The organism is Zoogloea sp. (genome assembly GCF_041914405.1).
In the GTDB taxonomy this organism is placed as follows: Bacteria; Pseudomonadota; Gammaproteobacteria; order Burkholderiales; family Rhodocyclaceae; genus Zoogloea.
This window is the reverse complement of the sequence record NZ_JAYSDK010000040.1, coordinates 1-42,793: the sequence shown is the minus strand read 5'-3', so window position 1 is coordinate 42,793 and position 42,793 is coordinate 1. Positions and strand designations below refer to the sequence as shown.

Annotated in this window: 35 protein-coding genes; 18 read left to right on the top strand and 17 right to left on the bottom strand. The window is 66.6% G+C overall.

Annotated features, from left to right (window positions below; translation table 11 throughout):
* The first annotated feature begins 82 nt into the window (after positions 1–82).
* From ACE3RX_RS19965 to tal, 8 genes are all read left to right on the top strand, one after another.
* Positions 83–616, top strand: coding sequence for a prepilin-type N-terminal cleavage/methylation domain-containing protein (locus tag ACE3RX_RS19965; RefSeq protein WP_374486720.1), 534 nt, complete (start codon positions 83–85; stop codon positions 614–616).
* A complete protein-coding gene (gene gspI / locus ACE3RX_RS19960; RefSeq protein ID WP_374486719.1) occupies positions 613–999 on the top strand; it encodes a type II secretion system minor pseudopilin GspI in 387 nt (128 codons plus the stop codon). The genes ACE3RX_RS19965 and gspI overlap by 4 nt, the downstream gene beginning before the upstream one ends.
* Positions 996–1,601 carry a type II secretion system protein GspJ gene (locus ACE3RX_RS19955; protein WP_374486718.1) on the top strand — a complete coding sequence of 202 codons (606 nt, stop codon included), beginning with the start codon at positions 996–998 and terminating at the stop codon, positions 1,599–1,601. Before gspI ends, ACE3RX_RS19955 begins: the two co-directional genes overlap by 4 nt.
* Positions 1,601–2,569: a type II secretion system minor pseudopilin GspK gene (gene gspK, locus ACE3RX_RS19950; RefSeq protein WP_374486717.1), complete on the top strand. Its 969-nt coding sequence runs from the start codon at positions 1,601–1,603 to the stop codon at positions 2,567–2,569. The genes ACE3RX_RS19955 and gspK overlap by 1 nt, the downstream gene beginning before the upstream one ends.
* Positions 2,566–3,780 carry a type II secretion system protein GspL gene (gene gspL, locus ACE3RX_RS19945; protein ID WP_374486716.1) on the top strand — a complete coding sequence of 405 codons (1,215 nt, stop codon included), beginning with the start codon at positions 2,566–2,568 and terminating at the stop codon, positions 3,778–3,780. Before gspK ends, gspL begins: the two co-directional genes overlap by 4 nt.
* Positions 3,777–4,286, top strand: coding sequence for a type II secretion system protein GspM (gene gspM / locus ACE3RX_RS19940; protein ID WP_374486715.1), 510 nt, complete (start codon positions 3,777–3,779; stop codon positions 4,284–4,286). Before gspL ends, gspM begins: the two co-directional genes overlap by 4 nt.
* Before the next feature lie 3 nt (positions 4,287–4,289).
* Positions 4,290–5,042, top strand: a complete 753-nt coding sequence (gene gspN / locus ACE3RX_RS19935; protein WP_374486714.1) for a type II secretion system protein N — start codon at positions 4,290–4,292, stop codon at positions 5,040–5,042.
* Between the two features lie 73 nt (positions 5,043–5,115).
* Positions 5,116–6,195 (top strand): transaldolase, encoded by a 1,080-nt coding sequence (tal, locus tag ACE3RX_RS19930; protein WP_374486713.1) that lies wholly within the window; start codon positions 5,116–5,118, stop codon positions 6,193–6,195.
* 234 nt (positions 6,196–6,429) lie between these two features.
* Here the strand turns inward: tal and ACE3RX_RS19925 are convergent, their stop codons facing one another.
* From ACE3RX_RS19925 to ACE3RX_RS19885, 9 genes are all read right to left on the bottom strand, one after another.
* Complete coding sequence (locus ACE3RX_RS19925; protein WP_374486712.1) at positions 6,430–6,894, bottom strand: DUF192 domain-containing protein; 465 nt, start codon at positions 6,892–6,894, stop codon at positions 6,430–6,432.
* Positions 6,895–6,996: 102 nt separating this feature from the next.
* On the bottom strand, positions 6,997–7,632 hold the full coding sequence (locus ACE3RX_RS19920) for an rRNA large subunit pseudouridine synthase E (protein WP_374486711.1): 636 nt from the start codon (positions 7,630–7,632) through the stop codon (positions 6,997–6,999).
* Between the two features lie 61 nt (positions 7,633–7,693).
* The gene (locus ACE3RX_RS19915; RefSeq protein WP_374486710.1) at positions 7,694–8,866 is read right to left on the bottom strand and encodes a fatty acid desaturase; all 1,173 of its coding nucleotides are present in this window, start codon (positions 8,864–8,866) and stop codon (positions 7,694–7,696) included.
* A gap of 146 nt (positions 8,867–9,012) precedes the next feature.
* Positions 9,013–10,311 carry a mechanosensitive ion channel family protein gene (locus tag ACE3RX_RS19910; protein ID WP_374486709.1) on the bottom strand — a complete coding sequence of 433 codons (1,299 nt, stop codon included), beginning with the start codon at positions 10,309–10,311 and terminating at the stop codon, positions 9,013–9,015.
* The gene (locus ACE3RX_RS19905; RefSeq protein WP_374486708.1) at positions 10,277–10,903 is read right to left on the bottom strand and encodes a phospholipase D family protein; all 627 of its coding nucleotides are present in this window, start codon (positions 10,901–10,903) and stop codon (positions 10,277–10,279) included. Before ACE3RX_RS19905 ends, ACE3RX_RS19910 begins: the two co-directional genes overlap by 35 nt.
* Positions 10,903–12,162 (bottom strand): RsmB/NOP family class I SAM-dependent RNA methyltransferase, encoded by a 1,260-nt coding sequence (locus ACE3RX_RS19900; RefSeq protein WP_374486707.1) that lies wholly within the window; start codon positions 12,160–12,162, stop codon positions 10,903–10,905. The genes ACE3RX_RS19905 and ACE3RX_RS19900 overlap by 1 nt, the downstream gene beginning before the upstream one ends.
* A 104-nt stretch (positions 12,163–12,266) precedes the next feature.
* A complete protein-coding gene (locus ACE3RX_RS19895) occupies positions 12,267–13,340 on the bottom strand; it encodes a DUF3108 domain-containing protein (RefSeq protein WP_374486706.1) in 1,074 nt (357 codons plus the stop codon).
* Positions 13,341–13,347: 7 nt separating this feature from the next.
* Complete coding sequence (gene purN, locus ACE3RX_RS19890; protein WP_374486705.1) at positions 13,348–13,995, bottom strand: phosphoribosylglycinamide formyltransferase; 648 nt, start codon at positions 13,993–13,995, stop codon at positions 13,348–13,350.
* A gap of 9 nt (positions 13,996–14,004) precedes the next feature.
* Complete coding sequence (locus tag ACE3RX_RS19885) at positions 14,005–14,655, bottom strand: DedA family protein (RefSeq protein WP_374486704.1); 651 nt, start codon at positions 14,653–14,655, stop codon at positions 14,005–14,007.
* 129 nt (positions 14,656–14,784) lie between these two features.
* Here ACE3RX_RS19885 and ACE3RX_RS19880 point away from each other — a divergent pair, with 129 nt between their 5' ends.
* The 5 genes from ACE3RX_RS19880 (at position 14,785) to rffA (ending at position 19,196) form a co-directional block, all read left to right on the top strand.
* Positions 14,785–15,588 (top strand): hypothetical protein, encoded by an 804-nt coding sequence (locus ACE3RX_RS19880; RefSeq protein WP_374486703.1) that lies wholly within the window; start codon positions 14,785–14,787, stop codon positions 15,586–15,588.
* A 317-nt stretch (positions 15,589–15,905) separates the two neighbouring features.
* Positions 15,906–16,874, top strand: coding sequence for a glycosyltransferase family 2 protein (locus ACE3RX_RS19875; RefSeq protein ID WP_374486702.1), 969 nt, complete (start codon positions 15,906–15,908; stop codon positions 16,872–16,874).
* Positions 16,864–17,658, top strand: coding sequence for an N-acetyltransferase family protein (locus ACE3RX_RS19870; RefSeq protein ID WP_374486701.1), 795 nt, complete (start codon positions 16,864–16,866; stop codon positions 17,656–17,658). Before ACE3RX_RS19875 ends, ACE3RX_RS19870 begins: the two co-directional genes overlap by 11 nt.
* Complete coding sequence (locus tag ACE3RX_RS19865; protein ID WP_374486700.1) at positions 17,655–18,065, top strand: GtrA family protein; 411 nt, start codon at positions 17,655–17,657, stop codon at positions 18,063–18,065. The genes ACE3RX_RS19870 and ACE3RX_RS19865 overlap by 4 nt, the downstream gene beginning before the upstream one ends.
* 3 nt (positions 18,066–18,068) lie before the next feature.
* Positions 18,069–19,196 (top strand): dTDP-4-amino-4,6-dideoxygalactose transaminase, encoded by a 1,128-nt coding sequence (rffA, locus tag ACE3RX_RS19860; protein WP_374486699.1) that lies wholly within the window; start codon positions 18,069–18,071, stop codon positions 19,194–19,196.
* A gap of 186 nt (positions 19,197–19,382) precedes the next feature.
* On the opposite strand, the gene pepN is transcribed toward rffA, so the two are convergent.
* Positions 19,383–22,073, bottom strand: coding sequence for an aminopeptidase N (gene pepN / locus ACE3RX_RS19855; RefSeq protein ID WP_374486698.1), 2,691 nt, complete (start codon positions 22,071–22,073; stop codon positions 19,383–19,385).
* Between the two features lie 278 nt (positions 22,074–22,351).
* Here pepN and mnmC point away from each other — a divergent pair, with 278 nt between their 5' ends.
* Together mnmC and ACE3RX_RS19845 are read left to right on the top strand one after the other, a co-directional pair.
* Positions 22,352–24,268, top strand: coding sequence for a bifunctional tRNA (5-methylaminomethyl-2-thiouridine)(34)-methyltransferase MnmD/FAD-dependent 5-carboxymethylaminomethyl-2-thiouridine(34) oxidoreductase MnmC (gene mnmC, locus ACE3RX_RS19850; RefSeq protein ID WP_374486697.1), 1,917 nt, complete (start codon positions 22,352–22,354; stop codon positions 24,266–24,268).
* A gap of 90 nt (positions 24,269–24,358) precedes the next feature.
* Positions 24,359–25,192 carry a glycine zipper 2TM domain-containing protein gene (locus tag ACE3RX_RS19845; RefSeq protein WP_374486696.1) on the top strand — a complete coding sequence of 278 codons (834 nt, stop codon included), beginning with the start codon at positions 24,359–24,361 and terminating at the stop codon, positions 25,190–25,192.
* A gap of 124 nt (positions 25,193–25,316) precedes the next feature.
* On the opposite strand, the gene gltX is transcribed toward ACE3RX_RS19845, so the two are convergent.
* The 3 genes from gltX to ACE3RX_RS19830 all read right to left on the bottom strand — a co-directional run bounded on the left by gltX (position 25,317) and on the right by ACE3RX_RS19830 (position 28,824).
* Positions 25,317–26,714, bottom strand: coding sequence for a glutamate--tRNA ligase (gltX, locus tag ACE3RX_RS19840; protein ID WP_374486695.1), 1,398 nt, complete (start codon positions 26,712–26,714; stop codon positions 25,317–25,319).
* An 84-nt stretch (positions 26,715–26,798) separates the two neighbouring features.
* Entirely contained in the window at positions 26,799–27,137 is a 339-nt protein-coding gene (locus ACE3RX_RS19835; RefSeq protein WP_079432897.1) for a P-II family nitrogen regulator, read from the bottom strand.
* A gap of 67 nt (positions 27,138–27,204) precedes the next feature.
* Positions 27,205–28,824, bottom strand: coding sequence for an NAD+ synthase (locus ACE3RX_RS19830; RefSeq protein WP_374486694.1), 1,620 nt, complete (start codon positions 28,822–28,824; stop codon positions 27,205–27,207).
* A gap of 111 nt (positions 28,825–28,935) precedes the next feature.
* Between ACE3RX_RS19830 and ACE3RX_RS19825 the strand changes: the two genes are divergently transcribed.
* A complete protein-coding gene (locus ACE3RX_RS19825) occupies positions 28,936–30,060 on the top strand; it encodes a GNAT family N-acetyltransferase (RefSeq protein WP_374486693.1) in 1,125 nt (374 codons plus the stop codon).
* Positions 30,061–30,087: 27 nt separating this feature from the next.
* On the opposite strand, the gene ACE3RX_RS19820 is transcribed toward ACE3RX_RS19825, so the two are convergent.
* From ACE3RX_RS19820 to ACE3RX_RS19805, 4 genes are all read right to left on the bottom strand, one after another.
* The gene (locus ACE3RX_RS19820) at positions 30,088–31,572 is read right to left on the bottom strand and encodes a malonyl-CoA decarboxylase (protein WP_374486692.1); all 1,485 of its coding nucleotides are present in this window, start codon (positions 31,570–31,572) and stop codon (positions 30,088–30,090) included.
* A 128-nt stretch (positions 31,573–31,700) separates the two neighbouring features.
* Positions 31,701–32,915 carry an MFS transporter gene (locus ACE3RX_RS19815; RefSeq protein ID WP_374486691.1) on the bottom strand — a complete coding sequence of 405 codons (1,215 nt, stop codon included), beginning with the start codon at positions 32,913–32,915 and terminating at the stop codon, positions 31,701–31,703.
* Between the two features lie 70 nt (positions 32,916–32,985).
* A complete protein-coding gene (locus tag ACE3RX_RS19810) occupies positions 32,986–37,278 on the bottom strand; it encodes a response regulator (protein ID WP_374486690.1) in 4,293 nt (1,430 codons plus the stop codon).
* A complete protein-coding gene (locus tag ACE3RX_RS19805) occupies positions 37,275–38,414 on the bottom strand; it encodes a two-component system response regulator (RefSeq protein WP_374486689.1) in 1,140 nt (379 codons plus the stop codon). Before ACE3RX_RS19805 ends, ACE3RX_RS19810 begins: the two co-directional genes overlap by 4 nt.
* 230 nt (positions 38,415–38,644) lie before the next feature.
* Between ACE3RX_RS19805 and ACE3RX_RS19800 the strand changes: the two genes are divergently transcribed.
* Together ACE3RX_RS19800 and fusA are read left to right on the top strand one after the other, a co-directional pair.
* The gene (locus ACE3RX_RS19800; RefSeq protein WP_374486688.1) at positions 38,645–40,363 is read left to right on the top strand and encodes a SulP family inorganic anion transporter; all 1,719 of its coding nucleotides are present in this window, start codon (positions 38,645–38,647) and stop codon (positions 40,361–40,363) included.
* 104 nt (positions 40,364–40,467) lie between these two features.
* Positions 40,468–42,519 carry an elongation factor G gene (fusA, locus tag ACE3RX_RS19795; protein WP_374486687.1) on the top strand — a complete coding sequence of 684 codons (2,052 nt, stop codon included), beginning with the start codon at positions 40,468–40,470 and terminating at the stop codon, positions 42,517–42,519.
* The last annotated feature ends 274 nt before the right edge of the window (positions 42,520–42,793 follow it).

Genomic DNA, 42,793 nt, shown 5'->3' with positions numbered 1-42,793 from the left:
GACGACAGCTTCCGCCCCCCTGGCCCCCCCCCGTGGGGGCGAATTCATTCGCCCGCAGTCGCTGAACGATGCGACCGGGCGAATGAATTCGCCCCCACTGGCGCATCCCGAACACGCATTCGTTCCCCCTTCCCGCCGCGCCGGACGCCACACCGGCTTCACCCTCATCGAAGTGATGGTGGTGCTGGTCATCATGGGCGTGATGGCCACCGGCATCAGCCTCGGCCTCGACAGTCTGCGCGGCCGGGATGCCGACCAGGCCCTGCGACGCCTGCGCCTGGTGCTGGAAGCCACCGCCGATCGGGCGGCAATCCGCGGCCGCCCGATCGTCATCGAATTCCTGCCCGACGGCTACCGCTTCTCGGCCCTCGACCCGGACGACAACTGGCGCCCCCTCAACGATCCGCCGGTATTCACCGAAAAGACCCTGCCCGGCGGCCTGTACTGGTCCGGACTGCGCATCGACGGCCAGCCGGAAGCCGCCGCGCCGCGCCTGCAGTTCGGCACCCAGGCACCCGAATACGAGCTGCGCGTCGCCACGCCCGGCGGCGAAGCACGCCTGATTGGCAAGGCCAACGGGGACGTGAGCCTGGCCCTGCCGGGCCGCAGCTCATGAGCGGTAACAGCCCTCGCAAAACGGGCGGCTTCACGCTGCTCGAAACCCTCGTCGCGCTGGCCATTCTGGCCATTGCGCTGACCGCCGCCTTCCGCGCGATGGGCGTCACCGCCCAGTCCTCCGCCGAACTGCGCGAACGCCTCATTGGCGACTGGATCGCCGAGAACCGCCTGGCCGAACTGCGCGCCACCCAGGCCTGGCCCAACGCCGGCAGCAATGAAGGCAGCGCCGAGCAGGCTGGCCGCAGCTACCGCTGGCGTGAAGAGGTGAAGAACACCGCCAATCCCCTGTTCCGCCGGGTGGACGTCAGCGTCTTCTCGGAAGAGTCAGACCAGCACGCCATCGCCCGCCTGAGCGGCTACCTGGCGAGGCCGCTGCGATGAGCACCTTCTTGCGCAGCCAGCGCGGCCTGACCCTTATCGAGCTGATGGTGGCGCTGGCGATCTTCGCGATCCTCGGCGTACTGTCCTACCGCGCGCTGGCTGAAGTCGCCACCAGCCACGACCGGCTGGAAAGCAGCTTTGAACGCTGGCGCGCCATCGGCCGCAGCATGCAGCGCATTGACACCGATCTGCTGCAGGCCGTCGCCCCCGGCGAACAACCTGGTACTCCTGGTGCGCCACCGAGCGCGCCGCTCAGCACCAGCACACCGGCCATGCTCCTCGGCCGCGCCGCCAACGGCGGCGGCCCGGAATTCCAGTTCCTGCGCCTCGACGACAGCCGCGGCGTTCGCCGGGTCGGCTTCCGCTTGGTGGACGGGCGCCTCGAGTGGCTGCGTTGGAGCGGTCGGGAGCCCCTTGGCGAGCCGGTGACCGTGCCCCTGCTCGACAACATCCGCGACCTGCGCTGGCGCTTTCTGTACAACAACAACCGCCTCGACGCCTGGCCGCCGGGAGATCGCCGCGCCCCGTTGCCGGATGCGGTGATCCTCGAACTCGATCTGCCCGACGTGGGCACCATCACGCGCATGATCGCCCTCCGCTGATGAGCCGCCCCCCCTTTTCCCACGCGTCCGGCTCCCACCACCGGCCCAGTAAGCAGCGCGGCGCGGCGGTGATCCTCGCCCTCCTCACGGTGGCCCTGGTCGCCAGCATCGCCGCCGCCGCAGTCGGCGACCTGGGCGTAGCGATGGACCAGGTGATGGGCCGCCACGACCAGGCCCAGGCCCGCCTGCTGGCCCGCGGCGCCGTTGACTGGGCGCGCAACGTACTGGCCGAGGACGCCCGCACGACCCAGGTGGACCATCTGGGCGAGAGCTGGGCCGTCAAGGTGCCACCAACGCCGGTGGAGGAAGGCGAGGTCAGCGGCGAGCTGCAGGACCTATCCGGACGCATCAACCTCAACAACCTGGTCCAGGCGGATGGCGCCAATCTGTTCGAAGTCGAGCAATTCCGCCGCCTGCTGGCCATCGTCGGCGTCGGCGAAGGTGATGCCCTCAACCTCGCGTCCGCGCTGCTCGACTGGCTCGACGCCGACGACACCCCGCGCCTGCCCGGTGGTGCCGAGTCCTCCTGGTATGAAGCCCAGACACCAGCCCGCCGACCGGCCAATGGCCCGCTGCTGGCAGTCAGTGAACTGGCCCAGGTGCGCGGCTTCACGCCCGATCTGGTGGCGCGCTTGAGCCCCTTCGTTGCGACCCTGCCCGGCGACAGCAAGATCAACGTCAATACCGCGCCAGCCGAAGTGCTTGCCGCAGCTATTCCGGGCCTGAGTCTCGACGCGGCGCGCGTGCTGATCGTCCAGCGCGGCCGCGCCTGGTTCAAGGACCTTCCTGACTTCAAGGCACGCCTGCCGTCCCAGGATCTCAACCCCGACACCGCCCGACTGGCCACCACCAGCCGGCATTTCCTCGCCACTGGCCGCGCCCGCTTCGGCGTCTCCATGGTCCGCATGGAGGTCCTGCTGGACCGCGCCCAGAACTGGCCCACCATCGTTTGGCAGAAACTGCTATGACCCGTCTCATCCTCGCCATCGACGAGCACTGGCCAACCCGGCCGGATTGCCCGTGGGCGCTCCTCGGCCCGGATGGCCAGCCGCTCTCCGAAGGCCGAAGCGAACCGCGCCACTGGCCGGCCGCCGACGAATGCGAAGTCGTGCTCAGCGGCCCCCAGTGTCTGTGGCTCGAAGTACCGCTGCCACGGGCCACCCGCCGCGACCTCCCGCGCCTGCTGGCCTATGCATTGGAAGACCGCCTGCTGAAGGACCCGGACAGCCAGCACCTCACCGTCAGTCACCGCCGCCCCGCCGACGACGGGGAACGCGACCTGGCCGGCGTGCTGGTGGTCGCCCGCGAACGCTTGCGGCTGGTGGTGGCCCAGCTCGCCGCCATCGGCAGGCAGCCCCAGCGCGTGCTCGCCGAACTGCAAACAGCTCCTGCCGACCAGGAGAGCTGGCAGCTGAGCGTAGCCACCGACGGCGCCATCCTGCGTACCGGCCCCAGCGCCGGCCTGGCCCTCGACGTGGACATCCTGGCCCCGCTGCTGGCCCAACAGGCCGGCAACGCCCGCGCCGCCAACACCGCCCCGGCACATATCGACGTCCACCTGTCCAACGGCGCAGCGGGACCGGAACTAGCCCGGCTCCAGGCCGAGACCGGCATTCCCGTTCAGCCTGCCGCCCCCTATCTGTGGTGGCAGGGGGCCGACCGCAAGGCCACCAACCTGCTGCACGGCGAGTTTGCACCGCGAGCCCGCGGGGGTGCGTGGCTCGGCCTTCGCCCCGCGCTGGCCCTCGCTGGTGGTGCGCTGACCCTGTGGCTGGCCGCCAACTTGGGTGAGGTGCTGTGGATGAAGCACCAACTCAGCGACATCGAAGGACGCATCGAGCGCATCTACCGCACGAGTTTCCCCAACGCCCCGGTGGTCGCACCGGCGGCCCAGATGCGCCAGCAGCTGAACCAGGAACGGGCGCGCCACGGCCTGCTGCGGGACGACGACGCGCTGGCCCTGCTGGCCCAGGCCGCCGAGGCCCTCGGCACCGATGCGGCGGCCGGTATCGTCGCGCTGCGCTACGAGGAAGGCCGCCTCGACCTCACCCTCGGCGGCGCGGCCGCCGCCCGCGCCGAAGCGGTGGTCGGCCTGCTGGCCAGCCGCGGCCTGCTCGCCGACCTGCGCCAGGACGGCAACGCCCCCCATCTGCTGCTGCGCCGGGAGAACCTGCAATGATCGCCACCAAGACCGCCGCGGGCCCCGGCCCCATCACCCGCCTCGCGACCGCCTGGCAGGGCATTAGCCCACGGGAGCGCCGCCTGGTGCTGATCGCTGGCGCGGTCGTCGCCGTCGGCACTACCGTCAGCGTGCTCGACTGGGCCCGCCATGAACGCACCCGCCTCGACCGCAGCCTGCCGCGCGGTGCTGCACAGCTGGAGCAGGTTCAGGAGTCTGCTACCGAAATCACCGGCCTGCGCAGTCAGGCTGCGCTGCAGGCCCCCACCGGCCCAGCCCTGCTCGACGCCGCCCAAGCGGCCGCCAAGAGCCGGGGCCTTGGTCTGACGCTTCAAGCAGGTGGTGAAGGCCTGCACGTGAAAGGCCAGGCCCCCTTCGACGAGCTGGTCGCCTGGCTCGCCGCCGTGCAGCGCGACCAGGGCCTGCGCATCCTGCGCATGGAGATCCAGCAGCAAGGTCCGCAGGCCAGCATCGACGCGGTGCTGGCAGGGCCATCCGCCCCCTGAACCATGCTGCGCAAACTACTCGTCTTCGTGCTGTTAACGCTGACCCTGTTAGTCGCTAAAGCACCCGCCGGCCTCATCGACGTGCTGGTGGCCCACCTGACCCAGGACGGCTTGCGCCTGCAGCAAGCCGAAGGCAGCCTGTGGCGGGGCCACGGCGTGCTAGCCAGCCGGGATCCGAATGGGCGCAGCCTGAAGCCCTGGCTACCCCTGAGCTGGGACTTCGACGCCAGTGCCCTCGGCCGCGGCGCTGCCGCCTGGTCCCTGGCCAGCAGCGGCGTACCCGTCGGCCACGTCGAAGCGGGCCTGCGCGGCCTGGATGTGAGCGGCTTCAGCCTGCACGCCCCCGCCGATGCGGCGCTCGGCCCCATCCCACACCCAGCCGCCCGCGCCGGCTGGCAAGGCGACCTGACCGTCGAGGCCCCAGCCTGGCACTGTCCGCCCGACGGCCGCTGCTCGGGCGAAGCCCGCTTGCTTTGGCGGGGCGCGCGCAGTGCGCTGTTTCCGGGGCGCCAGTTCGGTGACTACGAAATCCGCCTGAATGCCCAGAACGGCCTGGTCCGCTACACCCTGCAGACCCTCGCCGGCGAGGTCGTCGCCAACGGCAACGGAGAAGCGGCACCAGGCCAGATGCCACGCTTCGACGGCACACTGAGTGGCGAACCCGAGTTCCTCAACCGCCTGCCCGCCATTGCCGGCGGCGCAGCCCGGCCCACTTCCCAGCCCGGGCATTTCGAGATCCACTGGCCGCCGCGCTGACTTTCCTCTGCCACGGGATTCCGCCAGAATGGCGGAATCATTCCGAACCACCGCTACGCCGAAGCCCGCATCCATGAATCCGATTCAAGCCGCCCGCGCCGCCGGCCAGCAAGTCTGGCTGGACAACCTGTCCCGCGCCCTGATCAACGAAGGCCTGCTCGCCCGCCACATCGAAAATGGCGTAGCCGGCGTGACCACCAATCCGGCGATCTTCCACAAGGCCATCGCCGACGGCCACGACTACCGCCCCGCGCTGGATGCGCTGAACGGAGAAAACCTGTCGGCCGAGCAGCGCTACGAGCGCCTGGTGATCGAAGACGTACAGCGCGCCTGCGACCTGATCCGCCCGGTCTTCGACGCCAGCCAGGGCGATGCCGGCTACGTGAGCCTGGAAGTCTCCCCGGCGCTGGCCGACGACGAGGCCGGCACCGTCGCCGCGGCCCGCCGCCTGCACGCCGCAGTCGCCCGCGACAACCTGCTGGTCAAGATACCCGCCACCGCTGCCGGTGTGCGCGCCATCGAAACGCTGACCGGTGAAGGCGTCAGCATCAACGTGACGCTGATGTTCTCGCTGGGCCATGTGGATGCGGTGGCCGGCGCCTACCAGCGCGGCCTCGAGAAACTGGCGGCGGCCGGCGGCGACCTGTCCCGCGTCCGCTCGGTGGCCAGCGTTTTCCTGTCCCGCTGGGACAGCCTGATCGACAAGCAACTTGAAGAAATCGGCAGCGACGCGGCCCTCGCGCTGCGCGGCAAGGCCGGCGTGGCGCTGGCCCGCCAGGCTTACCAGCGCTACCTGGCGCGCTTCCACGGTGAGGGCTTCGCCGCCCTCGCTGCCAAGGGCGCCCGCCCGCAAAGCATGCTGTGGGCCAGTACCGGTACCAAGAACGCGGCCTATTCGGACCTGATGTACGTCGAGCCGCTGATCGGCGCCGAAACCGTCAACACCCTGCCCGACGCCACCCTGGCCGCCTTCGTCGACCACGGCCAGGTCCGCGCCGGTACCGTCACCGAAGACGTCGCGGGCACCGCTGCCCACATTGCCGCGCTGGCCGCCCTCGGCCTGGACCTGGAAGTCCTCGGCGAACGCCTGCAGCAGGACGGCCTCGCCCAGTTCGCCACCGCTTTCGGCAAGCTGCTCGAACTGACGGCCTGAGCCTTCACCCGCTCCAATGACAAGGGCGCCGCATGGCGCCCTTGTCGTCTGCCCCTCCGCAGCGGAACCAGCTGCAGGCTGCACAGGGCGAATGAATTCGCCCCTACGGAGTGCACAACGGGTGATAGCGCGCGAACCGCGCTTTTTTATCGCAGCGCTGCAGTTCTCGTGGGGGCGAATTCATTCGCCCATCCCTCACCCACCGCGCCCCACCTGTCCACTGATCTCAGACGCTCAGCGCGCCGCCCCTGCCAGCCTGGCCACACCGTTGATCGTCGCGCCCGGCGCGATCCCCTTCTGCTTGAACCAGCCAAGGTTCATCTCCAGCGCGAAACGCGCCGGCTTGGCCGCACAGTGGTTATTCTCGGTCTGCGGCTGCATGTCCTCGATGTTGAGGATGCGCCCTTGCTCGTCCATGAAGGCCACCGACAGCGGCAGCAACGTGTTCTTCATCCACATGCAGTGGCGCTGGGACTCGGTGAAGGCGAAGAGCATGCCGTGGTTCTGCGGCATGCTCTTGCGCTGCATCAGGCCGCGCATGCGGTCCTCCTGGTTGATGGCCGCCTCGGCCTCAATGCGGTACATACCGACGCTCAGTTCGGTGAGCGGCATTTCACCCTCGGCATGGGCGCCAAGGGCCGACAGCGCGAGGGCCGCAGCGGCGGTGACGGAAGGCAGACAGGAGCGGATCAGGGCCATGGCAACGACAGGAAGAAAGTTACTGTTAGGGCGAACTCATCCGCCCGTGGCGGTCATTCAAACGACTCAAGGGCACAAGAATTCGCCCCGACAAATTTACAGTCAAGCAACGCGGGGCCTACGGCGCGGTTGACCAGGCTTGCCCGGCCGCGTCGCCGCAGCCGCAACAACCGGGAGCCGGCTCCGCAGGCTCACCGGCACTGGCGCCTGCCGCCATTCTCCCGGCACCAGGTCGGCCAGCGCCCAGTCACCAATGCGCTCGCGGATCAGGCGCAGGGTCGGAAAACCGACCTTGGCAGTCATCCGACGCACCTGCCGGTTCTTGCCCTCGCGCAGCACGATCTCGACCCAGCTGGTCGGAATCGATTTTCGCTCACGGATCGGCGGATTGCGTGGCCACAACCAGCCCGGCTCATCCACCAGGCGTGCCTCGCAGGGCTTGGTGACGAAGTCGCCCAGGTCTACGCCGGCACGCAGGCGGGCCAGCGCCGCCTCGTCGGGCACGCCTTCCACCTGCACCAGATAGGTCTTGGGCAGCTTGTGCTGCGGATCGGCGATGCGCTTCTGCAGGCCACCGTCGTCGGTCAGCACGAGCAGGCCTTCACTGTCGGCGTCAAGGCGACCGGCCGCATAGACACCAGGCACCGGAATGAACTCGGCCAGGGTCTGCTTGCCGGCCTCGCCAGTGAACTGGCACAGCACGCCAAAGGGTTTGTTGAAGAGGATCAGCTTGGACACGGCTCGCTCGAAAAACGACAAGCCCGCCTCACGGGCGGGCTTGCAGGGATCGGGACGGGAATCAGACCGCGTAGCGGCGCAGGCGACGGGAGAACTCCTCCAGCTGCTGGATACCACTCTGCTCGGCACGGGCGATCCAGTCCTGAAGCTGCAGCAAAAGCTGCTCGTGACTGGCCGAGGAGCGTGCCCACAGGGCAGTCAGTTCCTCACGCATTGCGACGACGGTCTGCAGGCGGGCATTGCCCTGCAGCAGGGACGCCAGGCGCTTGCGTTCGTCGGCGCACAGCTGGCCATCCTCAGCAGCCAGCCAGCGGCGCAGCTCCTGGAACTTCAGCGTACCGCCGGACTGGGCCTTGAGGGCGGCAAACTCTTCCTGAGCAATGACCTTCAAAGACTTCACGTAGCGGGTCATCACGTCGTAGCGGCAGGTAATGATGGCCTGCAACGTGTCGAAGTCGGCCAGCGCCTTGGCGGCGCCAAAGCGCGGCGTCGGGATGGTCTTCTTGACGCGGGCCAGACCGAGGATCTCGAGCATGCGGATATACATCCAGCCAATGTCGAACTCGTACCAGCGCGCCGACAGCTTGGCCGAGGTGGCAAAGCTGTGGTGGTTGTTGTGCAGTTCCTCCCCACCGATCAGGATGCCCCAGGGCAGCAGATTGGTGGAAGCGTCCGCGCAGCTGTAGTTGCGGTAGCCCCAGAAGTGCCCCAGGCCATTGATGACGCCGGCCGCCCAGAAGGGGATCCAGATCATCTGCACGCCCCACATCAGCACGCCGGGCCACACGCCGAACAGCGCAATGTCGATGCCCAGCATGATGAAGATGCCGGTCTTCGGACAGGCCGAGAACAGTTTGCGCTCGATCCAGTCGTCAGGCGTGCCATGACCGTAGCGGGCGATGGTTTCCGCGTTGCGGGATTCCTTCACGTACAGCAGCACGCCGGTCCACAACACCTTGTTGATGCCGTGGATCTGCGGGCTGTGGGGATCCTCGGCGGTCTCGCACTTGGCGTGGTGCTTGCGGTGGATCGCCGCCCACTCCTTGGTGACCATACCGGTAGTCAGCCACAGCCAGAAGCGGAAGAACAGGGACGGCAGCGCATGCAACTCAAGCGAGCGGTGCGCCTGATGGCGGTGCAGGAAGATCGTCACCGCAGCGATGGTGACATGGGTCAATGCGAGGGTGACGGCTACGTAGCCCCACCAAGGTAAATCGAACAGTCCGGAGAACATCGAGGGCTACGATCCTTCGTTGGGTAGTGCGCCGATTCTAGTCGAGTCCCCCAGGCAAACCAAGGTGAAACCGCGGCAAAAAGTCAAAAAAGCCCCATTAGGGGCTTTTCAGCAACACTGAAATATGCTTGGTCGCCCCAAGGAGCTTATACGCTGCCCTGCGGCGCGACTGGGTTGAGCAGACGGACTTCCCGCTGGGGAAAGGGAATCTCGATGCCCTCCTCGCGGAAACGCCGCCACACCTCAAGGTTGATCGCCGAGCGGATGCCCAGCGTGCCCTCGTGGGGATCCTTGATCCAGAAGCCCAACTGCAGGTTGATGCCGCTGTCGGCAAAAGCCTCCACGAAGGCCCCCGGCGCCGGGTCGTCCATCACCCGCGGCTGGTGCTTGGCGGCCTCGACGAGGATAGCCATCGCCTTTTCCAGATCGGTCGCATAGCCGACCTGAATCGGCAGCGCGATGCGCACTTTCGGGTCGGTAAAGGTCTCGTTCTGCACCACCGAGCCGACCAGGGTCTCGTTAGGTACGATGGACTCGATGCCGGTCATGCCCTTCAGCACCGTATAGCGGGTGGTGATCTGGCTGACCACGCCGCGCTCGTTGCCGACCGAGATCAGGTTGCCGAGGCGGATCGAGCGGTCGAGCAGCAGGATGAAGCCCGACACGTAGTTGGCCGCGATCTTCTGCATGCCGAAGCCGAGGCCGACGCCGAGCGCCCCGCCGAACACCGACAGCGCGGTGAGGTCGATACCCACCAGCGGCAGGCCGATGGCCACCGCCAGCACGATCAGCACCGCCTTCACCAGGCGCGCAAAGACCAGCTTGAGGTTGGAGTCCAGCCCCTCGGTGTTCATCAACCGCGTCTCGATGACGCCGCCCAGCCACAGGGCGGCGAGCACCGTCAGCAGCACCGTGAGGGCCCCCTGCAGCAGCATCCACAGGTTGAGCCTGGCCTTGCCGATCGTGAAGTCGATCTGCTCCAGCCCGTCGATGACGGTCGGCAGCACGCCGCTGATATGCAGCGCAACGATGATCCAGGCGGCGAAGGCGAAGAACTTTTCAAAGGCGGCCAGCCATCCTGCCTGCGGGAAAGCCCGCTTGATCGCATGCACGGTCAGGCGGATCGCCGCCATCGCCAGCAGCAAGGGCACCGCCAGGCGGAAGAGGTTAACGTGTTGCCAGTTGCTGAGGATGATGCGGGCAATCAGCACCAGGCCCAGCGCGGTGACCGGAAAAATCACCCGGCGCAGGCTTTCCTCACCGGCGCCGCGCCGCAGCTGCGGATTGGCCTTGAGGCGGTTGTGCAGGAACACGCGGATCTGCCGGGTGATCAGCCCGGCCAGCGCCAGGCACAGGACCAGCACGCCCACTTGCCAGAACACGGTGGGCTGCTGCAGGTCGTCCCACAGGTCAGTCAGCAGATGCGCGATCTGATTCTCTTCCACTCTCTCTCCTCTTGCGTTCGGGCAGATCGTCCAGGCTATGCACCACCTGAGCCTCGGCACGCTGTCGCTGCCAGTTGTCGGCATATACGCGCACCAGCGCAGGATTGCCGCGCAACACCATCAGGTTCTCGGCATTGGACACCCTGGCCGCCCGGGTAAAGTTGTAGGACCCGGTGGCCAGCGCGGCGCGCGGCGAGTCCGGGTCGAAGATCATCACCTTGTTGTGGGCGATGTTGTAGCGGGTCTCCACCGCCACCGGGATGCCGGCGGCCAGCAGAATGGGCAGCACGCTCGGCGAGGCCGGCCGGTTCATCTCCGCGTCCAGCATCACCTCGACCTTCACGCCACGCCGTTGGGCGTCGATCAGCGCGCGGGCCAGCGGCTTGCTGGTGAATAGATAGGCCTGGACCAGAATGCGTTCCCGGGCTTCGCCAATCGCTTTCAGCAGCACCGCTTCCGGATCGTTCCAGGGGGAGAAGGCGATCTCCACCTTGCCCTTGGCACTCACCGTCGTGGACGGATCCCGCTCGAGGGCGCGGGCCTGCACCGCGCACAGCAGCATCAGGCCCGCCAGCAGCAGGCGGAGTGGCATCAGGCCTTGCGCTCCAGCACCGCGGCGAAGAAGCCGTCGGTATCGTGGGTCTGCGGAGTCAGGTGCAACTGCTCGCCGCACTCGATGGTGACGCCCTGCTTGGCCAGAACCTCCTGCGCGTTCAAGGGCGCGAAGCCTTCGTTGGCGGCCAGGAAGGCAGCAACGATGGCCTCGTTCTCTTCCGGCAGCAGGCTGCAGGTCGCATACACCAGGCGACCGCCCGGCTTCACCAGGCGCGCCGCGCTGGCCAGGATAGCGGCCTGCTTGGTGGTCAGCTCGGCCAACGCCTCGGGGCTCTGGCGCCACTTCAGGTCGGGGTTGCGGCGCAGCGTGCCGAGGCCGCTGCACGGTGCATCCACCAGCACCCGGTCGATCTTGCCGGCCAGGCGCTTGACGCGTGGGTCGTTCTCGCTGGCGATGACCACCGGATGGATGTTGGACAGGCCGGAGCGGGCCATCCGCGGCTTGAGCTTGGACAGGCGCTTGTCGGACACGTCGAAGGCATACAGGCGACCGGTGTTGCGCATCAGCGCGCCGAGCAGCAGGGTCTTGCCGCCGGCGCCAGCACAGAAGTCAACGACCATCTCGCCGCGCTTGGGCTGCAGGAGGAAGCCGAGCAACTGGCTGCCTTCGTCCTGCACCTCGAAGCTGCCGTCGAGGAACAGCGGGTGCTTCTGCAGCGCCGGCTTGCCCTCCAGACGCACCGCGGCGGGGGAGTAGCGTCCCGGCGCGCAGGCGATGCCGTCGGCCTTGAGGCGCTCGACCAGCGCATCGCGCTCGATCTTCAGGGTGTTGGCACGCAGGTCCAGCGGCGCCGGGCGGTTGAGGCTCTGGGCCAGGGCGACGACCTGCTCGGGACTCATGGTGGCAAGCAGGCGCTCGGCCAGCCAGTCGGGCAGATCGGTGGACTCGGCCAGGCTCATCTCGCCGGCGTCACGGCCCTTGATCTCGGTGAAGTAGTCGATGTCGCGGCCATGCAGGCCTTCGCCGAGCTGGCGCAGGGTGGTGCCTTCGACGCGGGCCAGCCAGGCCAGGATCAGCTGGCGGGTGGAGGCCTCCGGGCCACACAGACGTTCGAGGGTGCGCTTGCGACGCAACACACCGTAGACGGCTTCGGCGACGAAGGCCCGGTCCCGCGCGCCCAGTTCGCGCAGGTCCTTGAAATAGCGGGACAGCACCGAATCGGCGGGGTATTCGAAGCGCAGCACGGTGCGCAGGGCCTGGCTGGCGGACTGGATCTGGGCGGGGGTGATGGTCATGGGAATTCGTTACTCTTGCTTGTGGGGGCGAGCATGCTCGCCCAATGGAGCGGACCGGGGCCGGCGAAGCGGCCCCGAATTATTTATTGGATTTGCCCGCGATTTTACTGCGGGGCGTGTGTGCCGAGGTCGACGCCGGTGGCGACCTGGTCGAGTACATCACCGTTCTTGTCGGTGATCTTCAAGCGTACCGGCAGGTTGGCGTAGTCGCGGGCCAGCCAGATGTCGATCTTCAGCTCGCCGCGGTGGCCGGTGCTGCCCAGATGATAGGCGGACACCTTGCCGGCCGGGATGTCGAGCTCCTCAAGGCCGAGATTCTGGATCACCGAGCGCACCGCGCTCTTGCCCGTCACCACCAGCAACTCGGCGCGGGTGAAGCCCTCCGGGCGCAGGGCCAGGTCATGCATCAGGGTCAGCACGTCCTGGTCGCCCTCGGCCAGCGGAAACTCACGCCGCCGCTCGCCGGCCGTCAGCACAACCTTGCCGGCCGCCCAGTCGAAGTCGGCCTTCTCCTTCAACTGGCCGTCACGCTCGACGGTGAAGCGATCAGGCAGCAGGCCGCTGGGGCCGATGCGTCCCTCGCTGTGCTGGATCATCCGGAACGGCCGCAACAGGCCGATGAGGCCGGCGGTCTCGACCACCGTCTCCATCGAATAGTGGTCCTTGTCATGGGTCCAGGCGTGCGTGGTGCGCCCGATGATGAAATTGCGTTCGCCGCGGATCACGTTGTACTGGACCCGACCGGACTTGATCCAGCCATCGCCATAACCCGCCGCAGGCGCCTGGGCTCTGGCAGGGTCCGTCGGTGGCGCGGTGGCCGGGGCTTCGGCCGCCGCGGCAGCAGCGGGGGCTGGCGACGACTCCAGACCAGCATCGGCCGGCTCTTTGCCTTGCTCAGGCACGGGCACCGCCTCCATCGCCGATCCGCTCTCGGCCACCGCCCGGTGCGGCGCGGGGCTGCGGCGCGGCACCGGCTTGCGGGCTGCGGCAGCGGGCTGCTTACCCTCCCGCAAGCTCGGTTTCGGCAGTGGCGCCAGGCGTGCGTCCAGCGGCGGCAATACGCTGGCCTGCTCGGAAGGCAGACGCCAGGCCGGGCCGACCAGGACGATCCCATGGACCAGCAGCGATACACAGATCGCGACGGCGAGGGTCGTACCTGCCCGGCGGAAAACACTCATCGGCGGTTCAGGCCTCGACCGGCGGCACCGTCCAGCCGGTAGGGCCGGCCAGTTCGTCACGGACGCGGACGCGCTCCTCGGCATCGAAGCTCAGGCGCCCTTCGACGAACCAGCGCACTGCCTGCGGGTAGATGCGGTGCTCCTGCACAAGCACGCGGGCGGCCAGTGTCGCTTCGTCATCACCGGGCAACACCGGCACCACGGCCTGGACCACGATGGGGCCGCAGTCGAGGGTCGGCGTCACGAAATGGACGGTGGTGCCATGCACGCGCACGCCGGTCTCCAGTGCCCGCCGATGGGTGTGCAGGCCAGGGAAGGACGGCAACAGGCTCGGATGGATATTGAGCAGGCGGCCGGTGTAGCGGCTCACGAAGGCATCGGTGAGCACGCGCATGAACCCCGCCAGCACCACCAGATCGGGCGCCAGCGCGTCGATGGCCTCGGCCAGCGCGGCATCGAAGGCCTCACGGCTCGGATAGGCCTTGTGGTCGACAACCCGCGTCGGGATACCACGCTCGGCAGCGAAGCCCAGGCCGGCCGCGTCTGGCCGGTTGGAAATCACACCGGCGATGCGGGCGCCGGGAATCGCAGCGGCAACGATGGCCTCCATGTTGCTGCCACGACCGGAAATAAGAATGACGATATTTTTCTGCATGGGGTGTCCTCAGCCCGCCGCCCGCGCCGCCGAACGGCCGCGCAGCCAGCCGATGAAGACCGGCAGCAGCGAGATGGCGATGATGCCAAGGATCACCGCCGACAGGTTGTTCTTGACTGCCGGCAGGTTGCCGAAACCGTAGCCGAGCAGGGTCAGCGAGAAGATCCAGATGGCGCCGCCGAGGAAGTCGAGGGCCACGAAACGCGTATAGGTCATGCGCGCCACACCCGCCACAAAGGGCGCGAAGGTGCGCAGCAGCGGCAGGAAGCGGGCAATGATGATGGTCTTGCCGCCATGGGACTCGAAGTACGCGTGGGTCTTGTCGAAGGCCTGGCGATTGAACAGGCGTGAATTCTCCCAACAGAACACTTTCGGCCCGATGGTGTGCCCGATCCAGTAGTTGGTGTTGTCGCCAAGCACCGCGGCAGCCAGCAGCACGCTGCACAGCACACCAATGTCCATGCCGCCGGTGGCGGCCAGCGCACCCGCCACGAAGAGCAGGGAATCACCGGGCAGGAAAGGGAAGACCACCAGCCCCGTCTCGCAGAAGATGATCAGGAACAGGATCGCGTAGATCCAGGTGCCATAGTTGTTCGCCAGGTCTGCCAGATGGACATCCAGATGCAGGACGATGTCGATGAAGGCTGTAATGAGTTCCATTGCCGCACCGCAAAAAGAAGGTTCGCTATGATACCGGAGCGCGCCGGGCCCCGCTTACAGGTGCATAATTCCAGATGTCTGTGCGGCACTGCGTCATGCGTGCCGAGCCACTGCATCCGGAGCCTTGCCATGTCTGTCGACCGCAATTCCGTTCCCCATCCCGAATCCGCAGACGCTGACGAACTGGCTGGCGCCCTTGCCGACACCCTCGAAGCCATCGAATGGCTCGAGCGCTTCGAGCGCCCCTACCTGCTGGCCCGCTATCAGGCCAGCCTCGGCGAACTGGAAGTCCGCCTGCTGGGACTGAAAGTCGAGCATCGGGCCTACCGCAGCCGTGTCGAACTCGGCCAGGCTCGCCTGCGCCGCGGCGAACCGCTGAGCAGCCTGGCGCTGGCCGCCATCGAGCGGGCCGTAGCCTCCGAAGTGCTGGCCTGGCAGGCACTGGAAGCCGACCACACCCGCGTGCTGGCCGACAGTCAGCGCCATCCGGGTGGCCGCCCGCCCCTCGATCCAGCCCGGGTCACCCGCTGCCGTTCCGCCTGGCGCCGGCTGGCGCGCCACCTGCACCCCGAGATCCGCCCCGATGAAGCACTGGCCGAGCGCTACTGGGGCAAGGTGGATGACGCCTACAGGGACATGGACGCCGACCTGCTCGACGCCCTCGCTCCTTTCATCGAGCGCGAAATGACCACCAGCCCGCGCCCCTTTCCGCCCGGCACAGCCGTCCGCCTGCGTAACCTCGTCGACATCCGCCGCAAGCGCCTGACCCGCATGCACAGCCAGGCCCCGTTCTGCTGGGCCGACGATCTCGAAGACCCGGACTGGATCGCCGAGAAACAGGCCACCCTGGCGGCGGAGATCGAAGCGGAGTCCGACGCCCTTGCCACCCTCGTGCTGGAGTTCGCCAGCCTGTCGGCGACGACCGTCAAGTAACCCTGAAGTCCGCGCCCCAACCGCTCAATCCCGTGGAAGCTCATCCCATGGTGGGCGTATCCATTCCCCTACGCACTTCGACTACCTCTTGCCTCCCTGGTTCGACCAACCAGGAAGGCTTGCATCATCCTTGCTGCCCCCCCGGAGATCGTGCCAATCGGTTTCATCTGCCACTCTGTGACAACTACTCCGCACCGGGGTGCCACTTCATATGCTATTTTGCGCCGACAAAAATGCATCTGAACTAGACAAGTCCATCCCCCTCGAGGGCAAGTAGTAATCCCAGAGGAACGGAGAGACCATTTCCGAGGTTGCCCGTGCCTACCAGCCTGTCCGTCGTCGTTCCCTGTTATCGCTCTCAGGAGATGCTCCCGGAACTGCACCGACGCCTGACGACTGCGCTCACGCCGCTCACCGACTGGTTCGAGATCGTGCTAGTGGAAGACTGCGGCGGCGATAACACCTGGGACGTCATCCAGGCCCTTGCCGCCAAGGACAGCCGGGTGCGTGGCATCAAGCTCAGCCGGAACTACGGTCAGCACAATGCCTTGCTATGCGGCATCCGGGCCGCCCGGGGAAACGTGATCGTCACCATCGACGACGACCTCCAGAATCCTCCCGAAGAGATCCATAAGTTGCTGTCCAGGCTGGAGGAAGGCTTTGACGTGGTCTACGGCTCGCCGGCCAAGGAAACCCATGGTTTCTTCCGCGACATGGCCTCGCGCGTCACTAAGCTGGCCCTGCAGGGCGCGATGGGCGTGGAGTCTGCCAGCAAGGTCAGCGCCTTCCGGATCTTTCACACGCGGCTGCGCGCCGCCTTCGAGAATTACCGCAGTCCTTCGGTCAATATCGACGTGCTGCTGACCTGGGGCACGACCCGTTTCTCCTCGGTCTTCGTCCGCCAGGACGACCGCCTGGTCGGCGACTCGGGATACAGCCTCAAGAAGCTCATCAATCACGCCATCAACATGATGACCGGCTTCTCCGTGCTGCCCCTGCAGATTGCCAGCATGCTCGGCCTGTTCTTCGGCAGCCTGGGCCTGCTGGTCTTGAGCTACGTGGTCGGCCGCTACCTCATCTTCGGCAGCACGGTACCGGGTTTCACCTTCCTGGCCTCTATCATCGCCATCTTCTCCGGCGTCCAGCTCTTCGCCATGGGCATTTTCGGGGAATACCTGGCGCGCATGCACTTCCGCTCCATGGAGCGTCCGCCTTATACGACGCTTGCCGAGACAGCCCCAATCGCCGCGACCATCCTCCAGCCGGAATCGACCCATGCCGGATAGGCCCCTCGACATGACGGCACTGCTGAACGGCTGCATCGACACGCCGAATCTCGAACTGAGCTGGACCGAAGCGCTGTGGGACTCGAAACTGTTCGGGGCCCCGGTCTTGCAGATCCAGACGATGGCCGTCCGTGGCAACGCGGCTCGCACCGACATCAGCCCCTTCGTCGACGCCCTGCAACGCAGCGGCGCCTGCCTCTCCAGCTGCCGGCTCTCCCACGATCGGCTGAACGAATCCTTCCTGCTGGAGGACATCGGCTTTCGCTTCATCGAGATGGCCTACCAGCCGGAACTGGCCCTCTCCGCAGAAGGCCCCCATCAGGGGAGCCTGGAGGTGCATGCAGCGACCGAGGCCGACCTGCCGGCCATTCTGGACATCGCCGGCAGCGCCTTCGGCAACGAGCGCTTCCACATGGACCCGCGCCTTTCGTCGAAGCTTGGTGACATCCGCTATCAGAACTGGGTCCGCAGCAGTCTTGCCCACCCCACCCAGCGGTTGCATGCCATTAGCGACGGCAGCCAAATCGTCGCCTTCTTCATCACCGAAGAACAAGCCAACGGCACCTGCTACTGGCACCTCACCGCCGTAGCCCCCGCGGCCCAAGGCAAGGGCTACGGGCGCCGCAGTTGGGAAACCATGATCGCCCATGCCCACCGGCTAGGGAGCCGGCGTATCCAGACCTGCATCGTTGCCCGCAATCACCGGGTACTCAATCTTTATGCCAGGCTCGGCTTCCACTTCCCACCGCCGCTGACCACTTTCCACTGGGTCAGGCCCAGATGAGCGACCGCAGCACCCTGCACCAGTTGCTCCGTTACGGCACCGTCGGCCTGGTTTCCAATGCCGTCCTCTACATGGCCTACCTGGCGCTGACATCCTTCGGCCTGGGCGCCAAGCTGGCCATGAGCCTGCTGTACGCCATCGGAGTCATCCAGACCTTCTTTTTCAACAAACGCTGGTCCTTCGGCCACCGGGGCGAGCACGGCACGGCCTTTTTCCGCTACTGCGCCAGCTATGGCATCGGCTACGGCGTGAACCTCGCGGCCCTGCTGCTGCTGGTTGACCAATTCGGCCTGCCCCACCAGGTCGTTCAGGGGGTGATGATTCTCTGCATCGCCTCCCTGCTGTTCCTCCTCCAGAAATTCTGGGTGTTCCGTCACCCCAGCCCGTCGCCAGCCCAGGAGTCCTAGAAGATGATGAATATCCCATTCAACAAGCCTTACATGACCGGCAAGGAACTCTGGAACATCGCCCAGGCCCACGCCAACGGTCATCTGGCCGGTGACGGGGAGTTCACCAAACGCTGCTCCCGCTGGCTGGAAGCAAGAACAGGCGCCGGGCGCGCCCTGCTCACCCACTCGTGCACCGCGGCACTCGAAATGTCCGCCATCCTGGCGGACATCCAGCCCGGCGACGAAGTGATCATGCCCTCCTACACCTTCGTCTCGACGGCCAATGCCTTCACCCTGAGGGGGGCCGTGCCGGTCTTCGTCGACGTGCGTCCCGACACCTTGAACATCGACGAAAGCCTGATCGAAGCCGCCATCACCGAGCGCACCAAGGCCATCGTGCCGGTGCACTACGCCGGCGTGGGCTGCGAGATGGACACCATCATGGCGATCGCCAACAAGCACAAGCTGCTCGTCATCGAAGACGCCGCCCAGGCGGTCATGGCCCACTACAAGGGCCGCCCGCTGGGCTCCATTGGCCACATGGGCGCCCTTTCCTTCCACGAAACCAAGAACATCATCTCCGGCGAAGGCGGCGCCCTGCTGGCGAACACACCCCACTTCGCGGAGCGGGCCGAGATCATCCGGGAGAAGGGCACCAACCGCTCCCAGTTCTTCCGCGGGCAGGTGGATAAATACACCTGGGTCGACATCGGCTCTTCCTACCTGCCCGGCGAGATCATTGCAGCCTTCCTCGCAGCCCAGATCGAGGAGGCAGACAGCATCACCCGGCAACGTCTGGCCATCTGGAACACCTATCACCAGTGGCTGGCTGAAGCGGAAAAGGCCGGCAAGATCCGGCGCCCGGTTGTCCCGGCCCACTGCCAGCACAACGCCCACATGTACTACATCCTGCTGCCCGACCTGGCCGCCCGGACGGCCTTCATCGACCGGCTCAAGAATGCGGGGGTCAACAGCGTCTTCCACTACATCCCGCTGCACAGCGCCCCAGCCGGCCAACGCTTCGGGCGCCCCCACGGGGAACTGCCGGTCACCACGGACATTTCCGACCGACTGGTCCGCCTCCCCCTGTGGATCGGACTGGAAGAGTTCCAGGTGGAAGTGATCCAAAAGGCCCTGTTCGCCCTCTGATTCTCCCCGCCCGTCCCCCGATGGAGGCAACGAACCGCTCGACACCTATGCCGCCCCCCCCCCACCCCCGGCAGCCGCAATGCGCCGCCCGGGTCGGCCACACGGACGACAGACAAGCGCAGCGGCAATACCGGGTAGCGCACCGCGGGCAGGCGTCTTAACGCACTCCCCGCGGCAGTCTGCAAATCAGCCCAACGCCTTGTCGACGATCTCCGCCACGTCAGGCGACAAGCCCTCCTCCTGGGCCAACGTCTCGAAGGCCGCGCGGATGCATCCCTGGATCTCCGGTGTGAACTTGCGCCAGCCTTCCAGCGCCCGCGCCATGCGCGCCGCGACCTGCGGATTGCTCTTGTTCAGCGCCTTCACCTGCTCCACCCAGAAGGCGTAGCCGGCGCCGTCAGGCCGGTGGAACTCCGCCGCATTGGCGCGGAAGTAGCCTCCCAGCAACGAATACACCTTGTTGGGGTTGGACAGGCTGAAGGCCGGGTTGCTCATCAACTCGCGCACCTGTTCGAGGGTCGCCGGCGCCGCATCGGACCAGCGCCAGGCGCTGGCCTGCAGCAGGAACCACTTGTCGAGGACAAGCGCATCGTCCTTGTACTGCTCGTGAAAGGCGGCCAGCGCGTCGAAACGCGCCAGGGCGTCGCTCTGCACCAGTGCGGCCAGCGCGCCATAGCGCTCAGTCATGTTGCCGGCGTGCTCGAACTGCTTCTTGGCCAGATCGATGGCAGTCGCGCCTCCCCAGGCAGTCAGGTAGCGCAGGCACAGGTTGCGCAGCGCGCGCTTGCCGGCATCCGCCGGGTGGTAGCGATAGTCGCCGTCCACTTCCAGGTCCAGGTAGCGGTCGAGGAAATCGGCCTGCATCGCGTGTCCCAGTTCGCGCATCAGGTGCATCAGCGCGGCGCGCAGCGGAGCCGGGTTGGCCTGCGGCATGCGCTCAAGCAGGTAGGCCTCGGCCGGCAGCGCGAGAATCTCGGCGAGGAAGGCCGGGTCGAGGGATTCATTGACCAGCAGCGCCCGGAAGGCGTGGCCGAAGGCCTGCGGCACTTCCAGCTTGCGGCCGGCGGAGGCATCGGCGGCCAACGCCAGGATCACCCGCTCCATGTAGCGCTGGGCGGCATCCCAGCGGTTGAAAGGATCGCTGTCGTGCGCCATGCGGAAGGCCAGGCGCGCATCGTCCTCGTCGAGCTCAAGAATTGCCGGCGCCGAGAAACCGCGCAGGATCGACGGCACCGGCTCGGCGGCGAGGCCGGTGAAGCGCCAGCTCTTGCTGGCCTCCTTCAGTTCGAGGATGCGCGTGGTGTCGCCGGCGCGGGCCTCGCCTTCAAGCTTCAATGGCAGATCCTTGCCGTCCGCTCCGATCAGACCGACGGCCACCGGGATATGCAGCGGCAGCTTGTCCGCCTGGCCGGGCGTCGGCGGCGTGCGCTGGCTGAGGGTCAGCGTGTAGCTGCCGTCGGCCGCATCGAAGACGCCTTCAGCCTTCAGGCGTGGCGTGCCAGCCTGGCTGTACCAACGCATGAAAAGGTCCAGGTCCGCACCGTTGGCCTCCGCCATGCAACCAACGAAGTCGTCGCAGGTCACCGCCTGGCCGTCGTGGTAGGAGAAGTAAAGGTCCATGCCGTTGCGGAAGCCCTCCTTGCCGAGCAGGGTGTGCAGCATGCGAATGACCTCAGAGCCCTTCTCGTACACCGTGGCGGTGTAGAAGTTGTTGATCTCCTGGTAGCTGTCCGGGCGGATCGGATGCGCCATCGGGCCGGCATCCTCCGGGAACTGGGCGCTGCGCAGCACGCGCACGTTGGCGATGCGGGTCACCGCGCGGGCCGAAGCCGCCGCCGCGGGGGAATCGGAGGCGCGTGCCAGCATGTCCGCCGAGAACTGCTGGTCGCGGAAGACCGTGAGGCCTTCCTTCAGCGTCAGCTGGAACCAGTCGCGACAGGTCACCCGGTTGCCGGTCCAGTTGTGGAAGTACTCGTGGGCGACGACGCTCTCCACGTTCTCGTAATCCACGTCGGTGCCGCTCTGCGGGTTGGCCAGCACGTACTTGGTGTTGAAGATGTTGAGGCCCTTGTTCTCCATCGCGCCCATATTGAAGTCGGACACGGCGACGATCATGAAGCGGTCCAGGTCGAGTTCCAGCCCGAAGGTCTCCTCGTCCCAGCGCATCGAGTGGACCAGAGACTCCATCGCGTGATCGACGCGGTCCAGGTCGCGCTCCTCGACCCACACCTGCAGCAGCACTTCGCGGCCGGACATTGTGGTGACGCGGCGTTCCAGCGCCTTCAGGTCGGCGGCCACCAGCGCGAACAGGTAGGACGGCTTGGGGAACGGGTCTTCCCAGCGGGCGAAGTGGCGGCCGTTGGGCAGGTTGCCGGTTTCCAGCAGGTTGCCGTTGGACAGCAGCACCGGGCACAAAGCCGCGTCAGCCTCCAGGCGCACGGTGTAACGTGCCATCACGTCCGGGCGGTCGGGGAAATAGGTGATGCGGCGGAAGCCCTCGGCCTCGCACTGGGTGTAGTAGCCGCCCCGCGACTGGTACAGCCCGGACAAGGTCAGGTTGGCCGACGGGTCGATGCGCGTGACGATCTCCAGTTCCACGCTGTCCGCGTCGACGTCGATCTCCAGGCCGGAGTCGGTCTCGCGGAGTTGGCCTGGCGCCGGCTCGACGCCGTCGATGCGCACCGAAACCAGGATCAGCCCCTCACCGAACAGCACGATGGGGCCGGCGTCGGCATCCGGGTTGCGCACACAGCGCATGCGATTGGTAACGAGGGTGGCCTGAGCTTCGAGGACGAAATCCAGGTCGACGGTTTCAACGCCGTAGGCGAGCGGCCGATAGGCCTCGCGGCGGATGGGCGAGCCGTTGGGGGTACGCATTGGATTTCCTTAGTCTTGTCTTCGCGAAGGGGGGATTCTAGCCCGGCGACGAACGCCACAGCGCGGAGCCAAAGGTGAAATCCCATCGCTGCGCCACGGAGATCCCTGTGGGGCTTTCCTATAGGGGCGAATTCATTCGCTGTCAAAGCCCGTTTGACCGGCGTAGGGCGAATGAATTCGCCCTACGAGGTTCAGCGCCGAAAGATTCGACAGCAAACGGGAACGGTGCCAAAGTTCCGCCCCAGTTCGCCTTATGCTCCGCAGCAAGCCATCGCCTCATGTATTCGCCGCTGATCCCCGCCTCCCTCGTCCGCGCCGCCGACGGCACGCCCTATTCGCCCGCTTTCGACGACGTCTACCACACCACCGCCGGTGGTCTCGGCCAGGCCCGGCATGTATTCCTAGCTGGCAACGACCTACCGACGCGCTGGCAGGGACGGAAGCGCTTCACCATCGTCGAGACCGGTTTCGGCCTCGGGCTCAGCTTCCTGGCCACCTGGGCAGCCTGGCGCACAGATCCGGCCCGCTGCGCGCGGCTGCATTTCGTCTCCACCGAGAAGCATCCCTTTCAGGCCGACGACCTCGCCGAACTACACGCTGCCTGGCCCGAACTGGTGCCGCTGGCCGAGGAGTTGCGCCGCCACTGGCCACCGCTGGTGCCGGGCTTTCACCGCATCCACCTGGACTCCGGACGCGTCACCTTGACACTGATCTTCGGCGACGCTCTGGACACGCTGCCGCAACTCGAGGCCAAGGCCGACGCCTTCTACCTGGACGGCTTCTCGCCGGCCAACAACCCGGACCTGTGGTCGCCGGCGGTCTATGCCCAACTGGCCCGACTGGCCGCACCCGGCGCCACGCTGGCCACCTGGTCGGTGACCGGCCATGTGCGTCGCGGGCTCCAGGACGCCGGCTTCACGCTGGAACGGCGCCCTGGTTTCGGCGGCAAGCGGGAGATGCTGAGCGGCCGCGTCGCCGCTAGCAGCGCGATGACGGAGCTCACCACGCCACGCCACGCGCTGGTGATCGGCGCCGGCGTGGCCGGCACCTCCATTACCGAGCGCCTGGCCGCCCGCGGCTGGCGTATCACTGTCATCGACGAGGCCCCAGGCCCCGGCCACGGCGCCTCCGGCAACAAGGCTGGCGTGTTCCGCCCCTTGCCAAGCCTGGACGACAACCGCCTGGCGCGCATCACCCGCGCCGGCTTTCTGTACGGACGCCATCATCTGGCTGCCTTGGCCGAAGCCGGCCATGCACCGCGCTGGGCGCCCTGCGGCGTGCTGCACCTGGCCCGCGACACCAAGCAGGAAGGCAAGCAGAAGGCCGTCGTGGATACTCAGACCCCGCCCACCGATTACCTGCGCTTCGTGGACAAGGATGAAGCCAGCGACATCGTCGGCTGGCCGGTGGAACTGGGGGGCTGGTGGTTCCCCAGCGGGGGCTGGATCCAGCCCCCAACCCTGTGCGCCGCCAACCTCGCAGCAGCCGGAAGTGCCGTCGAAACCCGCTTCGAGCAGCAAGTGGCCCGCCTCGAGCAGCAGGACGACATGTGGATTGCGTTCGATCCGGCCGGCGCAGAGATCGCCCGCGCGCCGGTGGCTATCCTCGCCAACGGGGTCGGCATCCGCGCCCTGCCCCAAGCCGCCACGCTACCGGTTCGCCCGGCCCGCGGCCAGGTTTCCCACCTGCCGGCGGAGGCTGGCAGCCCGCCGAACGTGGTGGTGTGCCGACTCGGCTATGTGAGCCCCGAAGTGGACGGCCTGCGCTGCGCCGGCGCCACCTTCCTGGCCGACGACGACGGCACCGAGCTGCGCGAGGCCGAGCACCGGGAAAACCTCGCCAAGCTGGACTTCATCCTCCCAGGCTACGCTGCGGCCTACGATCCCACTAAGCTGGACGGCCGCGTCGGCTTCCGCCCCGCCTCGCCGGACCGTCTGCCAATGGTCGGCGCCATACCGGCTATCGCTCATGCCGAGCGCACCACGCCCCTCACCGACATTCCGCGCCAACAGGGTCTGTTTGCCGTATCCGGCTTCGGCGCCCGTGGCCTGGTATGGGCCAGCCTCATCGGCGAGCTGCTGGCCAGCCAGCTCGACGGTGATCCGCTACCACTGGAACGCGAGTTGGCGGACGCCCTCGACCCAGCCCGTTACCTGCTCAAGCCGCCCCGCCCCGGAGCCGGCGGCGACGAGTAAGGACTTTCACGACTTTTGTAAGCAGCGGTTGCAGGCGTCACCGCCGGCCGGCCCGCGGCGTTAATCTCCTCATTCATTGAGGAGAACACCATGAGCACCAGCCCTTCACGCCCGCCGCTGCACCCGATGATGTGGGTGGCAGCCGCCTCCGTCACCGTGCTGAGCCTGGCCGGCGTCGCCAAGCTGACCGGCCTGCTGCCCGACACCTCCCACGCGCCGGTCGCAGCACCGGAAAGCGTCGCCAGCGCACCGGTCACCCCACCGGCGCCAATCAGCGCGCCGACCGCAGCCCCAAGCCCGACTACCGAACCCACGCCGGTCGCCAGCGTCCAGCCGCAGGCAGTCGAGCCCGCACCAGCGGCCAAGCAGGTCGAGCGCCACGAAGCCCCACGTGTCACCTCCAAGCCCGTCAAGGAACACACTAAACATCAGGTCGCCGCGGCGACGCAGGCCACGGCTGGCAATCCACCGCCGGCAGACGCGGTACCGGCGCCCCCGCCGGCCAGCGCCAGCAGCGGCCCGGCCCGCAAGGTCATCGAAACCCCGCCGCCGGCCATCTGCCATGAATGCGGCGTGATCGAGAACGTCGAGGCGATCCAGCAGAAGGGCGAAGGCTCCGGCCTCGGCGCCGTCGGCGGCGCAATCCTTGGCGGCGTGCTCGGCAACCAGGTCGGCGAAGGCTCCGGCAAGAAGCTGGCGCGCATCGGCGGCGCCGTGCTCGGCGGATTCGCCGGTAATGAAGTCGAGCGTCGTGCCCGCACCGTCAGCCACTACCAAGTCACCGTGCGAATGGACGACGGCACCCGCCGCGTGATCACCGAACAGAGCGCCCCGAGCTGGCGCGTCGGCGATGCGGTGCGCGTCCGCAACGGCGAGATCGTCGGAGCCGGCCAGGCTTCATCGAGTCGCAGCAACGACTTCTAAGGCAGGCACGGCAGGCGCCAGCCTGCCCTGCTGTCGCTCAGTAAAATCCAAGCACAACGGCCCCCGGCGGATGACTCGCCGGGGGCCGTTGCATTCATGGGGCAAAGAACGCCCCGTGCCGGAATCAGAGAGCCCGATCGAGACGCGCCAGCACCAGCTCGCGGCCCATTGTCTCCAGCACCGCGTCGATAGACGGGGTCTGCGGCTGGCCGAGCAGCACCACGCGCAGCGGGATCGCCACATGGGGCATCTTCATGCCGTGCTCGGTGCAGGTTTCCTTGATCGCGGCGCTCAGCGCGGCCTTTTCCCATGTTGCCCCAGCCAGCTTGGCGCGCAGCGTCGCCAGTGCAGTGCGTGCGGTATCGGTGAGGTGCTGGGCCAGCAGCTCCGGCGCCACGTGCAGGTCGATGTAGAAGGGTTCGGCCGCGTCGGCCAGCTCGTTGAGCGTGCTCACGCGATCCTTGTACAGCGCGATGATCGCCTCCAGCGCCGGACCGGCTTCCGGATTCACCTCGCGGCGGGCCAGGCGGCGCGACACGTCGGCGGCCAGCACGGCGTTGTCAGCCTGCTTGATGTAGTGGGCGTTCAGCCAGTTCAGCTTCTCGGTGTTGAACTGGGCGGCGGACGGGGTGATGTGGTCGAGGTCGAACCATTCCACCAGCTGCGCGCGGGAGAAGATCTCGTCGTCGCCGTGGCTCCAGCCCAGGCGGGCCAGGTAGTTGATGACCGCGTCCGGCAGGTAGCCGTCGTCGTCATACTGGGTAACGCTGACCGCGCCGTGGCGCTTGGACAGCTTCTGGCCGTCGTCGCCGAGGATCATCGACAGGTGGGCGTATTGCGGCACCTCGGCGCCCAGCGCCTTGAGGATGTTGATCTGACGCGGCGTATTGTTCACGTGGTCGTCACCGCGGATGACCTGGGTGATGCCCATGTCCCAATCGTCCACCACCACGCAGAAATTGTAGGTCGGCGTGCCGTCCGGACGTGCGATGATGAGGTCGTCCATCTCGGCGTTGGCGATCTCGATGCGGCCCTTGACCAGGTCGTCCCAAGCCACGACACCTTCAGTGGGGTTCTTGAAACGGATCACCGGCTCCACGCCGGCCGGCGGCTGGGGCAGCACCTTGCCCGCTTCGGGACGCCAGCGGCCGTCATAGCGCGGCTTCTCGCCGCGGGCCCGCTGGGCCTCGCGCAACGCGTCGAGCTCTTCGGATGACATGTAGCAGGGGTACGCTGTACCGGCGGCCAGCATTTCCTGGATGACCGCCTTGTAGCGGTCCATGCGCTGCATCTGGTAGAACGGGCCCTCGTCCCACTCCAGGCCGAGCCAGTTCATGCCGTCGAGGATCGCCTGCACCGCCTCGGGGGTGGAGCGGGCCACGTCGGTGTCCTCGATGCGCAGCACGAAGGTGCCGCCATGGCGGCGGGCGAAAGCCCACGAGAACAGCGCCGTGCGCGCCCCTCCGATATGCAGGAAGCCGGTGGGGCTGGGGGCGAAACGGGTACGGACGGTAGAAGCCATGACGTCAATCCGGGAAAGCTGAAAACCCGGCATTTTACGCACAGCGCACGGTCGGGACCAAAGTTCCCGACCGTCTTGCGGGGATCAGATCGCCGCTTCGTTGGTCTCGCCGGTACGGATGCGCACAACCTGCTCGACGGGCATCACGAAAATCTTGCCATCGCCGATCTTGCCGGTGCGGGCAGCCTTGATGATGGCATCCACGGCCTGGTCGAGCACGTCGGTGGCGACAACCACCTCGATCTTGATCTTCGGCAGGAAGTCCACCACGTATTCGGCGCCACGGTACAGCTCGGTATGGCCCTTCTGGCGACCGAAACCCTTCACCTCGGTGACGGTCAGGCCGGTGATGCCCACTTCGGACAGGGCTTCGCGCACTTCGTCGAGCTTAAAGGGCTTGATGACGGCTTCGATTTTCTTCATCTACGGTCTCCTTGGAACGATCCGGCATTCTAGCCGGAATATCCGGCCCTACACGGGCCGGTCTCTGTCAGGCATCCCGGTATCGGGACGTGATGGGGTAACGCCAGTCCTTGCCGAAGCCGCGCTGGGTCACGCGAATGCCGATCGGCGCCTGACGACGCTTGTATTCGTTGCGCCTCAGCATGGCCACTGCCCGATACACCTCGGCCTCGGCATAGCCGCGGGCAATGATCTCTTGGGGCGAGAGGTCTTCTTCCATGTAACCGGCGATGATCGCGTCCAACACTTCGTAGGGCGGCAGGGAATCCTGATCGCACTGGTCCGGCTTCAGCTCTGCGGAAGGTGGCCGGGTCAGGATGTTGTCGGGGATCACCGGACCGCCCGGCTGCGCGTTGCGCCATGCGCACAGGCGATAGACGAAGGTCTTGTAGATGTCCTTGATGACCGCGAAGCCACCAGCCATGTCGCCGTACAACGTGGCGTAGCCGGTGGCCATTTCGCTCTTGTTACCGGTGGTCAGCACGATGGATCCGGTCTTGTTGGACAGGGCCATCAGGATCATGCCGCGGATCCGCGCCTGCAGGTTCTCCTCGGTGGTATCCGCCGCCAAGCCGGCGAACTGAGGTGCCAGCAGCGTCGCGAAGGTCTGCATCGCCGGTTCGATGGCGATCTCGTCGTAGCGCACGCCGATGCGGCGGATCATCTCGCGGGAGTCGTCGAGGCTCATCTGAGCGGTATAGGGCGACGGCATCATCACCGCGCGGACGCGCTCGGCGCCCAGCGCATCGACCGCGATCGCCAACGTCAGCGCGGAATCGACGCCACCGGACAAGCCGATGATTGCGCCAGGGAAGCCGTTCTTGCCCAGGTAGTCGCGCACGCCGAGGACCAGCGCTTCATACACGTCGGCCTCGACGGGACGCACCGCCGGCACGCCGCCGCCCTGCCAGGCGCCATCGGCAAACTGCAGCAGGTGGAGTTCCTCGGCAAAGACCTTGCCCTGCCAGGCCAGCGTGCCGTCGCGGTCGAGGGCGAAGGAGCCGCCGTCAAAGACCAGCTCGTCCTGCCCGCCGACCAGGTTGCAGTACACCACCGGCAGGCCGGTGTCAGCGATGCGCTCGCGCAGCACTTCATAGCGCAGCGCCTGCTTGTTCATGTGGAAGGGAGACGCGTTGAGAACCAGCAGCACTTCGGCCCCGGCCCCGCGAGCCACGTCGGCGGCACCGGACTCCCACACGTCGGCGCAGATATTGACGCCGACCTTGACGCCCTTCAGATCGAAGACGCAGGCCTCGGTGCCGGCCTCGAAATAGCGCTCCTCGTCGAACACCTCGTAGTTGGGCAGGCGGTGCTTGAAATACGTGGTGACAACGCGGCCGTCCTGGATAACCGCTGCAGCGTTGTAACGCTTGCCATCAGCCAGCGCCGGATAGCCGACCAGCGCGGTGATGCCACGCACCTCGACAGCCAGTTCAGCCAAGGTCTCGGCACAGGCCTCGAGGAAGGCCGGCCGCAGCAGCAGGTCCTCCGCCGGATAGCCGCACAGGGCCAGCTCGGGAGTCAGCACCACATCGGCGCCCGCAGCCTTGGCCCGGGCCACCGCATCCAGGATCCGGCGCGCGTTGCCGGAGAGGTCGCCCACGACACTATTGAGCTGGGCGACAGCGACGGTAAGAGGGGTTTTCATGGGGCGACACTATACCGCGAAGCGCCGCTCACGAAGCCGCCGCCCGCCGCTTCGGTGGCCACGGGCCCGCTCCATGCTTGTATGCTGCCGCCACGCGCTCCGGAGCCCCTCATGCCGACCTTCCGCCTGCATCCAGCCATCACCGAAATCCCCGCCGACCAGTGGGACGCCCTCGCCGGCGATCAACCCAGCCTGTCTCACGCCTTCCTGTCCGCACTGGAAGACAGCGCCTGCGTGACACCCCGTGCCGGCTGGGGGCCACGCCATGCGGCGTTGTGGGAAGGCCAACGGCTGCTCGCTGCAATGCCCTTGTATCTGAAAAGCCATTCCTACGGTGAATACGTGTTCGACTGGGCCTGGGCCGACGCCTACCAGCGCCACGGCCTCGACTACTACCCCAAGTGGCTGGCCGCCGTGCCCTTCACGCCGGTGCCAGGCCGGCGCATCCTCGGCCACGACGAAGCCGCCCGCCGCCTGCTGCTGGCCCTGCTGCTCGACGAGGTACGCGCCTCGGGCGCCTCATCCCTGCATGTGCTGTTCCCCACCGACGAAGAAAGCGCGTGGCTGGCGGAAGCCGGGCTGGAGATCCGCCACGGCGTGCAGTTCCACTGGCGCAACGCCGGCTACCGGGATTTCGATGACTTCCTTGGCCAGCTGGCCCAGCCCAAGCGCAAGAAGATCCGCCAGGAGCGGCGCAAGGTGGTGGACGCCGGCATCGACTTCCGCATCCTGCGCGGCAAGGAGATCGGCGCCGAGGAATGGGCCTTCTTCTACGCCTGCTACCGCCGCACCTACGCCGAACACGCCTCCACGCCCTATCTGAACCTGGCCTTCTTCACCGCCTTCGGGCAGCGCAAGGCCGACGCCTGTGTGCTGATGATCGCCGAACGGGCCGGCACGCCCATTGGGGCGAGCTTCTTCCTGCGCGACGCGGAGGCCCTCTACGGCCGCTACTGGGGCGCCGTCGAGTTCGTGCCCTGCCTGCATTTCGAGGCCTGCTACTACCAGGCCATCGACTACGCGATTCGCGAGGGCCTGGCCCGTTTCGAAGGCGGCGCCCAGGGTGAGCACAAGCTTTCCCGCGGACTGGAGCCGGTGCGCACCACCTCCGCCCACTGGATCGCCGACCCGCGCTTCCGCGACGCGGTGAGCCGCTTCCTGGCCCAAGAACGGGGCGGGGTGGACGCCTATCTGGACGAACTGTCGGAACGTCTGCCCTTCCGCGACCGGGGCTGAGCCCCGGCCGCCGGGATCAGGCTCCGCTCAGGACTCGGCGCGCGCCTTGCGGGCCCGTGGCGCCCGCCCCGCACGCGGCTCCTTGCGCGCCTCGACGGCCGCCTCCAGCTGGCGCTCCACGTCGAAGGCCAGCGCCAGCGTGCCCTCGCGGGCATAGGCCTGATGGTTGCCCTCGATGTCCTTCAGCTTGTAGAGGTAGTTCACCATCAACCCGCAGGACTGGCGCAGCCCCCGCGCCGACACGTCACCCAGCCAGTTGATGCGGCCGAGGCTGGCACCGTTGGAGAAGTGGAAGCGCCCGACCGGGTCGAGGGGGTGCTTGCCGCTCTTCTCCCGAGCGAGGTAGTAAGCGCATTCAGCTTTAAGCCAGGCCTGCAGTGACTCCGACGGCGGCTGGCTACCCGCGATCTCGGCGCTGACGCAGTCGAGCACCGCAGCAACGCCGCTCTTGCCGGTTTCATCAAGCAGCTTGCGGACATCAACCGGAATACGCTCCACGTAAGCCTGCTCGGCCAGGCGCTTGTCGAGCCAGCGGTTGAAGCCCGGCACCGGCGACAAGGTCGCGAAGCTGCGCAGGCGCGGAAACTCCTGCAACAGCTGCTGCACAACCCGCTTGATCAGGAACTCGCCCATGCTCACGCCACGCAGGCCGGCCTGGGCATTGGAGATGGAATAGAAGATCGCGGTGGTCGCCGCTTCCGGGTCGAGGGTCGGCTGGCTCTCGTCGAGCAGGGTCTGCACCTTGTCGGCAATGTCGCGCACCAGCGCCACTTCGACAAAAATCAGCGGCTCGCCCGGCATGCGACCGTGGAAGAAGGCGTAGCAGCGGCGGTCGGAATCCAGCCGGTTGCGCAGATCGCTCCACGACTTGATCTCATGCACCGCCTCGTAGCGGATCAGCTTTTCGAGCAGCGACGCTGGCGACTCCCAGCCGACCCGCTGCAGTTCCAGGAAGCCCGCATCGAACCAATTGACGAACAGACGCAGCAGATCCTGGTCGAGCCCCGGACAGGCATCCACGCCGAGGCGCAGCAGATCTGCACGCAGGTCCACCAGCGCATGCACGCCGTGGGGCAACAGGTTGAACTGGCGCAGGATGCGCAGCCGCGGCGACTCCAGGCTGGCGGCCAGACTCCCCTCGGCGCGGGCCCGCTCGGCGGAACCACCTGCCGTCATGTAGGCCTCGATGGCGCGCCGGACGTCCACTTCCACCGGGCCGTAATCCGCCTCCAGGCGCGCAAGGAAAGCCCGCCGGTCGTCATCGCCGGCCGCCAGGTAGAAGGCCAGCAACTGCCCCATGCGCTCGCGGGCACGGGCCTCTCCATCGTAGTCACCGGCCGCCGCCTGCAACAGCTCGTCGATACGCCGCCAGCTGCGTGCCGGCACGGCCTGGACCCGCGGCACCGGCGCCAACGCCTCTTCCCTGCCCCGCACCAGGCGACGCCACAGCCCCGCCATGGAGGCACCCAGCCCACGGCCGCCTTCCGCCATATTGTTGTCCGGTGATCCCATTGCCCTCTCCTTCCTCGAACGATTCCCTTCACCCGAGCCTTGCCAGCCCACGCCAGTGAGCAAGCCAGTCCGGATATTCCTTTCAAGGATGACCGGCGCCGGCGGCCGTCAGTTCCGTGCCGACGGCATCAGCGGTGCGCCGGGACCGGTTCGCGGATCGGTAGATTGACCAGCGCCGCCAGCAGCGCCAGCACGATGTCGGCGTACCACATCCAGTCGTAACTACCGAAATGCACCAGTGCCAGCCCGCCCAGCCAGGCTCCGAAGAACGCGCCGATCTGGTGGGACAGCAGGGTCAGGCCGAACAGCGTGGCCAGGTAGCGCAGGCCAAACAGCTTGCCGACCAGCCCGGCGGTGGGGGGCACCGTGGCCAGCCAGGTCAGGCCGAGTCCGATGGAGAAGGCGTAGAAGGTCATCGGCGTCTTCGGCGCCAGCAGGTACAGCCCGACCAGCACCGCCCGCGACGCGTACATGACAGTCAGGATCCACTTCATGCGGTAGTGCTGGCCGAGGGCGCCGGCGCCGAGGCTGCCGGCGATGTTGGCGAGGCCGATCAGGGCCAGCGACAGCGCCGACACATTGGCCGGCAGGCCGCACAGGTCCACCGCGCCGGGCAGATGGGTGACCAGGAAGGCGATGTGGAAACCGCAGGTCAGGAAGCCCGCGTGCAGGCACCAGTAACTCCGGTCGCCCAGCGCCACCTTGAGCTGCTGGCGCAGCCCCAGGTCGGGCGCCGACGACGGCGGATGTTCAACCTTGTGACGGAGCGGCCAGGACAGCGGGATCGTCAACAGGCAGATCGCCGCCAGCCCGTATAGGGCCGTGACCCAGCCGAAGCCGGCGATCAGGAACTGGGACAGGGGCGCGAAGACGAACTGCCCGAAGGAGCCGCCGGCGTTGATGAAACCCGACGCAAAGGCGCGCCGCGGCGGCGGCAGGCGCTGGGCCAGCGCGCCGATCAGGATCGAAAAGCTGCCAGCGCCAGCCCCGGCCGACACCAATAGTCCGAGGGTAACGGCCAGGCCGAACTCCGTGCTGACGAAGGGCGTCAGCACCAGCCCGAGGACCAGCATGACGGCTCCAGTGAATAAGGAACTGCCAGGCCCATAACGGTCGGCCAGTGCCCCAAAAACCGGCTGGGAAGCCCCCCACATGAACTGCCCGATCGCCATCGCGAAACTGATCGCAGCGATGCCCATCCCGGTGGAGGTATTGATCGGCGACACGTAGAGGCCGAGGGACAGGCGCACGCCCATCGTGATCATCAGCACCACCGAAGCGGTGAACACCAGAGGCCAGAAAGTGCCGGCAGGCGAGGAAGCGGTGGGGGAATGAGACGTCATGACTGGGGCACGGCCGCGGGCCGGTCTTGATCGGCTGCCGAGCATCCCCCAGACGCCCGCCGCCGGTCAATCAGGATTTACGCGAGCGCAACGTTGCCAGCGCAGCAGGGAAATCATAGGCGGCCACCTCCCGCTCGAAGCGCGACCACAAGCTGCCGAGCACCGACCGTAAGCATTCCGCCGCTTCCCGGGCGACGCGCACCGCCGCCACGTTGTCCTCGGCCAGCAGCCCGTCCAGACGGGTCAGTACCTCCTGAACCGCGTTGGAATCCGCCGCACAGGCTTCAAGCTGTATCTCATCCGGGTCTGGCAAGCCCAGAATAGCCGTGGCGACAGCCGTTTGCGCCGTATCCAGCTCAGTGAGTAGCGCATCGATATCCGCCCCCTCCTCACCGCGCAGCACCGCATCCAGTCGAGACGCAAGGCTCTGCACCGGGCGCATCCCAATCATGCCGGCAACGCCCTTCAGAGAATGCGCCAGGCGCGCCGCTTCGGCCTGGTTGCCTGCCTCCCATTGGGCGCGGATCTTGCCACCGTCGGCAGCATGTCCCTTCGCATACTTGTGCAGCAGACGCAGATAATTGGGGATCCGCCCGCGCAGGTTCTTGAGCCCGTAGGCCACATCCAGCCCGGGTACAGCGTGGAGCGCCAGTTCGACGGCGGCAGGCGAGGCCGGTGCGGGCGGCACTGCGACTTCCGGCGCCACCGGAGCATGCCGACGGGAAGCCGGCAGCCACTGCAGCAGCTTGGCGTAGAGCAGCGCCGGATCGACAGGCTTCGACAGATGGTCGTTCATGCCGGCCTGCAGGCAACGCTCCCGGTCTTCACCGAATGCATTGGCGGTCATCGCCACGATCGGCATCATCAGCCCACGGGCTCGAATTGCCTCTGTCGCCTCGACGCCGTCCATAACCGGCATCTGCATATCCATCAGGATCAGGTCGAAATCCGCAGCAGCAGCCTTGTCCACGGCCTGGGCACCGTTCTCCGCCAGTTCAACCTTCAGACCGACACTCTCAAGCAGGGACTGCGCCACCTCCTGGTTGATACGGCTGTCCTCGACGACGAGGACGCACGCTCCACTGTACTCGCGGGACAACCTCGTTTCGTACTGGTGAGCATCATCGGCCGGTGCCAACGGATGGCTCCTTTCAACCAGGTTGGCAAGCACCCGCTGCAGATTCGACATTAGAACCGGCTTGGCCAGCGTGGCGGCGACACCCGGATGCCCGCCCCGGGCCATGGTGGTCTCTTCCTCCTGGGACAGGACGACACACGCCGGCGCGGACACCAACCCAAGCTCCGCCACCCGCTGGGCAGTTTCGTGACCATCCATGCCGGGCAACAGGGCATCGACCAGCAGCAGGTCCACGGGTCGCCCTGTCTCCTGCGCCAGCCGCAGTTGCTCCAGCGCGACGGCCCCAGAGTCGCAGCATTCGACGCTGGCGCCGAGCATGCCGAGCATGCTGGCCACGGTTGCGCGGGCCTCGGCCAGGTCGTCAACCACCAGCGCACGCAATCCGCTCAAAGACGCGTGCGGCGCAACGTCACGACGCCCCCGCCCGAAACGCGCCGTGAACCAGAAGCGGCTACCCTGCCCCGGCTGGCTGTCCACGCCGGTCGTCCCTCCCATCATGCGGGCAAGGTGACCAACGATTGCCAGCCCCAGACCGGTGCCGCCAAAACGGCGGGTCGTCGATCCGTCGGCCTGTTCAAATGGCTTGAAAATTCGCGCCAGAACGTCCGGCGGAATGCCGATGCCGCTGTCGATGACCTCGAAGCACAGCAGGACCATCTCGTCGCCACTCTCTTCATAGCTCGCCCGCAGCACGATCCGGCCGCTGTCGGTAAACTTGACCGCGTTGCCCAGGTAGTTGACGAGCATCTGCCCGAGTCGGGTGGCGTCGCCAAACAGCAGCGACGGTACTGCGTGGGTGTCCACGACCAGTTCCAAGCCCTTCTGGATGGCTTTGTCGGCAACCAGCGCACAGGCATTGCGCACCACGTCCTCGAGGCTGAACTCGGAGTCATCCAGGCTCAGCTTGCCAGCCTCGATCTTCGAGATGTCGAGGATGTCATTGATGATGGACAGCAGGTGATCGGCCGCATCACCAACCTTCTGCAGGCGCATGCGCGCCTCGTCGTTCTCCGCATTGCGGCGCATCAGGTGCGTCAGGCCGATTATGGCGTTCATCGGCGTGCGGATCTCATGGCTCATGTTGGCCAGGAAGGCGCTCTTGGCCCGGTTGGCCGCGTCGGAAGCCTGGCGCGCAGCCTCGAGCTCGGCGGAACGCTCGGACAATGCGTGGTTGGTTTCTTCGAGCTGATGGGTCCGCTCGGCCACCAGTTGCTCCAGATGATCCCGGTGGCGGGCCAGTTCCTCCTCGACGCGCTTGCGCTCCGTGATGTCTTCCTGGATGCCCAGGTAATGGGTAGTACGGCCATCCGGCTGCACGATCGGCGATATGCGCGCAAACTCGACGCAAATCTCCCCGTTGCGCCGTCGGTTGACGAACTCTCCCTCCCACGGCCGGCCGGCGCGCAGGGTATTCCACAGATCGGCAAAAGTCTCCGGCGGCGTCAGCCCCGACTTGAGGAAGCCGGCGCGCTGGCCGACCACTTCGTCCAGTGTATAGCCCGTTCCCTCGAGAAAAGCCTTGTTCACATACTCAATCCGGCCGTCCAGCCCCACGATGATCACACTGGCCAGGCTCTGCTCCACCGCCAGCGACAGCTTGAGCAAGAGCTCGGCAGCCTTGCGCTTTTCGGTCACGTCGCGCCAGATGCCGGCCAGGTAGCTACGCCCGTTGATCTCCAAGCCGGAGTAACTCAACTCCACGTCGCGCACGCTGCCGTCCGCGCGCTTCTGGCGACTGTCGAACATCACCGGCTCATTGCGTGCCCGGATGTCCTGCACCCGTTTGGCGACCTCCTCCGGCGACAGGTTGACCTGAATGTCGGGCAGGCGGATCGCGGCGAAGGCCTCCCGAGTGTAGCCGAGCCCCTTGCAGGCCGCCTCGTTGAACTCCACGAAACGCAGGGTTTCCACGTCTAGCAGCACGATGCCGTCCACCGCCTGCCCGAAAATCGCGTCGAGCACCTGAAGGGCCCGCAACTGCCGCCCCTGGGCCTCTTCCCGCTGGCGGGTCAGCTGCAATTCCCGGTACTGGAACAGCAGCAGTGCCGCCCCGGCGGTGGCAAACAGCGCGAACCCCATGGCCAGCGCAATCCACCAGATCTGGCGACGAGAGCCTTCATACAATTCATCCTCATCCACCTTGACGATCATGGTCCAGTCAGTGCCCGGCACCTGCCGCCCTACACCGACCACCCGCGCACCGTGGTAATCCACCGCTCCCGCGATGGCCGGCCGGTGCTCGGGATTCCTGGCCACCTGAACACCCAGCACGGCCTGACTGCTGAGCGGCAGGTGCAGACCGAGGGGCGGGATGTCCTGATGGCGCAGGGGGTTGAGGTTCACCAACATGTCGCCATCCTGACGCAGCAGCAGGGTTTCCGCCGTCCGGCTGGGCACCGGCCAGCCCTGCAGGTAGGCGAACAGAAATGCCTGAGGGTCCACTTCGAGGACCACCGCCCACTGCGGCACTCCGGGCCCGCCTTTCAGGGGTGCCACAAAATCCAGCCGGACCTGGGCCTTTTCTTCACTGCCATCCCGATAGAAATTGGTGTCCAGCGCCCGCCCCTCGGCCAGCGCCTTGCGCACCGTCGTCCGCAGCACATCCGGCACCTCGAAGGGCGGACCGGAAGAGACGACCGCCCGGCCATCCGCATCGATGACGGCCACACGGCCGTAACGATAGGCCCGACGCACCATTTCCAAATGCTCGCGCAGACTCTCCCGTGCTTCCGGGTGAGCCCATTGCGCGTACAACAGCCTGAAGCTGGGATCACCCGCCAACGCCAGCGCATCCGCGCGACGCTCGTCGAGCCAGGTTGAGACCTGCCCCAGCTTCAGGTCCGCCACCGCCTCCAGGCGGCGCATCTCCTGCGTTTCGCGATCGTGCATCGTCAGCATCGCACTGCCGACGCCAAGCGCGACCACAACCAGCGCAAACAGCGAGAACGGCAGCAACAGGCGCAACCCCGCACGCTCCTGCTGCAGCCACGCCAGGAGTCCGCGCGGCACGGCAGAATCGGGAGCACTGCCACCGGTAAAACGGCGCAACACCGCCCACAAGGCAGCGGACGTTACGGCGACAAAGACCCAGCCTTTCAGCGTACTGACCAGCAGGACATCATCCGACTGGGCCAGCAGCAGGTTGACCAGGCTGTCGGAGAACAACACCCAACCGGTCGCAAGCAAGGCATAGATGAGCACCACGCGGGCGATGCGGCCGTTCATGCCTCCCCCTCGTCCCGGTAACGGGTCGCAATTTCGGCAAAACGTTCGAACTCAACCAGAAAGGCGTCCACCACGGCGGGGTCGAAATGGCTGGCTCGCGCTGCGCAAATCATGTCGCGGGCGACTTCGAGCGCCATCGCGGCCTTATAAACCCGGCGCGACACCAGCGCATCGAACACGTCAGCCAGCGCCATCAGGCGGGCCGACAGCGGAATCGCCTCACCGGCCAGCCCTTCCGGATAGCCAGAGCCATCCCAGCGCTCATGGTGATAGAGGGCGATCTCCTTGGCGTAAGTCAGGAAGGGCAATGGACGCTCGGAGTCCTCCTCCGCATTGCCGATCGCCTCGCTTCCCAGGCGCGAGTGGGATTTCATGATCGCCCACTCGTCGGCGTCCAGCTTGCCAGCCTTCAGCAGGATGTGGTCGGGAATACCGACCTTACCAATATCGTGCAGCGGCGCCGATTTAACGATCAGATCGATGCGTTCCGGCGTCAAGACAGCCTCATGACGCGGATTTACAGCCAGCCGGCGGGCCAGCACCGCCACATAGGCCTGGGTCCGCCGCACGTGGTTACCGGTTTCCGGGTCGCGGATTTCCGCCAAGCGTGCCAGCGCGCGAATGCTGACATCCTGGATCAGCAAGTTCTCGCTCATCCGCCGGGCGATCTCTGCCTCCAGGAATACGTTCTGGTCGCGCAGGCGATCACGCGCGCGCTTGAGCTCCAGTTGGTTGCGCACCCGCGCTAGCACGATGCTGGGCCGCAGGGGCTTGGTGATGTAATCCACCGCGCCCAGTTCAAGGCCGCGCTCCTCGGCTTCGATGCCAGTCAGCGCAGTCACGAAGATCACCGGGATATCTCGGGTCAGCGGATCGGCTCGCAGTGCGTCGAACACGGCGTAGCCGTCCATGCCGGGCATCATCACATCGAGCAGGATCAGGTCGGGCACTGGATGGCTGCGAGCCACCGCCAGCGCCCGCAGGCCGCTGTGGGCGCCGCGCACGCGATACAGGGGCTGCAGCAGCTCGCCGAGCACCTCGAGGTTCTCGGGCAGGTCATCAACGATCAGCACCGTCGCTCGTTGGGACGGCGGATCGTCAACAAGCTCGGAAGGAGAAGACAGGTACGGCTTCATCGTAGGAATGGATAGCTCTCGAAACCGCCCCATAGGAAGCGCCCGCGCGCTTCCTGCATTTGCGGAACCGGACGATCCGCGGGACCGGCTCATTCTGATTCAGTATTATCTATCGCTTATCGTCTCATCCATGCAGCTTCTTGATCCCGGTCGAGTAGCAATTGTGAAATGTGCCGCAGCCAGGGCCGCAAGCTAAACTTTCTGCCCCTGCCCACGGCCCCATGCCCCCGATGCTCGATCGCGTGTTTCCTTTTCTCTCCTGGCATCGTCAACTGGACGCCGCCGGATTGCGGGCCGATCTGCAGGCCGGCGTCACGGTAGCCCTGGTGGCGATCCCGCAAGCCCTCGCCTACGCCCAGCTGGCAGGCCTGCCACCCTACGTGGGCCTCTACGCATCGCTGCTGCCGAGCATCGTCGGGGCGCTGTTCGGTTCATCCGGTCAGCTCAGCACCGGACCGGTGGCACTAACGAGCCTACTCACGGCCACCTCGCTAGCGCCACTGGCCCTGCCCGGCTCGGAAACCTATCTGGTGCTGGCGGTGCAGCTGGCGCTGCTGGCCGGGCTGCTGCAGCTGGCTTTCGGCGCCCTGCGCCTGGCCCACTTCGCCGATCTGCTGTCCCACCCGGTGCTGCACGGCTTCATCAATGCCTGCTCGCTGCTGATCTGTGTCGCCCAGCTGCCAACCCTGCTTGGACTGCGCAGCGCCGGTCAACGCCCCTTCTTCGAGGCGGTGGTAGACCTGGCGACAGCGCTACCCGATATCCACCTCCACTCTGCCTCGCTCGGCCTCGCCGCCGTCGCGCTGCTGATTGCCCTCAAACGCCTGCTGCCGCGCTGGCCGGGAGTCTTGATCGTGGTCGCCAGCTTCAGCGTGATCGCCTGGCTGACAGGCTTCGAAGACAACGGGGGCCACGCGGTAGGCTTGTTGCCAGAGGAAACGCTCGCCTTCGCCTTGCCGCGCGCGGACTGGGGGCAGGTCACCGACCTGCTGCCGTCGGCCTTCGTACTGGCGCTGGTGAGCTTTCTGGAGGCCATGTCGAGCTGCAAGGTTGCATCGGCCCGCACCGGCCAACGTTGGGACGGTAACCAGGAGCTGATCGGCCAAGGCCTCGCCAAGATCACCGCATCGGTGTGCCAGGCCTATCCGGTAAGCGGCTCCTTCGGCCGCTCGGCTTTCCTTCTCGCCCACGGCGCACGCACCGGCCTGGCCTCGGTGGTCGGCGCACTGATGGTGCTGGCGGCACTGTTCAGCATGCCCGGTCTGATCGCCCATATCCCGCTACCGGTGCTGGCAGCGGTAATCCTCGTGACCCTTGCCGCGCTGCTGTCGCCGGCCCAGCTCAAGGAAGCCTGGCGCGCCAACCGGGACGACGGCCTGGCCGGCACGGTGAGCTTCGTCGCCACGCTGGCCTTCGCACCGCACATCGAGATCGGCATCCTGTCCGGACTGATCCTGTCCCTCGCACTGCTGATCTATCGCAGCATGAAGCCCCGCGTCGCGGTACTCGGCCGCCATCCGGACGGCACCTGGCGTGACGCTGCCCGCTTCGGCCTGCCGCCGGCCCATCCGCAACTGACCATCCTGCGCTTCGACGGCCCGCTGCATTTCGTCAATGCCGCCACCTTCGAAGACGCAGTTCTGGCCGTCGAGCGCGACCATCCTGGCCTCAAGGTGCTGCTGCTTTCCTGCGCCGGCATCAACGACATGGATGCCAGCGGCGTCGAGGCCCTGCGCCGCGTCCACCGCCAGCTGGCCGAAGCAGGCCGCATGCTGGCCTGCTGCGGCCTGAAGAAGCAAGTCATCGACATTCTGGAGCGCACCGGACTGTGGAGCCAACTCGCCGCCCACGCCACTTACCGCACCGAGGACCACGCCGTCACGCACTTACTGCCGGGCCTGGCCGAGGTCACCCCACCTGCCACGATGCGAAGGGGATTCGAATGGTGAGCCCGCTTTGTTGACCTGAGTCGTTGTCGCGCCCCTTGCAGAAGCAGATACTGGTACCCAATCAGGCATTCAAGCTTTCGAGACAGACGACAAGGGAGCGCCTCATGACACCGACCTCGGTACGCGATATCCGTAACCTAAGCCTGCTCGGCCAGTCCGGGAGCGGAAAAACCACCCTGCTCGAAAAGCTGCTGGCCACCGCCGGCGCCATCGGCAGCCCCGGATCGGTCGAGCGCGGCGATACCGTCAGCGACTACGATCCCCAGGAAAAGGCCCTCGGCCATTCCCTCAACAGTGCCGTCGCCCACTTGGAATGGTCAGAACACTGGATCAACGCCATCGACACCCCGGGCCTGCCGGACTTCCTCGGCCGCGCGCTGGCCACGCTGCCAGCAGTGGAAACAGCCGTCGTCGTCATCAACGCTGCCGCCGGCGTCGAGACCGTGACCCGCAAGGTCATGGAAGCCGCCGCCGGCCAGTGCCGAATGATCGTCGTCAATCGCATCGACGCGTCGGGCGTGGATCTTGGTGCATTGATGGAGCGTATTGGCGCCCGCTTCGGCAAGGAATGCCTGCCGATCAACCTGCCGGCATCGGGCGGCGAGGCGGTTATCGACTGCTTCTTCGCACCTGACTACGATGCAGCAACGGCCTTCTCCAGCGTCCGCGAGGCCCACGACCGAATCGTCGACCAGGTCGTCGAGGTGGATGAAGCGCTGATGGCCTTGTATCTCGAACAGGGCGAGTCCCTGCAGCCCGAACAGCTACATGACCCGTTCGAGCAAGCCTTGCGTGAAGGCCACTTGATTCCGGTGTGCTTCACCTCGGCGCGCAGCGGCGCCGGGGTCAAGGAGCTCCTCGACGTGATTGGGCGTCTGCTGCCCGACCCGACCGAAGGCAACCCGCCGCGCTTCCTTAAAGGGGAAGGCCCGGCAGCCGAGTCAGTGGCTATCAGCACCGATGCCAGCAAGCACGTCATCGCCCACGTGTTCCAGGTCAGCAACGACCCCTTCCGCGGCAAGCTCGGTCTGTTCCGTATCCATCAGGGCACCATTACACCGAACACCCAGCTTTTCATCGGAGACACCCGCAAGCCCTTCAAGGTCGGCCACCTGCTGCGGGTTCAGGGCAAGAACCAGGTTGAGATCGAGGTCGGCGTCCCCGGTGACATCTGCGCGGTGGCACGCATCGACGAGATCCACCGGGACGCGGTGCTGCACGACGCCCACGACGAGGACCACTACCACCTAGCCCTGCCGGCCTACCCACAGCCAGTCTTCGGCTTGGCCCTAGCCGCAGAGAAGCACGGTGACGAGCAGAGATTGTCGGAAGCCCTGCACCGCCTCCTCGATGAAGACCCCTGCCTGAATGTCGAGCGCGATCTGCAGGCCAAGGAAACGGTAATCCGCGGCCTCGGCGAGTTGCACCTCAAGTCGCTGCTGGAAACCCTCAAGGCACGCTGGAACCTTAACTTGACCACCAAGCCACCGGCCATTCCCTACCGGGAAACGGTCGCCGGCACGGCTGAAGCCCGCTACCGCCACAAGAAGCAGAGCGGTGGCGCAGGTCAGTTTGGCGAGGTCGCGTTGCGCGTCGAAGCGCTGGAGCGTGGCGCGGGCGTACAGTTCGCCGACGAGGTGAAGGGCGGCACCATTCCCGGCAACTTTATGCCGGCAGTGGAAAAAGGCGTACGCCAAGCCATCACCGAGGGCGTACTGAGCGGCTTTCCGCTACAGGACATCCGCGTGGTGGTCTTCGACGGCAAGCACCACACCGTGGATTCCAACGAGGTTTCCTTCGTCACAGCCGCCCGCCATGCGGTGCAGGAAGCCGTGCAAGGCGCCCGCCCGGTAGTGCTGGAGCCGCTAGTGACCCTCACGGTACGGGTTTCCGACGAGCATTTCGGCGGCATCAGCGCCGAGTTGTCCGGCCGCCGCGGCCGGGTTACCGGCACCGACAGCCCACAACCCGGCTGGACCGAGATCAGCAGCCTGGTCCCGATGGCCGAAATGGAAGGCTTCGAATCCCGCCTCAAGTCCATCAGCGGCGGCGACGGCAGTTGTAGCGTGTCCTTCAGCCACTACGAGCAGGCACCAGCCGAGGTTCAACAGCGCCTCGCCCGTGAGCACGCCGGCAAACGTGGTGGATCACAGTAGATCGGTAAGGTGACAAGACCTGAAACGCCATCATCCGATAGCGCCAGAGATCAACGGGATGCTGCGCGGAAACTTCTCTGTGCAGTATCCCGTAATTGCTCATGACGTAGCCGCTTGAGCTGAGCTACACGAGTCACAAGAGCGCGACCTGCGCCCGTTTTCACTCGACGGATGCTTGAACGCGTGCCGCTATAGCCAGACAACACTACACAGTGAGCACCCGGACCGCGGAAGATTCCATCGCGCCGCAAAGCGCCTGAACCATCTCCTCGCA

Coding starts and splice junctions, on each gene's coding strand:
- rffA (WP_374486699.1), top strand. CDS start 18,069: ATGATGAATATCCCATTCAACAAGCCTTACATGACCGGCAAGGAACTC.
- gspL (WP_374486716.1), top strand. CDS start 2,566: ATGACCCGTCTCATCCTCGCCATCGACGAGCACTGGCCAACCCGGCCG.
- ACE3RX_RS19885 (WP_374486704.1), bottom strand. CDS start 14,655: ATGGAACTCATTACAGCCTTCATCGACATCGTCCTGCATCTGGATGTC.
- pepN (WP_374486698.1), bottom strand. CDS start 22,073: ATGCGTACCCCCAACGGCTCGCCCATCCGCCGCGAGGCCTATCGGCCG.
- ACE3RX_RS19965 (WP_374486720.1), top strand. CDS start 83: ATGAATTCGCCCCCACTGGCGCATCCCGAACACGCATTCGTTCCCCCT.
- ACE3RX_RS19820 (WP_374486692.1), bottom strand. CDS start 31,572: ATGGGATCACCGGACAACAATATGGCGGAAGGCGGCCGTGGGCTGGGT.
- ACE3RX_RS19895 (WP_374486706.1), bottom strand. CDS start 13,340: ATGAGTGTTTTCCGCCGGGCAGGTACGACCCTCGCCGTCGCGATCTGT.
- ACE3RX_RS19915 (WP_374486710.1), bottom strand. CDS start 8,866: ATGTTCTCCGGACTGTTCGATTTACCTTGGTGGGGCTACGTAGCCGTC.
- ACE3RX_RS19830 (WP_374486694.1), bottom strand. CDS start 28,824: ATGAAAACCCCTCTTACCGTCGCTGTCGCCCAGCTCAATAGTGTCGTG.
- ACE3RX_RS19810 (WP_374486690.1), bottom strand. CDS start 37,278: ATGAACGGCCGCATCGCCCGCGTGGTGCTCATCTATGCCTTGCTTGCG.
- fusA (WP_374486687.1), top strand. CDS start 40,468: ATGACACCGACCTCGGTACGCGATATCCGTAACCTAAGCCTGCTCGGC.
- gspK (WP_374486717.1), top strand. CDS start 1,601: ATGAGCCGCCCCCCCTTTTCCCACGCGTCCGGCTCCCACCACCGGCCC.
- gltX (WP_374486695.1), bottom strand. CDS start 26,714: ATGGCTTCTACCGTCCGTACCCGTTTCGCCCCCAGCCCCACCGGCTTC.
- gspM (WP_374486715.1), top strand. CDS start 3,777: ATGATCGCCACCAAGACCGCCGCGGGCCCCGGCCCCATCACCCGCCTC.
- ACE3RX_RS19800 (WP_374486688.1), top strand. CDS start 38,645: ATGCTCGATCGCGTGTTTCCTTTTCTCTCCTGGCATCGTCAACTGGAC.
- ACE3RX_RS19900 (WP_374486707.1), bottom strand. CDS start 12,162: ATGACCATCACCCCCGCCCAGATCCAGTCCGCCAGCCAGGCCCTGCGC.
- ACE3RX_RS19955 (WP_374486718.1), top strand. CDS start 996: ATGAGCACCTTCTTGCGCAGCCAGCGCGGCCTGACCCTTATCGAGCTG.
- ACE3RX_RS19865 (WP_374486700.1), top strand. CDS start 17,655: ATGAGCGACCGCAGCACCCTGCACCAGTTGCTCCGTTACGGCACCGTC.
- ACE3RX_RS19815 (WP_374486691.1), bottom strand. CDS start 32,915: ATGACGTCTCATTCCCCCACCGCTTCCTCGCCTGCCGGCACTTTCTGG.
- ACE3RX_RS19925 (WP_374486712.1), bottom strand. CDS start 6,894: ATGGCCCTGATCCGCTCCTGTCTGCCTTCCGTCACCGCCGCTGCGGCC.
- ACE3RX_RS19835 (WP_079432897.1), bottom strand. CDS start 27,137: ATGAAGAAAATCGAAGCCGTCATCAAGCCCTTTAAGCTCGACGAAGTG.
- ACE3RX_RS19825 (WP_374486693.1), top strand. CDS start 28,936: ATGCCGACCTTCCGCCTGCATCCAGCCATCACCGAAATCCCCGCCGAC.
- tal (WP_374486713.1), top strand. CDS start 5,116: ATGAATCCGATTCAAGCCGCCCGCGCCGCCGGCCAGCAAGTCTGGCTG.
- ACE3RX_RS19870 (WP_374486701.1), top strand. CDS start 16,864: ATGCCGGATAGGCCCCTCGACATGACGGCACTGCTGAACGGCTGCATC.
- gspI (WP_374486719.1), top strand. CDS start 613: ATGAGCGGTAACAGCCCTCGCAAAACGGGCGGCTTCACGCTGCTCGAA.
- ACE3RX_RS19845 (WP_374486696.1), top strand. CDS start 24,359: ATGAGCACCAGCCCTTCACGCCCGCCGCTGCACCCGATGATGTGGGTG.
- mnmC (WP_374486697.1), top strand. CDS start 22,352: ATGTATTCGCCGCTGATCCCCGCCTCCCTCGTCCGCGCCGCCGACGGC.
- ACE3RX_RS19805 (WP_374486689.1), bottom strand. CDS start 38,414: ATGAAGCCGTACCTGTCTTCTCCTTCCGAGCTTGTTGACGATCCGCCG.
- purN (WP_374486705.1), bottom strand. CDS start 13,995: ATGCAGAAAAATATCGTCATTCTTATTTCCGGTCGTGGCAGCAACATG.
- ACE3RX_RS19905 (WP_374486708.1), bottom strand. CDS start 10,903: ATGCCACTCCGCCTGCTGCTGGCGGGCCTGATGCTGCTGTGCGCGGTG.
- ACE3RX_RS19880 (WP_374486703.1), top strand. CDS start 14,785: ATGTCTGTCGACCGCAATTCCGTTCCCCATCCCGAATCCGCAGACGCT.
- gspN (WP_374486714.1), top strand. CDS start 4,290: ATGCTGCGCAAACTACTCGTCTTCGTGCTGTTAACGCTGACCCTGTTA.